Source organism: Pandoraea sp. NE5, from assembly GCF_024363545.1.
In the GTDB taxonomy this organism is placed as follows: domain Bacteria; phylum Pseudomonadota; class Gammaproteobacteria; order Burkholderiales; family Burkholderiaceae; genus Pandoraea; species Pandoraea cepalis.
On record NZ_AP025517.1, the window covers coordinates 399,992 to 455,928 of the forward strand.

The following is a 55,937-nucleotide window of genomic DNA, read 5'->3' on the forward strand; positions in this document are numbered from 1 at the left end:
TCGTCCAACCGTCCCACCAGCGGCAGAATCCGGGCACGCGTCACGAGCGTGGAGAAATGCTGGGGGGCGAACGCCGACATGATCTCCACGACCTGCAACCCCGCCGCCACGTCTCCACTGGAAACTTCAATGTCGGCAAGATTACGGTAGGCGTCGACGAACGACGGATCCAACTCAATGGCGCGGCGCGCCAGAGTTCGCGCTTCGGTAATGCGCTGCTGTGCGCTCAGCAGCGACGCCAGATTGCTGTGCACGTCCGCGCGTAGCGGGTCGATTTCAAGGGCCCGCAGATAGTGCGTCTCGGCAGACTCCTGACGCCCCAGCAGACGCGCGGTATTCCCGAGATTGTTGTGCGCATCGGCCGACGCGGGCAGCAGTTCGCTCACGCGGGTGAGGCATGCCAAGCTCTGATCGAGCTGTCCGACCTCCTGCAACACTATTCCGAGGTTGTTCCACCCGGCAGCAAACGCCGGATCGATTTCGACGGACCGGCGCGCCGCCGCCAGCGCCTCATCGAGCCGGCCCGCCTGCCGGCACATCTCGGCCAGATCGGACCAACTGGACGCCAGCGCACCGGGCGCCCGGCAGGTGGTGCGCAGATGGTCGATCGCCATGTCGCGCTTGCCATAGGCATGGGCCATGAGGCCGAGGAGATAATGCGCGTCCGGGTGCTCGGGCGACGCGTCCAGCACGCGCCGGCACAGGACTTCGGCCTGGGGCGCCTGTCCCGCCTGCCAATGCGAATGGGCTAACGCAATCGCCTGAGCGAAGGTCAGCATTCCGGGAGTCGAAGCAGCGGCAGACATCGAGAGGCGGTCGGGAGACGGTAGGCACTGCGCGATACTTCCACGGCGGTCGCTGCCATGTCAATCGTTGCGACCGCCGGACGCGTACGAACGTTTCCGAACACGCGCGACGCTCAGAAGCGCTGTTGTACGCGCACAATCCCCGTGTGCGACACAAAGCCCGCTCCCGCTTGCAGGTCGTAGCGAATCGAGGCACTCAGATTGTTCGCTTTCATCAGGGTCAGGCCCAGCGAGATATCGGCCAGGTCCGACACCGGCGTAGCGCCCACGGTCGTGAACGCCGTCTGGCCGGACGGATCCGCAGCGAAGCTCGCGCCCGTCGTTTGACGCGTACGGTTGTACTCATGCAGCCAACGCACGCTCAGTTCGGGCACCCACATCCCCCTCGCCGTTTCGAATGGCAAGGCGACCTTCGCCCCCAGCGCGCTACGCACCGAACTAGCGCCGACACTGCCGACCGTAAGCGCCGAGCCATTGCCACCCGTTTCGGTATAGCCGTTCTGGTTCAGATAGCCATATGTGACGCCCGCCAGCGGCGTGACGATGGCACGTCCCAGCGCCAGTGGCCAGCCGAATTCGGCGCCGAACACGAATTGTTGACCGTTGAAGTTGCCATGGGCCACGCCGTTGAATCCCGGCATCGACACCGATCGCGTCGTATCGTAGTGTTGCAGCACCGCCGAGCCTGACAGGTTCACGTACCACGGCTCGCCGGTGTACGCGGCGTACCCAATGAGGCCATACCCGTTCACGCCGGTCGTATTGCCCGACGTGCTACCGTCATTGTCGATCGCCGTGCGCGAGAACTGGACCGCTCCCCCCGCACGCCAGCGCTCGCCGAACGCTCTGTCAGCACCGACGACCAGTCCACCGTAGTTGGCGCTGTAGCCGTCGACGTCGTTACGCACCGACTGGCTGGCGTGACCGCCGAAGGCCTGTCCCCAGACGCCCCAGTTGGCTGCGCTGTCGCCCGTCGCAATCCCGGTGCCCCCGGCCTGCGCTACGCGCAGGCTGTTGACGTGCGCACCGACCACGCCCAGCGATTCGAAGGTGGCCGCGCCTGCGGCACGCGTATTCTGCGCCGGGGCGAGTTGCTTGCCGACCCGATTGGCCGAGTCCGTCGAACCGCCGCTCAGCGACCCGAGTGCCGCGTTGTACAGATTCAGCAGTTGGGCGTCGCTCACGCCGGTGTAGCCCAGCAAGCCCCGCAGCGACGACTGCGCGTTGGGTGCCGACGCAAGCAAGGCGTTGGTGCGAGGGTCGGCGGGCGGTGTCGTACCGGTGCCGCCGCCGTTGTCGGAACCGGCATTCGTATCCGAAATCAACGTCACGACCAGATCCTGCCGACTGCCGTTAGCGACCGTGGCGCCGGTCGCGCCGAGCGTCGACGAACCGTTGACGCGATAAACCAGCGAACCTTCGTTGTAGGTGGCCGAGCCTGCCGTGTCGATCACGACATAGCGCTGACCCGCCGCAAACGAATAGCCGAGCGACTGTAACGCGATACTCGAACCCGCTGCCAGTGTCGTGTTGCCGCTCACAACCAGCCGTCCGTAGCCGCTGTCGGTCGTCAAGTCGCCGGTCGTAACCGCATTGCCTGCAACACCGATCTGAAGCGTGGCGGCTGCCGCCTGCGCGTAATCGCCTGAGACCTGGATGGCATTGTTGACTTGCAATACCGACGCGTCGTTGAACGCCGTTCGTGTGCCAGCGAGGTTCAGGTCGTCGTTAAGTAGGAGATTGCCACCGTTGAAGTGTATATCGGCGAGCGAGCTGGAAAGGGTTCCGGGGATAGCACTGCCGAAACCCGTGAGGGTGCCCTGCGCTGCGCCTGACGCCCCCGCGATGGACAAGGCTTGCGTGCCGGAATGGGAAATGTTGCCCGCAATGGTGCCGGCGTTATTGATCTGTCCGATCGTGGCCGCTGCGGAGGCATTCGCGATGGCCGCGCCGGCGCTCGAAATGAGCCCGCCCGCGAGATTGTTGATGGTACCGATCGAGTCCTCGTTGTAAATGCCGTAGTTCCCGCCCGAAATCGTTCCAGCGTTGTTGATCGTGCCAATGATGCCGTGATAGGTCGTGCCACCGATCACGGTACCGCGGTTGTCGATGCCGGTGCCGGTGCCGAGCCCACTGGTGCCATCGATCAGGCCAAGGGGCAGGTTGTCGATCGTCGTGAGGGTCGCGCTTCGGTTCATCACCCCGCTTTGCGCGCCCGTAATGGTGCCGCTGTTCGTCAGCGTGCCCAACTGCGTCGATACACTGCCCATGAACGAGGCCACGCCATAACGGCCCGAGATAGTCCCCGTGTTGGTCAACTCGCCGAGATGCGACGTGTTCTCCACACCATACCCGTTGGCGGCGGAGATCGAGCCGGAATTGAATGCAGACGCCAGTGTGCCAGCGTTGTCGATGCCCGCGTTGCTCGGCGAGAAAATCAACCCGCTATTCTCGAGACGCGCCACCGTGCCCCGTGACGAAATCAGCAATGCGTTACCGCCGACCAGCGTGCCAGCGTTCGAAATTGTCCCGAACGTGTTCACGATTTGGGCGAAGGTCGCGCCCGTGATCGACAGGGTCGTACCGTCATAGCGCCAATTCGGCGACGAAGTGGTGTCGGCCTGACCGGCAACGAGAAACGTGCGACCATCCATGATGGCGGCCAGCGGGACTGCCCACACCGGTCCTGTGTTCAGCGAAGCCGCTGCAACGACGGCGGCGACCGCCGCTTTGCGCACACGGCGATGGTCCGCCGAGCGCGACGTTCCGCCATGACCGCCGGCCACTTCGGACGCGACCTGATGCATGCCCAGACTGGCGCTCCATACCACACGATAGATGCGATTCATTCGATTTCCCGGAATACGGCTTTCTTATTGCAACGCGTTGACTCGTGGATTCGGAACGGGCTCGCGCGCAGCGACCGACACGTAGGCGCAAGACCTCCGTCATGGCAGGGAAGTCCGGCCGTATCGGTCAGAAGGATTGGATGCGTGAGCGTCGCGGCACACGCTCGCTACGGCATGAGCGCGGTCTGATTCAAGGCGATGACGTGGCCTGCCTCTGGGGCAGAATCACCGATGGTGCGAGAAGCTGCACGAAACATTCGAACGACCCCGTGTTTGTTCACCTGTACGACGCGCTTGACAGCGCTCGTCATTTTTTTATTCCGCGAATCCTTCCATACCATTTACCGACTGTCAATCGGCATTTTTTTCGCCGGTCGGCAGGCGCCCACAGGCTTGCGCTACACTCGGCTGACCGAACCAAGAAAGGAAATACGCATGAGCACCCCTATCGAAAACATCGCGGTGACGCGCAACGACGGCGGCGCCGCAACCTTGGGCGACTATACGGGACGCGTGCGTCTGGTGGTCAACGTCGCGTCGAAGTGCGGCCTCACACCGCAATACGAGGGCCTTGAGCGCTTGTATGAAGAAAAGCGCGCCGCCGGCCTCGAAGTCCTCGCCTTCCCCGCCAATAACTTCAAGGGTCAGGAGCCCGGCACCGATGCCGAGATCCTCGACTTCTGCACCACGCAATACAACGTCACGTTCCCGCTGTTCGCCAAGCTCTCGGCACTGGGCGACGACCGTCACCCGCTCTACACGGCGCTTGTCGAAGCACAGCCCGCAGCGATCGGCGAAGGCCCGTTCCGCGAGCGTCTCAAAGGCTTCGGCGTAGTCCGCGAGAACCCGGCCGACGTGTTGTGGAATTTCGAGAAGTTTCTGATCGGACGCAACGGGCAGGTCGTGGCCCGCTTCTCACCGGACGTCAAGGCCGACGACCCGCGGCTGGTCGCCGCCATCGACGCGGAGTTGGCGAAGTAATCGCACCATGCAAAAAAGGGCAGCGCAAACGCGTGCCCCCTCGTGCCACAAGCGTCGGCAGGACGGTTGCCGGCGCGCCATGAACGCCTTCCGAAACGACCTCACGTCTGGCAAGGTCGATCCGGGCCTCATGACGCCACATCGCGCGCCGGTTCCCGCTTCTCGCGACAACTCGTGAAATGCGGCGCGTCATCCCCCCCGGGATTGACGCTTCCGCGATGACTCGACTCAGCGCTTGGCCGTGTCAGTCATGAACTTGCCGGTTGGCGCTTCGCTCCCCTTTTTCTGACGGCGCGTGTTGCCGTCGAGTCCGCCGTCCACCGCCCATTCGGCAAATACCGTCGGCCCCGGCTCGAAGTCGCGCGGCTGCCATTCCGGCGTAAGGATGTCCTCGTCGGCGTAATACTCGATGAGCGCGCCGCACGGATTCTTGAAGTACCAGAAATACGCCGACGAAATCGGGTGACGGCCCGGGCCCAACTGGGTTTCCCATCCGCAGCGGTCGATATGCATGCCGCCGCCGAATACTTCGTGGATATCTCGCACGGTGAACGCCACATGGTTCAGCCCGCGCTTGCCGTTCGGCAACGCCAGCAGGAACAGATCGTGATGCCCGCCGTGCGGCGCGCAGCGCATGAACGCGCCACGATCCGGATAGCGATCCGACAGCTCGAAGCCGAGCTTCGTTTCATAGAACGTCTGCGTGGCCGCGAGCGCGTTGGTGAAGAACACGACATGCCCCACTTCGATCGGCTGGGCACGCTCATACACCGGGCTCGGCGTGTTCACGCGCTGCGCCGCGATCCCCCACGGATTGCTCAATGCGCCCTTCACGTCCACGGCCCGCTTGGCAGTCACTTCCACTCGCACGGCCAGACCGTTGGGGTCAACGCAACCTGTCGCACCGTCCTTGAAGTAATAGCCCGGCTGGTCAGCGAAGCGGTCGGCGATGGCGGCCACTTCTTCGGCCGTCGTCACGCCCCACGTCACTTCGCGCAGCGTCGGTCCATCTTCCATCGCCGGCGGCAGCGACGTATCGTCGTGACGCACGGCCAGCACACGGCAACCGTTCAGCGTTTCGAAGCGCGCGCCGTTTGCGTCGACGGACACCTCGGTCAGGCCCCAGTCGCCCAGAAAGCGACGGCAGGTGTCGAGGTCGGTGACCCCGTAGGTAATTTGTTCGATGCCCAGAATCGTCATGACAGTCTCGGGTAGGGGTTCAAAGTGGGCGCGGTCACAGATCCAGCGTCAGACGGTCGCCCTTGCAACCGGACACGCAAATCATCATGACCTTGTTCCCGGCGCGCTCAGCCGCGCTCAGCACCGAATCACGGTGATCGGGACAGCCTTCGAGCACACGTGTCTCGCAAGCGCCGCAAACACCTTCCATGCAGCTATGCTCCGCGTCGATACCCGCGGCGAGCAACGTCTCGAGCAGCGTCGCCCCGGCCGGCACGCTCAGCTCCTTGCCGGACTTCGCGAGCTTCACGACATAGCCCTCGGACGTCGCGGGCGGCGGCGCATCCGGCGCCGCAGCGAAGCGCTCGATGTGCACGTTGGCGATGCCAGCCTCGGCGCACGCCGCTTCAAAGGCGTCGAGCATCACGCCGGGTCCGCAGCAGTATGCGTGCGTGCCCGCCGGCTGCCCGGACAGAAACGCCGTGAGCGACGCCGGCTTGCCGCCGTGCTGGTCGTCGAAGTGATAGGTAATGTCGCCGCCCAGCGCGTTCAGCTCGTCGACGAAAGCGGCTTGCGGCGCCGTGCGCGCGCAATACATCAGCTTGACGTGGCGACCGAGCGCACGCAGGCGTCGATACATGCAGAGAATCGGCGTCACGCCGATCCCGCCGGCGACGAGCACCGTGTGCTCGGCGGCGTCGTCAAGTTCGAAGTGATTGCGCGGCGCGGAAATCTCCAGCGTCATCCCCACGCGGAAATTGTCGTGGATGAAGCGCGAGCCGCCGCGGCTCTTCGGATCTGCAAGAATGCCGAGCACGTAGCGGTTCGGCTCGCCCGGCGCATTGACGAGCGAATAGCTGCGCACCAGCCCGCTCGGCAGATGCAGATCGATGTGCGCGCCCGGCGTGAAGTCGGGAAACGGGGTGCCGCTGCCCGCCACCGGCACGAGTTCGATGCTCATGATGCCCGCCGCTTCGAAGCGAAGCGTGCGCACCATGGCCGACAGAGTTGACTTGCTCATAACGCCGCTCTCAGATGTTGCTGATACTCTTGACGTCCGCCGGCTCAGCCCGCGGCGGACAAATCGATGTCGAGACGCGCGAACGCCTCGATCTCCACTCGCAGCTCCGGAAACACCAGGCCGCTCACTTCCACGAGCGTCGAACACGGATACGCCCCGCCGTTCGCCGCCACGTCCGCAAAAAACTCTCGCCGGGCCCGGCCGACCTCGTCCTTGTCGGCAATGTCGGTCACGTACACCACGAGCTTGTAGATGTTGGCCAGACGCCCGCCACCCGCCTCGACCAGCGCGCGGATCTTGCCCAGCACCACCCGCGTCTGCTCGTAAGTCGTGAGCGGCTCGACGGCGGCGCGCGTGGCTGGGTGCGCGGTCATGCCCGAGAGCACGATGTCGTTGCCGACGCGAATGCCGTTGCTCCAGGTCGCCGCGCCCAGATCGGGCACGGCCTGGGCACGGATCCGCTCGGCCTTGAGAGGTGGGTCGATGGGCATGAAGCGTCTCGCGCGGCTTACGCCTTGCCCTGCGCAATGCGCTCGAGTTCCGCCTTCGCCAGGTTCTTCAGATGGCGACGCAGACGCACGATACCCATGTCATGTTGATACAGATGCTCGCTCTGGTTGGCATCCGGCTCCATGTCTTCGAGCATGACGCGATCCTGTTCGAGCACCGCCCAGTGGCGCGCTTCTAGACGGTTGCGATACAGGAAGCGCCACGTATCGCGTTGCCAGCCGTCGAGCTTGCGGCAGCGCCAGTGGAACACGGCGGCCAGCGTCGGGGAGACCGGCGTGTAGCTGCCCACGATCACGAAGTTGCCGCCGGGGCCGCCCGTCTTCGGGTACGGAATCTCCAGACGCATCCAGTGCGTGCCGGTATCGGCCCACTCGGTCCAGTCGAAGTTCACGTCACGCTGGCCTTCCTTCTCGAAGACAAAGCCACGGTCGGTGTCGCGAATGCGGAAGGCCGCCGTGTTGTCACCCTCGGCCATCGAGTGCGACTGCTTGTGCAGATACGTGCCGTGCATCGGATCCATCACGTTGTCGAGCACGTACCGGTAGTCGCCCTTCCACTCGGTGTAGCACAGGAACGACGAGTACTCGCCGTCGGCATCGAGTTCCTCGGGCAACACGAGCGGCGGCGGCGTGTCGATGTTCTCGGTGGCGTTGTACAGCCAGATCGCGTCGTTGCGCTCGACAATGTGGTACGCCTGCGTCGGACGCGAACCTTCGAGCTTGCAGCCCGGGCTGCCCGGCACACGCATCACGGTGCCGTCGCAGCGCACTTGCACGCCGTGATAGCCGCAGGCGATGCGATCGCCCATCACGATGCCCTTGGACAGCGGGGCACCACGGTGCGGGCAATGATCATCGAGGGCATGCACCTGGTTGTCCTGGTCGCGCCAGAACACCAGCTTCTTGCCCAGGCGGCGCAGCGAGACCGGCTCGCGGCCAACCATGTGCGACGGGCAAATCGGATACCAGAGGTTCTTCAGGCCACGCTCGAGAATGGCGTCGGCAGTGAGGATAGGCTGTTGCGTAGTCATGGGGGACGTCTCCATCGCGATCGCCGCGCACCCGCGGCGCGCAGCGATCGAACTCTGTGATGTTGTTACTCTTCGGCCATTCGGGCGATCTGCGCGGTGTACACCGCTTCGGTCCACACGTCGCCCGCTTGCGGGCCGGGGCCCGTGCGATTCAGATAGGCCACCAGCCCAGCCAGATCGTGTGTGCCGGCGGCATAGGCGCGCTCGATGGCGTCGCCCAGCAGGCTTTCGTATTGCGTCGGCTCATGGCGACGCGCTTGATTCGGTTCGAGATAGCGGTCCATCATTTCCCTCCCTGGTGAACCCGTTCGCGAATGCGCGCGTGCACGGGTACAAAATCGTAAGTCGGATAGCATTCGGTGCGAAACACTCCCCAGGCCGAGCGCTCCAGCTCGACGTTGACCGCCGGCAGCAGGTGCGGTGGCAGTTCTAGCGTGACGATCTGGCCAAAGCCCATCGCCACCGTCCACGACACCACCCTCACACCGGCCGGCGGAAAACGCTCCCACCATTCGGCCGCCTTCAGGCGTTCCTGGAAATCGTCCAGATTGTTCGACTGATCGTGACGCAGGAACACCGTCAGCAACATCGTGTCGGGCTGGGTGGCCGCAGCGGCGCCCGGGGCGTTTTCGTTCATGTGTCGTCTCGCGTTATTGCACGAACTGGTTGGTGAACAGGTCGGCCAGGTTCGACTTTTCGCGAATGATCTTCTCCTGCATATAGAAATCCTGTAGCTTCGTCACACGCGCCGGATCGAACGCACCGAGACGCTCCTGGCCCGGATACACGTTGCGGGCGTAATACGTCAGGATCTTCTCGATCTCGGCTTCCTTGCCCTTGTAGCCGGGCACGGTCGCGCAGTATTCCTTGGCCGCGGCCGCCGGGTCGCGCATGATCTCGGCCACCGACTTGATCGTGGCACGAACGAACTTGCGGACCATCTCCGGCCTCTCGGCAATGGTCTTGTCCGACGCCAGAACCGCTTGCGCCATGCCCGGGAAGTACTTGTCGGTCGAGGTCATCGTGACCTTCACGCCGGCATCTTCAATATTCTGCGCCCACTCCGGCGTGCCCACCATCGCGTCGGCCTTGCCCGTGGCGACCTGCTGCCACACGCCTGCCGGACCGGCGCCCTGGATGCGCGCGTCGGTGCGCGTGAGACCCGCGGAGGCGAGCAGGCCCAGCGTCGCGTAGAAGCCGGTGTCTTGATACGACAGCACCGTGATCGTCTTGCCCTTCAGGTCGGCGGGCGATTTGATGTTCGCATCGTTGCGCACGACCAACTGATGCAGCGTGCGCCCGCCCAGCAGCGCCACGCCCTTGATGGGAATGCCGTTCGGACGCAGCACGATCGGGGTGTCGCCCAGGCCGCCGCCCAGATCGCCATTACCGGAGGCGAGCTGCTTGCCGACGTCGGCACCGCCTTGCACGGTCAGCCAGCGCACCGACAACCCTTCCGCCGCGTAGTAGCCCTTCTTCTCGGCCAGCATCAGCGGCGCGAAGGCCGGCAGGTTGGCCGGCGCCGGGAGCAGATAGGTAATCTGCTGGGTAGCCGGCTGCGCCATTACCGGCGCCGCCAGGCTCGTGAGTCCCGCCACGGCGCACAGGCCAACAGCACGACGCGCACGGCGCGCCAACGATCCACGGAAAATCGACAACATATCTCTGCCTCGCTCAAGTATCGGATGACCGCAATACCCTGTGCATTGCGGCGTGTTCTGCCACTGACTGACGTTCAGACCTTGCCCGCCCACGCGAGCGGGCTGTCGTTGATGCCCCAATAGAGGCTCTTCTGGTTCGTGTACTCCAGCAACCCCAGACGCCCCTTCTCACGCCCCATGCCACTCTCTTTCCAGCCGCCGAACGGCGTCGAGATCGAAAACTGCTTGTAGGTGTTGATCCAGACTGTGCCGGTCTCGAGCGCACGCCCGATGCGCCAGGCGCGCTTGAAGTCGCGTGTCCAGATCCCGGCCGCAAGACCGTAGACGCTGTCGTTGGCCTCGGCCAGCAGGTCGTCTTCGTTCTCGAATGGCAAGACCGCCAGCACCGGGCCGAAGATTTCTTCCTGCACCATGCGTGCCTGGTTCGTCAGGCCCGCGATAATGGTCGGCTGATAGAAGTAGCCCTTCTCGCGGCCATCGCCCGCCGGACGCTCGCCGCCGCACAACAGGCGGCCGCCCTCTTCCAGCCCGATGGCGACATAGCGCTCGATCGACTCGCGATGCGACGACGTCACCAGCGGCCCCATCTGCGTGTCTTCGCGCAGCGGATCGCCCACGCGAAGTTGCTTCGCGCCGGCCACCAGCCGCTCGACGAAGGTGTCGAAGATGGCCTTGTGCACGAACAGACGCGAGCCCGCGATGCACGATTCGCCCGACGAACTGAAGATGCCGTAGAGCACACCGGCCACCGCATGATCGATGTCGGCGTCTTCGAACACGATGGTCGGCGACTTGCCGCCGAGTTCGAGCGAGACCGGCATGAGCTTTTCCGCCGCCAGCCGCGCAATGCCACGACCGACTTCGGTGCCGCCGGTGAAGGCGACTTTCTTGACCTTGGGATGGCGCACCAGGATGTCGCCGATGACCGAGCCCTTGCCCGGCAACACCGAGAGCACGCCGCGCGGCACACCGGCCGCTTCGCAGATGCGGCCCAGTTCGAGCGAGGCGAGCGGCGTCACTTCCGCCGGCTTGAGCACCACGGCGTTACCGGCGGCAAGCGCCGGGGCCAGCTTCTGCGCGTCCGAAGCGATCGGCGAATTCCACGGCGTGATGGCGGCCACGACGCCCAGCGGCTCATGCACGCTCATCGTCAGGTAGTCGCCCCGCGACGGCGTCAGCGTTTCCTCCAGCGTCTCGAGGCACGAGGCGAAGTAGCGGAACGTGCTCGATGCGCTCGCGACGAGCGCGCGCGTCTCGCTGATCGGCTTGCCGTTGTCGCGCCGCTGCAGATGGGCCAGCGCTTCGGCGCGCTGCGTGATGCCGTCCGCCACGCGATGCAGCACTGCGGCGCGTTGATGCGGCTTCAAGCCCGCCCAGTCCGCGCGACGCCAGGCCGCATCGGCCGCCTCGACGGCGTCGATCGCATCTTCGGCGCCCGCCGCCGCGATCTCGGCATTCACGCTCTCGTCGGCCGGATACAGGCTCTGATAGCGCTTGCCGGTGCCGGCGCGCCATTCGCCGCCGACCAGAATGTCGCTCGAAAACCCTTGCAGCAAATCTTGATGGCTCATGATGCTCTTCCTGCTAAATCACACAGTTCGCAACGCGATTGCGTAGCGCGCGAATGGCCGAATACGCGGTCAGTGCCGACGTCTTGGGGTTGTCCGGCAGCGGCTTGCCGCACATCTCCAGCGACATCTCGCCGAACGCCCCGCGGGCGATGATGTGATGCACGTTGCGCGTGCTCGTCGGGTCAGCGATCAGGCGCACGCGCGTCGCGTCGAGCCCCAGACCGGCGATGGCCACGGTCGCCGCCACGTTCGCATTCTTCGGATACAGACGCGCCGCGTCGCGGGCGTTGCCCTCGAAGATCACGGTCGCGGTAGTGAGCGTTGCCAGATCGCAGACCTGCTCGGCCGGCGTGCCGAGCCAGCCCATCGGCGGCTTGCGACCGGTGTACAGCACTTCGTCCAGACCGCCTTCGCGCGCAGCGGAAATCGCATCGATACCGCCGATGGCACCCGAGAGCAACGTAACCGTCGACGCGCCGTCCTTGGCGGCTTGTTCCAGTGCAGCGAGCAGATCGGTGTCGGACAGCGCACCGATCGATGCCACCGCGCAATCCACCCCCGACTTGAGCAGCGGCACCACGTGCCCCGACAGCGCGCTGTGACCCGCGCACTCGAGCACGAAGTCCGGGCGGCTGGAGAGCGCCTGCGCCGAACACACCACTTCGGTGTCGGCGCGCACGCTCTCGCGCACGCGGGCGGCGGCGTCTTCCGGCACGATCACGTGGCCCACGCGCAGATACGGATCGCTCGCGCACGCCTCATAGACCTTCGAGCCGATCGCGCCGAAGCCGATCAGCGCGACGTCAACGGGACGGTGGTTCAATTCATGCATTCGCAGGCTCCCGGACCGGCGGACCGGCAAAGTGCGAAGCGAAGCTGCCGACCGACAGCATGTCCACTTCGAGCAGCACCGGGCCGTCGTGCGCCACGGCGCGTGCGACCGCCGCCTCCGCCTGATCGATGGCCGTGATGCGCTCGTGCTTGAGCTGCAGGCTCGCGCAGAACGCGGCGAAGTCCGGTTGGTGCAGTTGCACGTAGTGACGGCGACCGCCGTACTGCGCATCCTGAATGTTGCGGATCACGCCGTAGCACTGATCGTTCATCAGCAGGATCACGACCGGCGCCTTTTCCTGCACGGCGGTGGCAAGTTCGCCCACGTTGACCATCAGACCACCGTCGCCGCACAGCGCCACGGTCTTCTTCGCGTTGCCCGCGAGCGCCGCGCCGATACCCATCTGCATGCCCTGACCGATCCCGCCGCCCAGCGCGTGCACACCGGCGCGCGGCGAGAAGAGCTTCAGCAGACGGTTGCCCCACGTGCTGTTCGATATCGTGACGTCGCGCACCCAGTTGAAGTCGCGGCCCAGCGCACTTTGCAGTGCGGAGACGAGTTGACGGTACGGGCCGAGACCTTCCGCGACCTGCTTGACGGCCACCTCGCGAGCGGCCGCAAGATCGGCGTGGAACGCCGGATCGATCGACAGGCGCCCTTGCAGACGGTCAGCCAGCGCGTTCAGCACGCGTGCGGCGTCGCCCTGGATGAACAGGTCGTTGCGGTAGCCACGGCCGTCCGCCAGGCCATCGGCGTCGACGCGATAGAGCGGGCGCGGCAGCGCGAGCTTGTACTTCAGCGTTTCGTTGCCACGCAGACGCGAGCCGACCACGAGCACGGCGTCGCACGACTTGTAGAACGTCTCGACCGTCGGGTGGATGTTGAACGCACCGAGCGTGGCGGCATGATCTTCCGGCACGATGCCGCGACCCTGCACACTGGTGACCACGCCGAAGCCCATGTCGACCAGACGCTTGACGGCGGCTTCCGCCCCGCGCGCCCCACCGCCCAGCCACAGCATCGGACGATGCGCGGCGGCCAGCTTGTCGGCGAGCTCGGCCACGCGGGCGTCGTCGTGCGTCGGCACCGTGATGTGCGGCGCGGCCAGATCGGCGGGCCATTCGATTTCCGCCGCCTGGATGTCGATGGGAATCTCCACGCTCACCGGGCCGGCCGGCGCCGTGAGCGCCGCGCGCACGGCTTCGCGCACGGTCGAGAGCGCAGTGTCGACGCAACGCACGCGATAGGCGGCCTTCGAGATCGCGTGCAGCATGCTGAGCTGATCGGGCGCTTCGTGGATATACGCGAGATCGCGATCGAGGAACTCGGTTTCGATCTGGCCGGTAATGTGCAGCACCGGCGTGCCGGCGGTGAGGGCTTCGACCATGGCGCCGGCCGCATTGCCCGCGGCGGTGCCCGTGCTCGTGAAGGCCACGCCGAGACCGCCCGAAACACGGGCAAGGCCATCGGCCATGTTCAGCGCACCGGCTTCGCCGCGCGCGCCGACATAACGGATCTTTTCGCGACGCGCGATGGCGTCGAGGATCGGCATGTTGTGAATCGAGATCACGCCGAATGCGGTCTTCACACCGCACTGCTCGAGAAACGCCGCGATGACTTCGCCGACGGTGGTTGTGTTAGACATGTCTTGCCAAGCCTCCGGAAACATCGATGTGGCTGCCCGTCGTATAGGACGACTGCGGGCTTGCCAGGAAAAAGATCGCTGCGGCCGCCTCTTCAGGCCTGCCCAGACGTTGCAACTGAATTTGCTTCTTGCGGGCCAACTCGCCGGTCCATTCCTCCCAGGTCTTGCCTTCGCCTTGCGCGGCAAAGCGACGGCGCCACTGGCCCGACTCCACCAGGCCGATCAGAATGCTGTTGACGCGCACGCCGTCGGGCGCGAATTCGCTCGCCATCGAGCGCACCAGGCTCTGGATCCCCGCGCGCGCCGACGACGTCGCCACCATGTGCGGCTCCGGTTGGAGCGCGAGCAGCGAGTTGACGCAGACGATGGCGGCATCCCCCGTCTCGCGGGCGGCTTCGCGCAGCATCGGCAGGCAGGCGCGCGTGGTGCGAATGACGCTGAAATACTTCAGCTCCAGCTCTTCGCGCCAGGCGTCGTCGGTCGTGTCGGCAAACGTCGACACACGACCTTGGCCCGCGTTGTTGACCAGCATGTCGAGACGCCCGAATTCGCCACAAATGCGCTCGGCCAGCGCGGCGACATCGTTGGCATCGAGCACGTCGCACTGTGCGGCAATCACGCGCGCCTCGGCATGACGCTCGCGCAGACGGGCTTCGGCTTGCGCCAAGCGCTCGGGGTTGCGGCCGCAGATCGCGACAGCGGCACCGGCGTCGAGCAGGCGTTCGGCCGTGGCGAGGCCGATGCCGGACGAGCCGCCTGTGACCAGCGCCGCGCGTTGGGTGAGGTCGATCTTGATCATTTCAATCCCAGTGACTTCATGTAGGGGGTGGCCCGGTCGTCGCTGCCCGGCCGGTAGTTCAGGCGGTGCGACAACGCGTCGGCCGCCTCGCGCACCTGTGCGATCAGCCCCGCGTCGAGCACCGACGCATCGAGCGTGGCGCGCGGAATGGTGACGGTGATCGCGGCGCAGATGCGTCCCGCGTCGTTGCGCACCGGGGCACTCACCACGCTGATGCCGCGCTCGAACGACGAGGCCGACACGGCGTAGCCGCGCTCGGCGTCTTCGCGCACGCGCTCGAACAGCTCGGTGATCGTTTCGGGTGTCTGCGGCGTGTATTTTTCGAGTGTCTTTTCGGGGTACAGCGCGCGAAGCTCGGCCAGCGTCAGGTCGCCCATCAGCACATGGCCGTGTACGGTCGCATGCGCCGGCAGGCGCGTGCCGACGTTGACCTTGATCGAGTTGAACACGCTCGCCACGCTCTGCGCCTTCGCCACGAACACGATGTCGCGCCCGTCGCGGATTACGATGTGCGACGTGAGCTGCGTGGCGTCGCGCAGCCGTTCGATGATCGGGATGCCCAGATCGGTCAGCTCCAGCGAGCTGAGGTATTCGAAGCCCAGACGCAGCACGGCCACGCCCAGACGAAAATTCTTTTCACCGCCTGCACGCTCCAGGAAACCCATCGCTTCGAGCGTTTGCAACAAGCGGAAGACCGTGGTGCGCGGAATCCCCAGTCGCTGCGAGAGCTCCGGTGCGCTGAACACGGGCTCGCGCGGCGAGAATTGCGTGAGAATGCGCAGGCCGCGCTCAAGGCCCGGTACCAGGTAGCGCGTCTCGGTGGCCGCGCCGTCGACGAGATCTTCGCTCTCGCCCTCGCCTTGCATCGCGGGCTCGCGCAGCGTGTCGTCTTCGGTGAGCGCCTCGGCCATTGCCGTCATGCGCTTGGGCGTTACGGATGCCATCTCAACGTTCTCCTGCCGCGATACGTTCGAGCCACGCGGCGAGCGCGGCATTCAGAACGTCTGGCGTTTCGATATATGACGCGTGCCCAGCGCCTTCGATGATTTGCAGCGGCACACCGGCCGCCTCGGCGATCGCCTGGCAAGCCGCCGGGGGCGTCACGGCATCCTGTGCGCCGACCGCCACCGCGACCGGGCCCGCATTCGCCGCCACGTATTGCGCTAGCGCGCCGGCGACGTCGCCATTCGAGAGCAGATGCGTTGCCTGACGATAGCCCGCGGGCAGCACGCGTGCCATGTTCCATTTCACCCACGCGCGCGGCAGGGCCGCGGCGTTCGGGGCGACGAGGTTGTCGCTGCGTTCGCGCGCCATGCCGGTCGGGCCGAGCTTGTCGAGCATCGCCAGACGACCGTCGCGCTTGCTCACACGTACCTGCGCATCGGCCTTGCCGTAACCGCCGGCCGGCGAGCAGAGAAAGAGCCCGCTCACGCGCTGCGGCGCACGGCTCGCGAACTGGGTTGCCATGATCGCGCCCAGCGAATGACCGACGAGCGCGACGCGTGCCAGCCCCAGCGCATCGAGCCACGCCGCGAGCGCTTCGACATAGGCGTCGGCGTGCGGCTCGGCGTCGGCGACATTCGTCGTCTGCCCGTAACCCGGCGCGTCCCATGCGTAAAGCGCGGTATCCAGGCCGGTGGCTTCGAATTGCGCGAGCCATGACGCCGCACCGGACCCGATGCCGTGCAGCATCACGACCGGCATGGCACCTTCGGCTTGCGTTCCAGCGCTGCGATAGCCCACGGTGCCCGCGCGCGTGGCGACGGTGCGGTACGGGAAGGCGTCCAGACGCGCGCATAGCGGCGCGACGGCGGCATCTTCGGGTACTTCGGACTGAAAGGCTTCGGCTTGCATGGCTTGGACTGAACGTCTTGCTTTGTGAATTCCTGCCGGTGTGGCGCTTGCGACGGGCAAGCCCCTCACCGGACTTTCCGGGACAACGGCCCCCGGCGGGCTTACTTCAGATCGCGCTTGATCTGCGCGAGCGGCGAATCCGGCGGGTACGTCGGCGTGACCGGCTTTTGCGAGCCGAGCATCACGCACATGAGCGCGTCTTCGTCACCAATGTTGATTTCCGTTCGATACACGCCAGGCGGCACCGAGATCAGGTCGCGCTCACCGAGAATGGCTTCCCAGGTTTCGCCATCGCGCTCGCAGATCACCTTCATCTTGCCGCGCATCACGAAGAAGATTTCTTCGACATCCATATGGATGTGGCTCGGGCCGATGTTGCCGGCCGGGATTACCATCGTCGAGAACGTGAAGTGACCGGCAGGGACCGTGTTGACGTCCTTGGCCACGCCCGTGCCGCCCGTGCCGACGTAGCGCATTTGCGCGCGGCGGTACTTCGGGTCGTAGTCGGCCTGGAACTTCAGCGCGTCCCAGTCGTACTTGCGCGTCGAGAAACGGGCTACGCGCGTGTCCAGCCAGTCGCCGAACGCCTGGCCTTCGGCCTGCGTCCAGCTCTCGACGGCCTGTGGCGTCGCGGTGTTTTTAGCGTCGGCTTGCGCCATGGTCTAACTCCTTGAAGGCGTTGCGAATAAGAACGGCTCGTCAGGGCATCACGAAGCCGCCGTTGACCGGCAGCACCTGCCCGGTCACGAAACGGGAAGCATCGGAGAGCAGGAACAGCACGGGGCCGATCACGTCGTCGGGCACCTGGGCGCGCGGCAGCGCACGTCCCTCCAGGTAATGACGATGACGCTCGGCAGGCACGTAGGCCGTGGCTTCCACCTCGACGAGTCCCGGCGCGATCGCGTTGACGGTGATGCCGTCCGGGCCGAGTTCGCGGGCGAGCGAACGTGTCATCGCCATGACGGCGCCCTTGCTGGCGGTGTAAGCGAGCAGGCGCGGCGCGCCCCACAGCGCGGTATCCGACGCGATGTTCACGACGCGCCCCTGCCCCGATGCACGCAGAAACGGCAGCGCCGCCATCGTCATGAGCCAGGTGCCACGCACGTTGACGTTCATGACCGCGTCCCACGTCTCGATGCTCAGCTCGGCGGCCAGCTTGCCGCCCGAGTTGGTGATCGCGCCGTTGTTGACCAGCCCGTCGATGCCGCCCATGCGCTCGGCAGCCCCCTTGGCGGCCGCGTCCACCGAGGCCGGATCGGACAGGTCGACACGCACGAACGACACGGCATGTCCCACACCGCTCAGTTCGGCCGCGAGGGCCTCGCCGGCCTGCGAGGCGATATCGGCAATCGTCACTTGCGCGCCGCGTGTCACGGCGGCACGGACGAACCCTTCGCCAAGGCCACGCGCGCCACCGGTGATCAGCAGCTTCTTGCCGTCGAGCGGCGCCAGCGTGTTGGCGTCGAGCGGGGGGATGGGCAGTTCGTTCACGGTGAAATTCCTCGTCGTTCAGGCGATGTTCATGGCGGCTCGCGGCACGTAATGCAACGCGCGGCGTTCCAGCCAGACCACGGCGGCGTACGCCGCGATACCGATGACGGTGAGCCCGGCGATGGAGACGAACACCATCGCGGTGTTGCCCTGACCTTCGCCATACACCAGCAGATAGCCCAGGCCACGGTCGCCACCGACCAGCTCACCCACGGTCACGCCGATCACGGCCAGCGTCGACGCGATGCGCAAGCCCGCGAAGAGCGCCTGCATGGCCGACGGGAATTCAACGAAGCGGAAGATCTGCCAGCGGCGGCCGCACAGGGCGCGCACCAGATTGACCATGTCCGGGTCGACGGCGCGCACGGCGCCGAGCACATTGATCATCACGGGGAAGAAGACGATCAGTACAGCCACGAGAATCTTCGGGTAGATCGTGTAGCCCATCCACATGACGAACAGCGGCGCAAACGCGACCTTCGGCGCAATCTGCAGCGCGAGGATGTACGGTGAAAGCATGGCTTCGGTCGACGGCGACAAACCGAGGACCACGCCGATCACCACGCCCAGCGCCGAGCCGATCACGAAGCCCGCGATCACTTCGATGGCCGTCACGCCGATGTGTAGCCACAGGTTCTCGACCTGGAACATGCGGGCGCCTTCGATCACGGTCGACGACAGCTTGGGCAGCACGAACTCGGGTACGCCGAACGCCGTCGGGCCCCATTGCCAGATGGCCGCGAAGATCAGCAGCAACACGAAGCTGCCAACGGTCAGTTGCGTTTTGGAAAGGGATTTCATAGCGAGGATTCCAGTGTCTTGCAGTGTCGGGGACGAGGATCAACCAAGGTGGTCGTCGCGACCCACCTTGAGCAGTTCCATCAGATGGGCCACGTATTCGTTCATGCCCGCCTGCTTGCGGCGCTCGATCGGGTTGTCGCGATGCGGCAGATCGATCGTGATCTCCTCGATGATCGTGCCCGGGCGCTCACTCATCACGAACACGCGATCCGAGAGCGCAATGGCTTCGGCGAGGTCGTGGGTGATCATCAGCGCGGTCTTGCCCTCGTCGGCGAGCATCTGCGCGAGATCCTGCTGGAGCACCATCTTGGTCTGCGCATCGAGCGCCGAGAACGGCTCGTCCATGAGCAGAACGTCCGGCTCGACGGCCAGCGTGCGGGCCAGCGCCGCGCGCTGACGCATGCCGCCCGAGAGCTGGTGCGGGTAGTGGTTCTCGAAGCCCTTCAGGTGGCAACGCGCGAGCAGCGCCTTGGCCACTTCCGCCCGCTCGGCCTTGCTGCGCCCACGGATCTGCATGCCCAGCTCGACGTTCTTCTGAATCGAGCGCCACGGCATGAGCAGGTCTTTCTGCAACATGAACGCGACTTGCTGCGACGGGCCGCGCACCGGCTTGCCCGCGAGCGTCACCTGCCCTTCGCTCGGCGCGTAGAGACCGGCGCCCATGTTGAGCAGCGTGCTCTTGCCGCAGCCGCTCGGGCCGATCAGCGAGACGAACTCACCGGCCTTGATGCCGATGGAGACGTCCGAGACGGCCGTCATCTCGCCCTTGCCCTGGCGATTTTTGAACCGACGCGTGACGCCGCGGTATTCGATGGCGAACGGCAGGGGTGCCGCCGCCGGCTGCGCCTGACGTGCCTCGGCATTCGCCTCGGCTACGTTCGCGTCCTTCAATTGAATCGACCTGAGCATGGGAAACCACCGTGTTTCTGGATGTTCAACTTGCCTCGGGCAGCCTGCTGCGTCGTTTCGCCTGCATGGCTTGCCACCTGTCTTCCCTTGCGGGACACGTTTCATATGTGAAACGTTGATTTACTTATGGATCAATTATAGGGAGGGATTTGCCCGTTCAAAATTGTTTTTTGACTAGGGGAAACCCGCACCCGCAGGCGTTGCACAGCCAACACAACAGCCGAGACGAAAAAAAACGCCGGCGGGCAAAGGCCGGCCGGCGTGGGAAGTGAGACCACAAGGGGCGTCTCGCAATGCGTTGGCGTTGCGAGGCGTCAGAACGAGTGATGCACGCCCGACAGGATGATGAACTGATTGCCCGTCGACGACGCGCCGATCGTGTTGATGGCCGTCACCGCCCCATTGCCGCTCGCGTGTTGATACACACCGCTCAGATACACCTGCGTGCGCTTGGAGAACGCGTAGACGTCGCCCAGGCTGACCTGCGTCCAGCGCTTGCCCGTCAGCGAAGTCGTGGCCGCGCCGAAGGTGATCGTGTTGGCCACGCCCGTCGCATAGTTGGCACCGCCGTCGAACGACTGGTAAGTGTCGCTGAAGCCCGGCGACTGCAGTTTCACGCGCGTGTACAACGCGTGCAGCAGCCACGGCCCGAAGCCATACGACACGCCGGCGCCCATGTTCTCGACGTTCGACGCCGCATAGCTGCCAACCGCCTGTCCCTGGAAAGTCGCGCCGCCGAGCACGGCAACGTTCGGCGTGCGGTTGTTCTCGTTCGAGTAGACTGCCGACGCCTTGAAGCCGCCGTTCGTATAGTTCGCGGCCACACTCCACTTGCGCCCGTTGGCGAAGTTCGTGTTGTTGCCGAACGAGATCATGCTGCCCGCCTTGAAGCCCGCAAAGTCCGGCGTGACGTAGCGCACGGAGTTGTCGACCTGCACGACGGACGTGTTCGCCAGCTCGTCGAGGTTACCCGGGTGGAACATGTACCAGTTCATGCCCAGGTAGGCCGTGCTCATCGGCCCGAGCCAGTCGAAGTTGAACGTGGTCATGTGACCGATGGTCAACGTGCCCATCTTGTCCGACTGCAGGCCAACCCACGACTGGCGGTTGAACATCGCGCCCGCCTTGACCGTGTTGCCCGAGAGCGTCGAGAAGCCGTTTTCCAGCTGGAAGATGGCACGATTGCCACCGCCCAGATCCTCGACCCCGCGAAAGCCCCAGCGATCCGGCTGCGTCGCGCCCTGCTGGGCGATCCAGTTCGCGTTGCCGCCCTGATTGTTCACGTACGCCATGCCGGCATCCAGGCTGCCGTAGATCGTGACGTTGCTCTGCGCCTGCGCAGCGACCGGCACCCCCGCCGCCAGCAGCATTGCCGCCGCCAGCGCCGTCATGCCAGGGATCCGCCCCATCGGAAACCGCTTCATCTGTGTACTCCTGTCGTTCGATGATTCGAGAACGGTGACGACGCCGGATGCGATGCGCGGCAACCCAAGCCAGTCGCCTCGTCCCGCATTTGCTTTTTCGACGTTCCACCTATGAAACGTTGGATTACTTATGAAACCAACTGAGCGAAGCTTAGGCCAGGTGACGCATGAGCCCCGCAGCGGAGATTCACGAATTGATAAGAATAAATTGGCGTGCTAACGCGCCGGTACAGCGACGAAGATCTCCGCCCCAGCTGCGCAGCGAGCGGCACCGTTCGTCCCGCGAGCGTTGCCGGGCGTCCTGGCTCGCCCCCCGTCAGGGCCTGTCCGTTTCCTCGGGATTTACCCGAGGATGCCTTGCCTTTGATCGAATCAAAAACAATAATATTTGAACATCATGTTCATATTTGAACTTATTATTTTTCTGGTTTGTCGTCACTTTCGTCAAAGGATGTTCCCATGCAAGCTCCTCTCATCGGCATCAACGGTGCCGGCATCGGCGGTCTGGCCGCCGCCATCGGCTTACTGCGCGCAGGTTTCCGTGTGCGCGTGTATGAGCAGGCAGCGCAGTTCGCCCGGGTCGGCGCGGACATCAACCTGACACCCAACGCCGTGCGCGCGCTCGACGGCCTCGGGGTCGGCGACGCCTTGCGCCAATCGGCCGCGCAACCGAGCCATCGCATCAGCCGCACCTGGGATTCGGGCGAGGAGACCTCGCGTCTGGAGATGGCCCGCACGGCGCAGACGAAATACGGCGCGCCGCAGCTCACGATGCATCGCGCCGACCTGTTGCAGGCGTTGGAGCAGGCCGTGCCCGCGACGTCGATTGCGCTGGGCAAGAAACTCGTATCGTTCGAAGCGCCGGGCAACGCGCAGCCCGGCCCCATTCGACTGGCGTTCGCGGACGGCACGCACGACGACGTCGATGTGCTCATCGGCGCGGACGGCATCCACTCGGTCGTGCGCACCGGCCTGTTCGGGCCGGAATCGCCGGAGTTCACTGGCGTGGTGGCGTATCGCGCGGTCGTGCCCGCGGACAAACTCGACGGCGTGCCGAATCTCGGCGCGTTCACGAAGTGGTGGGGACCGAACCCGTCGAGCCAGATCGTGACGTTCCCGCTCAATCTCGGCAGCGACATCTTTGTCTTCGCCACGACGCCCCAGGACAGCTGGACGCTGGAATCGTGGACGGCACCCGGCGACGTGCACGAGTTGCGCGCGATGTACGCCGACTATCACCCCGAAGCGCGCGCCCTGCTCGACGCGTGCGACAGCGTGCTGAAGTCGGCGCTGTATGTGCGCGATCCGTTACCGCAATGGTCGCGCGATCGGGTGTCGCTGCTGGGCGATGCGAGCCATCCGATGATGCCGTTCATGGCACAAGGCGCCGGCATGGCGATCGAAGATGCTGTGGTACTGTCTCGCCACTTGGCGGCCGTGGGCCCAAGCGCCGAGCTTTCCACGCTCGCCGCCGCGCTCGCGCGCTACGAGGTATCGCGACGCGAACGCACGGCACGCGTGCAGATCGGCTCGCGCGGCAACCAGTGGCTCAAGGAAGGCGGCAATGCCGACTGGGTCTACGAGTATGACGCGTGGCAAGTCCCGCTCGCGGCCTGAGTGACCTGCGGCGGCGCAAGTGCGATCGCTGCGCCGCCCTATACCGATGCTCCCGATGCCCCCGATGACTGGAATCGACCGCATGAACAAAGCTACGCAAGACATTGAGTCCACCACCGACGCGCAAGACACCGGACAAGCGGGCCTCGTGACGCCGGTCATGCGTGCGCTCAAGCTGCTGCGCTTCGTGGCGGACGGCGGGTCGACGGCCAATGTCAGCGACGTCGGCCGCCGCATTGGGGTGAATCGGGTGACCGTCATGCGTTTGATCGAGACGCTCCAATTCGAGGGCGTGCTGGAGCCGTTGCCGCAGGGTGGCCATCGGCTCGGCTTGAATTTCCTGACACTGGCGGCCAGCGCACTCGCCGGCGAGGATCACCTGGCGACAGCGCGGCGCGTACTCACGCGCGTGACGACCGAGACCGGACTATCGAGCTATCTCACCGTGCTCGACGGCGCCCAGGTTCGCTATCTGCTGTGCGAAACGCCGGCGTTACCGCTCGTCAGCAATATCCGCGCGGGCAGCCGCGTCACGGCACATTTGACGGCACCGGGCCGGTCGCTGCTCGCGCATCTGAGCACCGAGCGCCGCCGTGCGTTGCTCGGGCCGGAACCGCTCGCTGCCGCCACGGCACAAAGCGCACGCACGCATGCTGCGCTCGACGCCCAGCTCGAACGTGATCGCGACGCCGGATGCGCCTGGAGTCAGGACGGCTTCGAAGCGGGCATCGACGCCTGCGCCGCCGCTGTGCTGGACGCTCACGGCAGACCGTTGGCAGCCCTGAGCGTTGCCGGTCCGCGCTCGCTGGTGGGCACTGATACATTGACGCGCGAGCGCACCGCGCGAGCGGTGAAGTCGGGCGCGGCCGATCTCGCCATCCTGCTGGCCGACGCACCCGCGTTTCTCGCCGCTGCCGAACGCGGCTGAGCCTTCGCGACTTCACCGCCATCGCCTCGCTTCAGAGGGCGATGGCCGCGAGCTTGCGTTCCCCGAGCGGCGTGACGCGCAACGCGCGCGGCGCCCGGGTGGGTTCGAGCCACTTGGCGTCGAGGCAGGTGCTGAGCAGCGCCGCCCCCAACGCACCCCCCAGATGCGGCTTGCGCTCGCTCCAGTCGGGGCAGGTGCAGGCGAAGCGGCGTCGATGGGCGCGAGCCGTGGCGAGGTTGACGCCAACGGCCGTGAGTCCCTCCACGCCCATATCGGTGAGCGCCACGTCGCTACCGTCGATCCGAAGCCAACGGTGCGCATGCATCCGCGCGAAGAGATCGACCGCAACTTCCCCAGCGAGATGGTCATAACAGGTCCGCGCGTGGCGAAGCGGTATCGGCGTGGAACGACTGACAGGGACAGAGCGCGGCCGCAGATCGCGCGTGGCAAGCACGGCGCTGGCAAGCGCTTCGATGGCCGCGGCGGTCTCGGGCGTGGCGATGCGGAAATAACGATGGCGTCCGCGTGCTTCTTGCGCCAGCACGCCGCCGTCGACCAGTCGGGCAAGATGGCCGCTCGCACTGGACGGCGACAGCCCGGCCACCAACGCCAACTCCCCCGCCGGACGGGCTGAACCGTCCATCAACGCCCACAGCATGGTCATCCGCCCGGCATCGGCGAGCAACGCGGCGAGTGAACTGACGCCGGGGGCGTGATCTCTTGCGATGTCCACAGCAGGACTCCTGTAAGGATGATGAAGCACAGCATCGGCAGTATAGGCTGGGGGATGCGTTCAACACTTCAGGATGGGATGAAACGTGCCGGTCGGCCGATGCGCCATGATGAGTCCCGTTCCCCTCAAATCGAGATGCCCGCCATGTTTGCCGCCACCGCCGATCTCCTCACCGTGCCGCCGCCCGCCAGTGCGTTGGCCGCCGTCGTGCACCCCAACCCGTATCCGTACTACCAGTCGCTCGCCGCGCGACGCCCGTTCGATTTCGATGCCTCGCTCGGTATGTGGGTCGCCGCCAGCCCGCAAGCCATGGCCGCCGTGCTGCGTCATCCGGCGTGCGGTGTTCGGCCGGCTGGCGCGACCGTCCCCGCGGCATTGGCCAATGGCGCCGCCGGCGACTGGTTCGGCACACTCGTCAGGATGAACGACGGCGCCGCGCATGCGGCAATGAAGCCCTGGCTCAAGGCTCGACTCGCCACGCTGCATGCCGACGGCGCCACCCTCGACCGGCTGCGCAACGCCAGCCAGGCCGCCTGTGCAGACGCCTATCTCGCCCAAGGGGAGACACCCTGCGCGCGCCTCGACGACTTTGTCTTCCGTCAGCCGATCTATGCCCTCGCGGCGTGGCTGGGCGTTCCTCCCTCACAGTGGGTCGACGTGTACGACGACGTCCGCACGCTGGTCGCGGCGATGGCCGAGTCCACCCAGTCGTCTCCGCGCGCCGAGAGGCTCGCACGCGGACACAGCGCCACCACGACGCTTCGCCATCGTGCCATGCGCTGGCTCGACAACGACGCCGCCCCAGGAACTTGGTTGCGCGACACGGCCCGAAGCGCGGCACGCGACGAGGCCGTCGACTACGGGGCGCTCACGGCCAATGTCGTGGGCCTCTTTACGCAAACGCATGACGCCTGCGCCGGACTCGTGGCCAACAGCCTGCGCCGGCTCGCGCAGCAGGCGTCGCCCGGCGCTGTGCCCGCCGTCAACGGTGCTCAATCGCTAACGGCCAACCTTGCCGTCGCCATCACCGCCATCGGCGAGGTGATCCGTCAGGATCCCCCCGTGCAAAACACCCGTCGATTCCTGCACGCGCCCGCCATCATCCATGAACGAACGCTCGCACGCGGCGATGCCATCCTGGTGGTGCTTGCCGCCGCGCCCGCCGGCGCCGCACCGGACGACGTGGCCTGGACCTTCGGGCACGGCGCCCACACCTGCCCGGGACGCTCGCCGGCCAGCACGATCGCCGCCATCGGGGTCCAGACGATACTCGACAGCGATGCCGAGCTCGCCGCCATCGCGACCAGCTCGACGTATCACCCGCTCGGCAACATCCGGATCGCGCGTTTCCACGATGGCGCCACGGCGGCTTGAGGCAAATGACTGCTGTCGATGAACGCGTTTTAATCAGCGGAACCTTGGTTCCATTCAACGAAACACAATGGAACAAATGAAACCCTTGTAAACATAAGGCTCTGCGCCAGGGCCCCGCGTGGTCCAGGAATTTCGGGCAGGATGACGCTTTCGTTGTGCGCACCGCCCGCTGTGGCGTCCCGGTGCGCGCCCGTCCCGTCTTCCGCTGCCCACATGTCCGACACACACACCGACGGTATGCCCATGCCCGCCCGGGTATGGGCCGTTGCGACCGTCATGCTCGCGATCTCGCTCGCGGTGCTCGATGGGGCGATTGCCAACGTCGCGCTCCCCACGATCGCGCGCGACCTCAACGCCAGTCCCGCCACGTCGATCTGGATCGTCAACGCTTATCAGCTCGCCATCACCATCTCGCTGCTGCCGCTCGCCGCACTCGGCGAGATTGTGAGTTACCGCCGCGTCTATACCGTCGGGCTCGCGCTGTTCACCGTCGCCTCGCTTGGCTGCGCGCTCTCGGATTCGCTCGTCACGCTCACGCTCGCACGCGTGGTGCAGGGCTTCGGGGCGGCAGGCATCATGAGTGTGAACACCGCGCTGGTGAAAGCCATCTACCCGTCGCGCTGGCTCGGGCGCGGCGTCTCGCTCAACGCGCTCATCGTTGCCATCTCATCCGCTGCGGGCCCGACGATTGCCGCCGGCGTGCTGTCCATCGCGCACTGGCCGTGGCTCTTTGCCATCAACGTGCCGCTCGGCGTCGTCGCCTTTGTCATCGCCGTGCGCTCGCTGCCCGACACGGCCCGCGCCTCGCACCCCTTCGACTGGACTGGGGCGCTGTTAAGTGCGCTCACCTTCGGCTTGCTCATCTCCGGCATCGACGCCTTCGGGCATGGTCAGGCGCGTTGGCTGGTGGCGCTCGAAGTCGCCGCAGCGATCGTCATCGGCACGGTCTTCGTGCGACGCCAACGCACCCAGCCGGTGCCGCTGTTGCCGCTGGACCTGCTGCGCATTCCGATTTTCGGGCTGTCGATCTGCACGTCGATGGCGTCGTTCTGCGCGCAAATGCTCGCGTATGTCGCGCTGCCCTTCTTCCTGCAGGATTCGCTGGGCTTTGATCGCGTGCAGACCGGCTTGCTGATGACGGCCTGGCCGCTCACCATCGTTGTCGTCGCGCCGCTGGCCGGGCGCCTGCTGGAGTATTACAAGCCCGGTCTGCTCGGTGCGATTGGTCTGGCGGCGTTCGCCCTCGGCCTGCTCGCGCTCGGCCTGCTGCCCGCGCACCCGCAATCGGCCGACATCGTCTGGCGCATGGCCCTGTGCGGCTTCGGCTTCGGACTGTTCCAGTCGCCCAACAACTACGCGATGCTCATGGCCGCGCCCGCCCATCGCAGCGGCGGCGCAAGTGGCATGCTGGGCACTGCGCGCCTGACCGGGCAGACGACGGGTGCGGCGCTCGTGGCCCTCATCTTCAGCGTCGCCCCGTCGGGCTTCGGCACGCGCGCCTCGCTCTATGTCGCGGCGGCGTTCGCTGCAGTCGCGGCCGTGGTGAGCAGCCTGCGTACGCTGCCCGCGGCCCAGCCCGACGCGAATTCGGCACGCGGATGAGCGTCGTGCAGCGCTCGCCCGAGCGCCTCCATCCGGCCGACCGTCCGGCCGTGCTACACTGCCGACCTTTTACGGCTCGCCTGTGCGGGCCGCAAATGCCATGAGCTTCTGCGCCATCGATTTCGGCACTTCGAATTCTGCCGTCGCCGTGCAAGACGGCGCCGCCATGCGTCTGGTCGAGCTGGAAGCCGGCTACGGCACGCTGCCGACCGCCGTATTCTTCAACGCCGATGAAGGTGGCCGCGTGTCGTTTGGCCGTCAAGCCGTCGCCGATTACGTCGATGGTTACGACGGGCGCCTAATGCGCTCGCTCAAAAGCCTGCTCGGCTCCTCCCTGATCGAAAGCACGACCGACCTCGGTAACGGGTCGGCGATGCGTTATATCGACATCATCGCCACGTTCCTGCGCCATCTGCGCACGCACGCGCTGAAGGCCAGCGGCGGCGACCTGCGTCATGTGGTCATGGGTCGCCCCGTGTTTTTCGTCGACGACGATCCGCGCGCCGACGCAGCCGCGCAACGCTCGCTCGAACAAAGCGCGCGCGACGTCGGGTTCCATGACGTGCATTTCCAGTTCGAGCCGATTGCAGCCGCGTTCGATTACGAATCGCGTCTGAGCGATGAACAGCAGGTGCTCGTCATCGATATTGGCGGCGGCACCTCGGACTTCTCGCTGGTGCGTGTCGGACCGGAACGGGCACGCCATCTCGATCGCAAGGACGACGTGCTCGCCCACCACGGCGTGCATATCGCCGGCACGGACTTCGACCGCCGCATCGAGTTGGCCACGATCTTGCGCGAACTCGGTTACAAGGCGCTCGGTCCCGACGGCAAGGAAGTACCGAACCGGATCTATTTCGATCTGGCAACCTGGCATCTGATCAACACGGTCTACACGCCGAAGCGCGTTGGCGAACTGGCGCTCACGGCGCATCTGTACGCCGACCCTGCCCATCACCGGCGCCTGATGCGCACGGTCGAGCAACGCCTTGGACACGCGCTCGTCGGTCATGCCGAAGACGCGAAGATCAACGTCGCCTCAGGCGGCGAGACGCGCATCGATCTGTCGGTGATCGAACGCGATCTCGCGGTCGCGTTCTCGGAAGCGGGCCTGGTGGAAGCGGTCAGCGACGAAATCGCGAGCATCACGGCAGGCGCCGTGCATACGGCGGCGCTGGCCGGACTGCGCGCCGAAGATGTCGATGCGCTCTACTTCACCGGCGGCTCCACGGGGCTGCGCAGCCTTTCCGGTGCCATGTGCGCGGCCTTTCCGAAAGCAACACCGGTATTCGGCGACCGTCTCGCCAGCGTGGCGCTGGGTCTGGGCATTCACGCCAGGCGCGTGTTTTCCTGAGCGGTCGCCGGCGTCCGTTACTGAAACGCGACTTCGTTGAAACTGCGCAGCTTGCGACTGTGCAGACGATCCAGACCGTTATTGCGCAGCAGCTCCATCGCCTTCACGCCGATCTTCAGATGCTGGTCGACGCGCTCGCGATAGAACCGGTCCGCCATGCCGGGCAGCTTCAGCTCCCCGTGCAGCGGCTTGTCGCTCACGCAGAGCAAGGTGCCATACGGCACCCGGAAACGGAAGCCGTTCGCTGCAATCGTCGCACTCTCCATGTCGAGTGCAATCGCCCGGCTTTGACTCATGCGCTGCACCGGCTCGCGGTGATCGCGCAATTCCCAGTTGCGATTGTCGACCGTGACGACCGTGCCCGTGCGCATCACACGCTTGAGTTCGAAGTCGTCGAGTTGCGTGACGTCGGCCACGGCACGCTCGAGTGCGACCTGCACCTCGGCCAGCGGCGGCACCGGCACCCATAGCGGCAGATCGTCGTCGAGCACGTGATCCTCACGCACGTACCCGTGCGCCAGGCAGTAGTCGCCCAAGCGCTGCGAGTTGCGCAGCCCTGCGCAGTGACCCAGCATGACCCAGGCATGCGGGCGCAGCACGGCGATGTGATCGGTGATGGTCTTCGCGTTGGAAGGCCCCACGCCGATATTGACCATCGTGATGCCCGTGTTGTCCGGGCGCACGAGGTGATATGCCGGCATCTGCGGCAGGCGCGGCGGCGGCGTGCCCCGCGCGTCGAGCGCGGCTATGTTCTGGTTCCAGTGCGTGACGTTGCCCGGTTCGACGAACGCCGTGTACTGACTGCGGTATTCGCGCAAGGCCGGATCGTCGGTCGCGCTCATCAGCTCGCGTCCCAGTTCGACGAACTCGTCGATATAGAACTGGTAGTTCGTGAAGAGCACGTAGTTCTGAAAATTTTCGGGCGAGGTCGCTGTGTAATGGCGCAGGCGATGCAGCGAATAATCCACGCGCGGCGCCGTGAACAGAGCGAGCGGCAAGATCTCGCCGGGCATGGGATCGCGCGTGCCGTTCACGATGCTGTCGTCCATCGTTGCCAGATCGGGCACGTCGAACGCGGTGCGCATGGCGCGCAGGTGTGTCTGATCGAGATCGCCTTCGAGGTACACGCCGTCCTGATAGGCGAAGTGCACAGGGATCGGCTCGTCGGAGACGCCCACTTCGAAGGCCACGCCGTGATTGTGCGCCAGACGGCGAAGCTGCTCGACGTAGTAGTTTTCGAACAGATCCGGTCGCGTGACCGTCGTCTGATAGCTGCCCGGCCCCGACACAAAGCCATAGGACAGACGCTTGTCCAGTTGGGTAATGTCTTCGGTGGTGATGCGAATGAACGGATAGTGCGCACTCACGCGCCGCGCCGCCTCCTTCTGCGTGGCGAAGCGGTCGAAAGCGGCGCGGAGGTACGCCGTGTTGGCATCGTAAATCGTCTTCAGGTAGGCGACGGCTTCCACCGGATCCGCGATCGATCGGGTGGCATGGACCGGTTCTTGTTCGGACATGCGCAAACCTCTTCTGTCTTAATCATGAGGGGGAGTATGCGCCCATTGTGACACGACCGGCAGGCGTCTCCGCGTCCCGTCCGCTGCCGTGGCCAAGCCAATCGAGCGCGCCCTCGCCGGCCGTCTCCGCCCCTGGCCCGGCGCGCCGAATCGCCACGCCCACGGCGAGCACGTCGATCGCCGCGAGGTGCAGAATTCTCGCGATCATCGTCACGTGAGCGCCCATCGTCTCGACGTGATCGTTGGGCAGCACGAGCGTCGCCTTGCGCGCCAGCGGAGAGTTGCGCGCCGTGAGCGCAATCACTTTCGCGCCGCGCGCCACGGCGATGTCGACCGCGCGGTTCAGATCCGCCGAGCGGCCCGACGCGGAAATGGCGACCACCACATCGCCGTCTCCCAACAGCGCTGCCGACGCCTGCAACAGATACGGGTCGCCGTACGCGATGGTCGGCATGCCGAAGCGGAAGAACTTGTAGTGCGCGTCCTGCGCGATCACGCCGGAGTTGCCCAGCCCGTAGAACTCGATGCGGCGGGCACCATCGAGCAAGGTGACGGCCGCCTCGAGCGTGCGCGCGTCGAGATGCTCGCGCATCTGCAGAATCGACGACACGGTGTTGTCGAGCACCTTGGCGCTGAATTCCGCCGCCGAGTCGCCCACGTGCACCTGTCCATGACGCACCGGCAGCGTGCCGGTCAGCGCACTCGCGAGTTTGAGTTTGAAGTCCGACAGTCCCTGACAGCCGAGCTTGCGGCAAAAGCGAATGACCGTGGGCTGGCTCACCCGCGCCAGACGCGCGATTTCCGACACCGGCTCCGCGAGCAGCGCACGCGGTTGCTTGAGCGCGAGTTCGGCCACGCGCTGCTCGGCCGGGCTCAACCGGTCGCGCAACCGATGCAGACGGTCGATCAGCGCGCCCGCGCCCGCCGCATGCGTGCCGAGCTGTTCGGCAAGGATGGCGGACGTGCCCAGGAACGCCGGATGATCGGCCGTAATGACGTAAGTCGGAATCGCCTTCAGATACGCCTCGAATCGCCCCTTTGCCTCGAAGCGCTGACGAAACGGTGAGTCCTCGAACAACGTGCCGAGCTTCGGAATCACGCCGCCCCCCAAGTACACGCCGCCCACCGCGCCCAGCGACACCGCGATATTGCCCGCGAGCGTGCCCAGCATCGCGCAAAAGCAATCGACGGTCTCACGCGCGAGCGCATCGCCCGCCTGGGCGAGCTTTACGATGGCGGGGGTCTCCAGCGATGGCGCCGAGCGGCCGTCTCGCGCCGCCAAGGCTTGATAGACGAGCGCCATGCCGGGACCGGCTACCAGACGCTCGAACGACACGTGCGGGAACTGCTTCCATGCGTAGCGCAGCACCTCGATTTCGCGCTCGTCCGCCGGCGCGAACGTCGTGTGCCCGCCTTCGCTGCCGAGCGCGATCCAGCGGTCTGCCGCCGGAATCAAGCCGGACACCCCAACGCCGGTGCCCGGACCGAGCAAGCCGATTACCCCGCCCGGCTGTGGTTCGCCGCCGCCCACCTGACGCCGCTGTGCCTCGGACAGGTAAGGCAGCGCCATCGCCAGTGCGGTGAAATCGTTGACGACCAGCAGCGTCTCGAAGCGCAGCGCACGGCGTGTCGCTTCAATCGAGAAGTGCCAGTCGCGATTCGTCATGCGCACCTCGTCACCGGCAATCGGATTCGCAATCGCGATCGCGGCATGCCGCACCGGCTCAGCGTGATCGGCCTCGTCAAGATACGCACGGATGACTTCGGGAACGCCTGGGAAATCGTCGCAAGCATAGTCGCGGATCTCGACGAGATCGCCGGGTGCGACTTCCAGCGCGAACCGGGCGTTGGTACCGCCGATGTCGGCCAGCAGTCGCGGACCGCTTACGTGCGGAGGATTATTCCTCACTCCAGAAGACATCGATGTTCACTCCTTCACAGTGGATCAGCCGGGAGATGGCGTTGTCCTGCACCTCGGCCTGCGCCGCTTCGAAGACGGCGCGTTTGGCCGGGCCTTGAATTTGCAGCAAGAGGCGCTCGCAGGACGCGAGCGCGGCGAGCGACCACGACACGCGCAGGTGCGGCGCGTGCTGGGGCTGCACGAGCACGAATTTGTCGTGTGTGGCGATGGCGTCGTGCCATTGCGCCGCGTCGGCGAAGAGCGACGCCGTATGGCCGTCCTCGCCCATGCCGAGCACGGCCACTTGCGGCACGCCATGCCTCCACGTGTCGTTGAGCGTTCGCACCTGCAACGCGGCGGACGTCGCGGTGTCCACCAGCGGCAACCAGTGCGCACCCGTCGCACCGGGCAGCAGTGTCTCGGCCACCAGCCGGGCATTGCTCTCGGCATGCGTGGGCGGCAGCCAGCGGTCGTCCACGAGCGTGATGTCGATGTCGCGCCACGCCACGGGAAGCCGGGCCAGTTGCAAGAGAAATGCCTTCGGACTCGTGCCGCCCGATACAGCCAGCAACGCGCGCGGACGAATCGTCAAGGCTTCGTCGAGCCGTGCAACGACGGCGTTGGCGAGCGCCAGCGCCTGTGTCTGCCGGGTGGGGAAGGTGCGCCAGTGGATCATGGGTGTTTGCCTCCGGTTGACATGACGTCGGACCGACGCGCCGGGCCTCGCCCGGCGATCCGCCTCAGTTGTCTTCTTCGACCCAGCTCGTACCGGACTGTGCCAGCAGCGCGCTTGCGGCGGGCGGCCCCCAGGTGCCGGCGGCGTAACGCTTTGGCCCTTTGTGCTGACGCGACCAGTACGCCTGGATCGGCGCGACCCAGCGCCAGGCCGCCTCTTGCTCGTCTCGACGGACAAAGAGCGCGAGACGCCCGTTGATGACATCGAGCAGCAGGCGCTCGTACGCATCCATCCGGTGTCCCTTGAAGAACTGGTCGAACGCCAGGTCGAGGTGAACGGTTTGCAGGGTCATGCCGTCGCCCGGCTGCTTCGCAAGACAGTAGAGGCGGATCGATTCGTTCGGTTGCAAACGGATGACGAGACGATTGGCGCCGGCCTGCGCCGTGGCTTCGCCGAGCAACGGATAGGGCGTTGCGCGGTAGTTGACAACGATCTCCGCCACGCGCTCGCCCAGCCGCTTGCCCGTGCGCAGGTAGAACGGCACGCCGGCCCAGCGCCAGTTGTCGATCTCGGCCTTGAGGGCCACGAACGTCTCCGTCTGGCTGGACGGCGGCACGCCCGGCTCGTCGACATAGGCCGGCACCGCCGACTTGCCGATCGCGCCACCGCCGTATTGGCCCCGCACCACGTTGCGCGCGACCGTGTCGTCGTCGAGCTGACGCAGCGAGCGCAACACACGCAGCTTCTCGTCGCGCACGGCGTCGGCGTCCATCGACAGCGGCGGCTCCATCGCGACGATGGCGAGCAGTTGCAGCAGATGGTTTTGCACCATGTCGCGCAGCGCGCCGGTCTGTTCGTAGAACTCGCCGCGCCCTTCGACGCCGATTTCCTCGGCAATCGTAATCTGAATGCTGTCGATCAACTCGCGTCGCCACAACGGCTCGAAGATCGCGTTGCCGAAGCGCAGCGCCAGCAGGTTTTGTACCGCCTCTTTCCCGAGGTAGTGGTCGATGCGGTAAATCTGGTCTTCGCGAAAACTCGCGCCCACCGCATCGTTGATCGCCTCCGACGAAGCCAGATCGTGCCCGAGCGGCTTTTCCAGCACGATCCGGCTGTTCTCGTTGAGTTTGGCGCTGCGCAACCCTTCGCAGATGGGGATGAACAGCGACGGGCCGGTGGCCAGATAGAAGATGCGCACGCCCTGCCGTTGGGCGAGGCGCTCGGCCAGTACGCCGAATTCGGCTTCACGCCCGAGATCGAGCGGCATGTAGTCGATGGTGGCGAGAAACCGCGACCATGCGCCCTCGTCCCAGACATCGGACTTGATGTGCCCGCGCACGTGTTCCTCGCACCACTTGTGATACGCGGCGGCCTCCATCGGCTTGCGGGCAATCGCCAAAATGCGGCCGGTACTCGCACCGGCGCCAGCGTCGGCATCGGCGCCCAATTGCCCCGTGCGGAACGCCCGGAACAGCGCGGGCAGCACCTTGCGCAGTGACAAATCGCCGGTGGCGCCGAACAAGACAAAGGTATAGGGTGAAGGCGTGGTCATAGACAGCGTGGACTCCCGTGCGGCCGAACGCTTCTCCCAGGCTCCGCTCGGCGCGCCAACTGGCGAGCCAGCAAGCGGCGAATGGGCCGCCGGACACGGCAAATGTCCGAATGTCACCGAAGAAGCGCAACTTTGACACTGCATTGTAGTTTAACTACACTTTTAATCAACTAAGTTTCGTTCTTTGACTACATCACCCACGTCGAGCGACCCACAACGTTCCGGACACTCCATGACCCAGTCTTCGCAAAATGTACCGCTGCATCCGGTGGTTGAGCGCGTGACCCAGCGACTGATCGAGCGCAGCCGTCCAAGCCGTCAGGCCTATCTGGAGGGCGTGGCCCGCGCCACGCAGGGGCAGCCCGGTCGCGAGTCGATCGGCTGCGCCAATCTCGCGCACGCGCTGGCCGCCGCCCCCGCCGACGACCGCATCAAGATCCGCACCGAGCGCACGCCGAATATCGGCATCGTCACGGCCTACAACGACATGTTGTCGGCGCACGCCCCGTTCGTTGAGTTCCCCGACGTCATCAAGTCCGCAGCACGGGCGCATGGTGCCAGCGCACAGGTGGCCGGTGGCGTGCCCGCAATGTGCGATGGCGTCACGCAGGGTTATGCGGGCATGGAACTCTCGCTGTTCTCGCGCGATGTGATCGCGATGGCCTCGGTCGTGGCGCTCTCTCACCAGATGTTCGACGCCGCCATGTTCCTCGGCGTGTGTGACAAGATCGTGCCGGGACTGGTCATCGCCGCCCAGGCGTTCGGCCATCTGCCCGCCGTTTTCACCCCGGCGGGCCCGATGCCCTCCGGGCTGCCCAACGACGAGAAATCGCGCATCCGGCAGGAGTATGCTGCGGGCCGCGTCACGCGCGCGGCGCTGCTCGACTCCGAACTCGCCGCGTACCACACCGAAGGCACCTGCACGTTCTACGGTACCGCCAACAGCAATCAGATGCTCATGGAATTCATGGGGCTGCACTTGCCCGGCGCGTCGTTCGTCAATCCGCATACGCCGCTGCGTCATGCGCTCACGCAGGCGGCCACGGCGCGCGCCGTGGCGCTGGCGAAGACCGGTATCAACACGTCGCATATCCTCGATGAGCGAGCGTTCATCAACGGCGTCGTCGGCCTGCTGGCCACGGGCGGCTCGACCAACCACACGCTGCATCTGGTGGCGATGGCGCATGCGGGCGGCATTCTGCTGGACTGGCAGGACTTCGCCGAGCTGTCGGACGTCACGCCGCTGCTCGCTCACGTCTATCCGAACGGCAAGGCGGATGTGAACCAGTTCCATGCGGCGGGTGGCCTGAACTTCCTGATTCGCGAGTTGCTCGACGCCGGATTCCTGCACGATGACGTGACCACCGTCATGGGGCACGGTCTACGCCCATACACGCAGGAAGCCGTGCTGCACGACGACGTGCTCTCCTGGCAGGACGCCCCCAACAACAGTCTCGACGAGGGCATCGTGCGCCCGGCATCGCGGCCGTTTGCGCGCGAAGGCGGCTTGCGCATGCTCGCGGGCAACCTGGGGCGCGCGGTCATCAAGTCATCCGCCGTCAAGCCGGAACATCAGACGGTTCGCGCTCCGGCACGCGTGTTCTCCGATCAGGAGAGCGCGCAAGCGGCGTTCAAGGCGGGAGAACTGACGCGCGATGTCGTCGTCGTGGTGCGTTTCCAGGGCCCGCAGGCCAACGGCATGCCGGAGTTGCACAAGCTCATGCCGATGCTCGGCCTCCTGCAGGACGAAGGCCATCATGTGGCGCTCGTGACTGACGGGCGAATGTCCGGTGCGTCGGGCAAGGTGCCCGCCGCCATTCACCTGTCGCCGGAAGCGGAGCAAGGCGGCATGCTCGCCCGCGTGCAGGATGGCGACATCATCACGATCGATTGCGAGAAGAACCTGCTGCACTGCGAAGTCGACGACGCCACGCTCGCCGCGCGTGCTCCGGCCCCGGAACCGCAACGGCCGTTCGACCCGTGGCGTAACGTATTCCGCCTATTCCGGCGCAATGTCGGCGCCGCACCGCATGGCGCGTGCGTGCTGTTCGACGACTCGGAGTATCCGAAGCACTCGTGACTGGCCGGCGAATGATGTGCGATTAAGTGTGACGTGGTGCGTCAATCGGCGGTGTCCCGTCGTGAAATAGCGTACGCAGTTGCGAACGCAGCTCGGCGGAATCGGTATGTCCGTGAACCGTGATGGCGTGTTGCACGGCCGCTTCCATCAGTTCGTTTTCGGAATCTGCGGATAGCGCTACGGAGCAGTTCATTGCGCTCGGGAATTCCCGGCAATCGATGAATTTGCGGGTCATGATGGTCTCCTCTCACGAGAGCGTCGTCTTGGCTGGATGATCGCGCCGTATACCACGCGACGCCTGCGGGGCGCGATTTCACCTTCTGCGGATGGGATGGGACGGCAAACACAATCATTCTGAAAGTATAGGTTGCGGGTGGCGATTGTCAGGTCACACGACGATGGGATTCATGCGGTCGGTCGAAGCCCCCATGACGGTGGGGCTGCGGCCGCGTCCGGACGGCGTCAAGAAATCTTGACGCCTTTTTTATCCGTGCATCCCTAGACTGGCTCCGTCGTCACTCCTGTCGTCAATCGACACGTTGTCATGCCTACCATCGCCCAACGCGCCAGTCTGGAACCCCCTGATGCAGGTTCCGTCTTGGCCGACGCCTTCTCCGCTGCGCGTGAGCGCCATCGGTGCCCCCCACGCGCACGTCTCGATGCAACGCTCGACATCACGCTCAGCCGCGCGGCCGTCTCCACGCTCGCCGTCACGCTGGCGATGAGCCTGCCGCTGCCGTGGCGCGTCGAGACAATTCGCCCGATCCGGCACGATACCGCCGCCGTGGTATCGATTGCGTTGCCGCGCGTCGAAGCCTCGCGGGCCATGCACGCCGTCATGCAATCGCTGCCAGAAGCTGAATTTGGTGTGCTGCGTCTTCGCCCCGCCGCCTGAGCGTTCAACGTCCCCGGTGTTCCGCCCCCTTCGCCCCGCCAATCCGCCCCCCGCCATGAACCCAGCCATCTTCGAAGGCGTTTGGATTCCCCTCGTCACGCCCATGACAGGCGCGAACGGCGCACAGATCGATCGCAGCGCCTTCGCCCGTCTGGTCAACTTCTACCTTGCTGCCGGGGTCAGCGGTCTTGTCGTGGCCGGCACCACGGGCGAAGGTGCGCTGCTGGCCCCCGACGAACGCCGCTGGCTCGTCGAGACCGCGTGCCATCTCGCCCAAGACCATGCGCCCGTCGTGGCTGGCGTCGGCGCGGCCGACACGTCGGACGCCGCGCATCAGATTGGCAGCCTCGACGATCTGCCGCTCGCCGGTTACCTTGTGCCGCCGCCCTACTATCTGCGACCGTCGCAAGACGGCATCCTCTGGCACTACCGCACGCTGGCAGCCGTGACGCGCAAACCGCTCGTGCTCTATAACGTGCCGCTGCGTACTGGCGTGGCGCTCGGCGTGGAGACGATCCGAGCGTTGGCATCACACAGCGCCTTCGCGGCGATCAAGGAGTGCGACGAGCATTCGCTCACGCACCTGCCGTCGCAGGTCGCCATGCCCGTGCTGTGCGGCGACGATATGCAGTTGCTGCCCGCACTGCACGCCGGTGCGCGCGGATGCATTTCGGCGGCGGCACATGTGCGGCCGGATCTCTATCTGAAGCTGCTTCGCTACGCGCGCGAGGGCGACATGGTGCACGCCACAATGCTCTTCAACGGCATGAAGCCGCTCATCCGACGCCTGTTTTCCGAGCCCAATCCCGTGGCGATCAAAGCCGCGCTCGCGTCATTGGGCCTGTGCCCGGAGACGGTTCGTCGTCCGCTCATGCCGTGCTCGGACGCCCTTCGCAAAGCGATCGACGTCCAGCTCGAAGTGACGATGGCCTTCTGAGTCCGAACGGCGCGGCCTGTCCGCCCTTCCCCACGACACGAGACCCGATATGGACGACATCGAACAGCGTCACCGCACCATCGCCCGTCTGCTGATCAAGCTCTCGGGCACCCCGTTGGCCAGGCTCGCCTACGCGACCGGCATGACCGGCAACACGATTTCACGATGGGTTCACGGCGATCGCTGCGCGCTGGGTCCGCAGGGACGCGACAAGCTGCTCACCGCGCTTGGCGCCCGCAGCGATGGTGTCAACGTAAAACTCGCATTGCGCGCCACCGGCGCCACGCAACCTGTCTTCCAGATCAACGGCCTAGTGCAGGCCGACCGCTTCGCCACGCTCGCGGCTCTGACCTCGACGCAATTCGTTGCGGCGCGCGAGACCTGTCAGGGAAAAACGCTCGTGAGCGTCGTCACCGACATGAGCGGGCAAACGACGGCGCTGCTCGTCGGCACACGGGAAGCGCTCGACGAGCTGTATGCAGCACTGGACATCACCGTGTCACCCAAACGCCGTGTGGAGGTCGCGCACGGTCCTTGCGCTTCGACTGACGTCGCAATGCGAATACACTCAAGCTGACCGTAGTTCGCGAGCGCCACACGCGATAACGACGGCGCGCTCGACGTGACGCTGGAACTCGACGATGCGCGCGACGTCTTCGCCCCTCGCAGCCAACATTTCGACCGTCCGTCCGGGACCTGGGTAGATGACTGAGCGTCCCCGGAACCCATGAGGTGAACGCCAGCGGCGATCCTCTCGCCGCTGGCGTGGTGCGTCAGGCCGAGGCGCGTGCGCTCACTGCCACCCGAACCGTCGCGCGAACATGCCTTTCATCATTTGCGTGAGCACAGCGTAGGCGAGCAGGATGGCCGCGAGCATCGGGAAGTACGCGAGCGGCAATGCCTGCATCTTGAACGTGTCCGCGAACGGCGACATCGGCAGCATCACGCCGATCAGCATCACGGCGGCCGTCATCATCAGCAACGGCCATGCCGCGCGGCTCTGCACGAACGGAATGCGACGCGTGCGGATCAAGTGCACGATGAGCGTCTGCGACAGCAGCCCCTCGACGAACCAGGCGGACTGGAACAGCGTTTGATGCTCGGCGCTGTTCGCGCCGAACCAATGCCACATCGCCACGAACGTCAGCACGTCGAAAATCGAACTGATCGGGCCGAAGAACACCATGAAGCGCGACAGATCCGCCGGATTCCAGCGCTGCGGCTTCGTGAGCTGTTCGTCGTCGACGTTGTCGAACGGTATCGTCGTCTGCGACAAATCGTAGAGCAGGTTCTGCGTGAGCAGTTGCAACGGCAGCATCGGCAGGAACGGCAGGAACGCACTCGCGATCAGCACCGAGAAGACATTGCCGAAGTTCGAGCTGGCGGTCATCTTGATGTACTTGAGCATGTTCGCGAACGTGCGACGCCCCTCGATCACGCCCTGCTCCAGCACCATCAGACTCTTTTCCAGCAGGATCAGGTCGGCCGCTTCCTTGGCGATGTCCACCGCCGTGTCCACCGAAATGCCGATGTCGGCCGCGCGCAAGGCCGGTGCATCGTTGATGCCGTCGCCCATGAAGCCAACGACGTGGCCGTTCGCGCGCAACAGGCGCACCAGGCGCTCCTTGTGCGACGGCGTGAGCTTGGCGAATACGTTGGCGCGTTCGACCGTGTGCGCCAGTTCGGCGTCGCTCATCGCCTCGATGTCGTCGCCCAGCACGCAGCCGTTCACCGCCAGCCCCACTTCGCGGCACACCTTCGCCGTCACGAGATCGTTGTCGCCCGTGAGCACCTTGACCTGGACACCCGCCGCTGCGAGCGCCTTGAGCGCCGGCGCCGTCGACTCCTTGGGCGGATCGAGAAACGCGATATACCCGACGAGCACGAGTTCGCTCTCGTCCGCAATGCCATAACTGTCGCGCACCGGTGGCAAGTGGCGCGTTGCCACGGCCACCACGCGCAGACCTTCGGCGTTCAGGTCGGCCGTGACGCGACGCAGGCGGGCCAGCACATCGGGCGTGAGCGGCTCGACGTTCGCACCATGCTGCACGCGATTGCACACGGCCATCACCTCCTCCACCGCCCCCTTGCAGATCAGTTCGTGATGATCGCCGTTCTCGCTGACCACCACCGACATGCGACGGCGCTGGAAGTCGAACGGGATCTCATCGATCTTGCGATACCGGTTCACGATGTCGAGATGCTGGTGCAGCTCCCCATGATCGAGCACTGCCACGTCGAGCAGGTTCTTCAGGCCGGTCTGGTAGAAGCTGTTGAGATAGGCATACTCGAGCACATCTTCCGAGGCGTGGCCCCAGACATCGGTATGACGTTCGAGACAGATCTTGTCCTGCGTGAGCGTGCCGGTCTTGTCGGTGCACAGCACATCCATCGCGCCGAAGTTCTGGATCGCATCGAGCCGCTTGACGATCACCTTCTTGCGCGAGAGCACGACCGCGCCCTTGGCGAGCGTGGCCGTCACGATCATCGGCAGCATTTCGGGCGTAAGACCCACCGCCACCGACAGCGCGAACAGCGACGCCTCGAGCCAGTCGTGCTTGGTGAAACCGTTGATGAGCAGCACGATGGGCGTCATGACCAGCATGAAGCGGATCAGCACCCACGACACACGATTCACGCCCTGTTGGAACGACGTCACCGTCGGTTGCTGCGCCGTGACGCGCTGCGCGAGCGAGCCGAAGAACGTGCGCGCCCCCGTCGCCACGACGACAGCCGTGGCCGACCCGCTCACGACGTTCGTCCCCATGAACGCGAGGTTGTCGTAGGCGAGCGGATTGCTGCCGCCGGACTCGCAAGCGTGCGCGAATTTCTCGACGGGCAGTGCCTCGCCGGTAAGCGCCGATTGCGAGACGAACAGATCCTTGGCCGCGAGAATGCGCACGTCCGCCGGAATCATGTCGCCCGCCGCGAGCAGCACGATGTCGCCCGGCACGAGTTCGGCCAACGCAATTTCACGGCCCATGCGACCCAGACGGCGCACGTGGTCGGCCTCTACGCCCTCATGGCCGAACATTTCGCGGCGCAGCACCGTCGCCGTGGTGCTCACCATGGCCTTGAGCTTTTCCGCCGCCTTGGAGGAGCGCGCCTCCTGCACGAATCGCAACACCGTGGAAATGATCACCATCGACGCGATGATGATCGTTCCCTCGGTGTCGTCGGTCGCGTACGACACAGCGGCCAGTGCCGAGAGCAGCAGGTTGAATGGATTGCGGTAGCAGTTGAACAGGTGCCGCCACCAGGGCAACGGTTTTTCGTGCTCGACTTCGTTGACGCCAACGTGTGCCCGCACGGTGGCGGCCTCGTCATCCGACAGACCGTCGCGCGTCGTGTGCAGACGGGCGAGCAGATCGGGGCCGGCGTCGCGGGCGGCGTCGAGCAAACCTGGCGGTGCCTCGTGGCCATGCGCTGGCGCATCGAGGGTTTCGAGCATGTCGCGGCGGCGGAAGAAGCGCAGGCCAAGGCGCGCGCCAAGCACCGCAATCAGTCGCTCGCTGAACGTGAGAGCTTGTTGCATCGGATACATCCTGAAAATACGGTTGATATCGCTGGGCACCGGCCAGTCGCCGATGCCTGGGGACCGTTATCGCGCAGGCTCAGCCCGCGCGTCCGGTCGGATCGTTGCGACGCACGAGCGCCAGCAGCCACTGTCCGAGTCGCGCACTCGCGCCCGGGCGCGCCGTGACAGCGGCGTCCTCGGCATGCGGGGCGACGTGATAGTGATGCAGGCACTCGGTGGGCAGCATCAGGGCTTGCGGATTGCCTCCGCGAAGGGTCATGGAGTAACGGAACACGATGATTCTCCCGGCCGCGCGGCAATCGGCCCGGCGCGCACGAGAGACTCGCATTTCATCACCGGCGCCCACGGCAAACGGCCTGAAAACGAACCCCTGCGCGCAACGGGACAGCCCGAACGGCAGACGTAAAGCAAATTAGGGAGCGTGCTACGAAAGACGGACGCTATCGGTATGGCCCAAGAAAACCCTTCGGCGCGGCGGCCAAGGGCATTGGACATTCGATGCGTACATCAGAGGTGCGCGCCAACCCGGCTATGCGAGTTAGCGGCAGGGAAGATCCCGGGGACTAACTCGCGGTGATGGTGTCGACCTGCGCCGACCGGCAACTACCACTAGAACTACTGTCCACGGAAGGACCTCCTGAGAGCTATGACGGCGCGATTTTACCCCCGAGTGCGTCGAAAGAAAAGTGACAATTCACCGTGTTACAAAATGATGACGAATGCAACTTTCCAGCGGGAAGCGGCTCAGTCAGAATCTGTCATGTTTTCGTCACAAACCGCCCACCGGCGGCCGTCGAGGCACCGGCACCGCACGCCGCCCGGTGGCGTACCGGGCAACCGGTCTGGCCTATTTCTGCTTCCCGCTCCCCGAATTTCATGGATTCAATCAACCGCGCCCTGTTCCTGGCCGTCAATGCCTCGCCCAATGTCAGTGAAGGAGAACTGGCCATCGCCGTTCTCCTCGCCAAATACCTGATCCTGCTGCTCCCGGTGGGCCTGACCCTCCTGTGGCTCGCTGGCGGTCGCGACCGCGAGGGGGCCGTGCACGGTCTGCTGGGCGTAGCGCTCGCGCTACTGGTCAACGGTGTGATCGGTCTGGCCTGGTTCGAACCGCGGCCGTTCGTCGTCGGTCTCGGCACGAACCTGCTCCCGCATGCGCCGACGAGTGCCTTCCCCAGCAATCACGCGTCGATCCTGTTCACGTCGGCGTTCGTCCTGATGGGCACGCTCGCGCGCTCGCCTCGCCTGCTCGGCCGGCTCCTGCTGCTATGCGCCGTGCCCGTGTGCTGGGCGCGCGTCTACCTTGGCGTGCACTGGCCGCTCGATATGGTCGGTGCGCTGGCGGTATCGATCGTAGTGGCGCTCATCATGCACACCGCGAGTGCGCGTGAGACGAGTCGTATCGTCGCGGCTATCCTCGAAGCCCTCTATCGCCGCCTGATGGCGTGGCCGATTGCGCGCGGCTGGCTGCGTCGCTGAGCCGGCGGACTTGGGAAACGACGGGAACTGCGGGTTTGCGGACCTGCGGGAAGCGGTGGAAGCTTCAGGAGGGGTTGACGAACAGGCAGGAACGGTAGGAAGACTCGGGAGAACCGAATCTCCCAGTACGGCGTCGGAGACGGGGGATCAGCGGTGGTATTCGCCGGCAGCTTCGGGCTGGTAATCGATGCCGAGCAATGTCAGCGCGATCTGGTGGCCGCCTGGCACTTGCCACTGAATCGACTGACCGACGCGCAAGCCGAGCAGCGCGCTACCCACCGGCGCGAGCACCGAAATGCCGCTCGGCGTGCTCGCCAGATGTTGCGGATACACAAGCGTGACGCGATGTTCCTGCTGCGCGGCGAGATCACGGTAGCGCACCACCGAGTTCATCGTGGCGATGTCGGCCGGCATCTGCTCCGGTTCGACGACGCTCGCCCGGGCAAGCTCTGTTTCGAGTGCCTCCACATACGGCAATGCCGCGCGGGGCGCCTGCGCCATGAGCGCTTCGAGGCGTTCAAGGTCGAGCGTGGAGACAGTGATCGAGGGGCGTTGCGAATGGACGGTGAACATGTCGGCGGGCCTGTTTTTCCTTGACGTTGAGGGAGTGACCTTCAATCTAACAGAAGCCCCGCGCGGCGAGAAGTCCCGGACTTGACCGCCATCCGCTAGAATCGACGCATTAGGCACACAAAGTCGAAGTCATGTCCGAACACACTACCAATGCCGCGCTCTTCGCGCGCGCCCAGCAGACCATCCCCGGCGGCGTGAACTCGCCGGTGCGCGCCTTCCGTTCGGTCGGCGGCACGCCGCGCTTCATCGCCCGCGCCCAAGGCCCTTATATGTGGGACGCCGAAGGCACGCGCTTCATCGACTACATCGGCTCGTGGGGCCCGATGATCGTCGGCCACCTGCATCCGGACGTCGTCGCCGCCGTGCACGCCGCGATGTCGCAAGGCTTCAGCTTCGGGGCGCCCACCGAAGCCGAAGTGGTGATGGCCGAGACCCTCTGCGGCCTCGTGCCGTCCATCGAGCAGGTGCGCCTGGTGTCCTCCGGCACCGAGGCGACGATGAGCGCACTGCGCCTGGCGCGCGGCTTTACCGGCCGCAACAAGATCGTCAAGTTCGAGGGCTGCTATCACGGCCACGCCGACAGCTTGCTCGTGAAGGCCGGCTCCGGCCTGCTCACGTTCGCCGATTCGACGCGCAACGCGCCGTCGTCGGCCGGCGTGCCGCCCGAAGTCACGCGCGACACGCTCGTGCTCGAGTACAACAACGTCGAACAGCTTCGCGAACTGTTCGCCGGCCAAGGCGGCGAGATCGCGGCCGTGATCGTCGAGCCGGTGGCCGGCAACATGAACCTCGTGCGCGGCTCGCGTCACTTCCTGCAGACGCTGCGCGAGCTGTGCACCGCCCATGGCGCCGTGCTTATCTTCGACGAGGTGATGTGCGGGTTCCGCGTCGGGTTGGGCGGTGCGCAAGCGCTGTACGGCATTACGGCCGACCTCACTTGCCTGGGCAAGGTCATCGGCGGCGGCATGCCGGCCGCCGCGTTCGGCGGACGACGCGACATCATGTCGCACCTGGCACCGCTGGGCGGCGTCTACCAGGCCGGCACGCTCTCCGGGAATCCGCTGGCCGTGGCCGCCGGCCTCGCCACGCTCAAACTGATTCAGGCGCCGGGCTTCTACGAGGATCTGGCCAAACGCACATCGAAGCTCGTCACGGGGCTCGTCGAGGCCGCCCAGAGCGCTGGCGTACCGTTCTCGGGCGACAGCGTCGGCGGCATGTTCGGCCTGTACTTCCGTGCCAACGTGCCGCAGAGCTTCGCGGAAGTTACAACGTCCGACGTGGCCCGTTTCAACAAGTTTTTTCATGCGATGCTCGATCGCGGCGTGTATCTCGCGCCGAGCGCCTTCGAAGCGGGCTTCGTCTCGGCAACGCACGACGACACGATCATCGACGCCACGCTCGACGCTGCCCGCGACGCGTTTCGCGCCATTGCGTGATCGTTGCAGGTCACGTGGCTGTCTTCGGCCGGATTTCGCACACCTAGCGAGTCGGCCAGTCTGACCATCACAGGGAGAAACATCATGCAAGTGTCGTTGCCGACAAAGCTTCGCCAATCGTTCGTGCGCTGGTTGGCGCTGGGGGTGCTCACCTCGTTGTTGTCCGCCTGCGGATACAACCAGATTCAGGTCAAGGACGAAGCGGTCAAGGCCGCTTGGAGCGAAGTCGTCAACCAGTACCAGCGACGTGCCGACCTGGTGCCGAATCTGGTGAACACGGTCAAGGGCTATGCCACGCACGAGCAAACGACGCTCACCGAGGTGATCAACGCGCGCGCGAAGGCCACGAGCATCACGGTCACGCCGGAGACGCTCAACGACCCCGAGGCATTCAAGCGCTTCCAGCAAGCGCAGGGCGAACTGTCCGGCGCACTCTCACGCCTGATGGCCGTCTCGGAGAACTATCCGAACCTGAAGGCCGACGGTCTGTTCCGTGACCTGCAATCGCAGCTCGAAGGCACGGAAAACCGCATCACCGTGGCGCGCAATCGCTACATTCAGGCCGTGCAGGATTACAACGTGTATGTGCGCCAGTTCCCGAACAATCTGACGGCGAAGATGTTCGGCTACGGGCCGAAGCCGAACTTCACGGTCGAGAACGAGAAGGCCATTTCGACCGCGCCGGCCGTCAAATTCTGAGGATCGGATCATGGCTGCCGTCTCCGCGGACTACAAGGTGTCGCCAAAGGGCCGTGGAATGCCGACGCGCCGTCCGGTGACGGATGACGCGCGCGGCGGGCACTCGCGCAGTTGGCATTGGGGACCGACGCTTTGGGCGATGCTGGCGCTGGCGTTGGCGTGCCTGGGCTCGCTGGCGTTGCCGGCCAGCGCAGAGGATCTCGTGGCCGTGCCCGCGCTCACCGCGCGGGTAACCGACCTGACCCGCACACTCACGCCCGAGCAGCGCAACGCGCTCGAGACACAGCTCGCACAATACGAGCAACAACGCGGCAGCCAGATTTTCGTTCTGATGGTGCCGAGCACGGCTCCCGAGACGATCGACCAGTACAGCATTCGCGTGGCCGATGCCTGGAAGGCCGGCCGCAAGGGCGTGGACGACGGCGTCATCGTGCTCATCGCGAAGAACAATCCGAACGACCTGCGCAAGATGCGCATTGAAGTCGGACGCGGGGTACAAGGCTCGCTGACCGATGCCATCTCCGGGCGAATCCTGCGCGACGTGATGGCCCCCCATTTCCGCAGCGGTGACTTCTTCGGCGGGTTGGCCGCCGGCGTCGCGGCGGTCGAGGCGGCGATGAACAACGAGGCGCTGCCCGCCCCGAATTTGCCGTCGACGCGCGCGCCGCACTCGGATCTGTCCGATTTCCTGCCGCTGCTCTTCATCGTCTTCATCATCGGGATGGTGGTCCTGATGGAAAGCCGCCGGCGGTTTCAAGGGCCCGGTCTGCCGGGCGTGGGTCCCACCGACCCGCGCTCGCGGGTGCTCACCGGCCAACGCGGGCGCATCGGTGCCGGCGGCTTCGGCGCCGGGCTGGGTGGCGGCCTGGGCGGTCTGGGCGGCTGGGGACGCAACGACGGCGGCGGATTCGATGGCGGCGGCGGAGGTTTCGGCGGCGGCGGCGGTGGCGGATTCGACGGCGGCGGTTCGTCGGGGAACTGGTGATGGCGATGGCAAACGAAGCAATCCCAACGCAACACAAGACGCACGATGTCTCGCGCTGGCTGCGGCATTTGGGCACCTGGCGAGCGCACGCCCGGTGGCTCTTCCCGGACAAGGCGCTCGATGCGCTCGAAGCCGCCATCCGCGATTCCGAAAAGGAGCACCGCTGCGAGATTCGCCTAGTGATCGAAGCTGCCATGCCGCTTGCTGCGGTATGGCACGGGCATACCTGCCGTCAACGCGCCGTTCACTTGTTTCGCCAGCTCGGCGTGGCGCATACGGGCGAGCGCACGGGCATTCTCCTGTACATCAACATCGCCGATCACGATATCGAGCTGATCGCCGACAAGGGCGTCGACGCGCTGGTATCCCCCCGCACGTGGGACACCGTCGTTGCGCAGATGAGCGCCGGCTTTCGTGACGAACGTTATGTCCAGAGCGTGCTCGACGCGCTGAACACCCTGCGCGGCATTGCGCGCGAATTCCTGCCGGCCCATGCCGGCGCGGCGCCGGACAATGCGTTGACCGACCGGCCGCTGATGCTCTGACGCCTCATGTTCTCCGAACAGGATTTCTCTTATATGCGTCGCGCGCTGGCGCTCGCCGAGCGCGCGATGTTCACCACCACGCCGAATCCTCGCGTTGGCTGCGTAATCGTGCAGGACGGACGGATCATCGGCGAAGGCTTCACGCAGCCGGCCGGCCAGGATCACGCCGAAGTGCAGGCCATGAAAGACGCGCGCACGCGGGGCGAGTCGGTGCGTAGCGCCACGGCCTATGTCACGCTCGAACCGTGCAGCCATTACGGCCGCACCCCACCGTGCGCGAAGGGGCTCATCGACGCGGGCGTGAAGCGCGTGATCGCCGCGATGGAAGATCCGAACCCGCTCGTGGCCGGGCGCGGCCTGAGCCTGCTGCGCGACGCGGGCATCGAAGTGCGCTGCGGACTGCTGGAGCATGAGGCGCGCGAAATGAACATCGGGTTCGTCGCCCGCATGACGCGCGGCACGCCGTGGGTCCGCATGAAGGTGGCGGCCAGCCTCGACGGCAAGACGGCCCTGCACAACGGCGTGAGCCAATGGCTGACCGGCCCGGCCGCGCGCGCCGACGGCCACGCGTGGCGGGCGCGCGCGTGCGCCATTCTCACCGGCATCGGCACGGTGCGCGAGGACGATCCGTCGCTCACCGTGCGAGAGGTGGAAACGACACGCCAGCCACTGCGCATCGTCGTCGATTCGCGTCTCGAGATTTCCCCGACCGCCAAGGTGCTCGCGAACGGCAACGCGCTCGTAATCTGCGCCAACGGCGATCACGAGCGCGCGTCTCGTCTGCGCGACCTGGGCGTGGAGGTGCTCGACCTGCCCAATACGACCGGCAAGGTCGACCTCTCGGCGCTGCTGCGCACGCTCGGCGAGCGCCAGCTCAACGAACTCCACGTGGAGGCGGGCTACAAGCTCAACGGTTCACTGCTGCGCGAGCGCTGCGTGGACGAACTGCTCACCTACCTCGCGCCGTGCATCGTCGGCGACGCGCAAGGCATGTTCCACCTGCCTGCGCTCACGTCGCTCGACGACAGGCTCGCGCTCAGTTTCACGGACGTGCGCATGATCGAGAGCGATCTGCGGGTGATGGCCCGCGTCAAGCGCGACTGAATCCCCGTCGCCGGGTGCGCCGCGTGCGCTTAAACGTGGAAGCCCACGCGACCGAGCGCCTCCATTTCCACCGACACATACTGGCCCGGCTGGATATATTCGGCGGGTGTCGCACCGCCAGCCATCACGATCCAGCCGGCTTGGAGCGGCTCGCCCGCGGCGGCTGACAGACGCGCCGCTGCGACCAGCGAACGCAGCGGATGGCCGAGCAGCGCCGCCGTCGATCCCACCTGCACGGTGCGGCCGTTGATCGTCATGGCCAATCCCAGATTCGAGAAATCGACATGCGGATCGTGCCAGGCCCCAATCACGAAGCCGCTCGACGACGCGTTGTCGGCAATCACTTCCGGCAACGTGAACTTGAAGTCCTTGTAGCGCGAATCGATGATCTCGATGGCCGGCGCAATCGCTTCGACCGCCGCGAGCGCCTGCGGGCCCGTGACATGGCCTTCCAGCGGTTGCTTCAGGATGAAGGCGATTTCCGGCTCGACGCGTGGATGCACGTACCGCTTGAAGTCGATGGCCGTCCCCTCCTCGATCTGCATGCCGGACGTGAGGCGCCCCCAGATCACGTCGGACAGTCCCATCTGCATCATCTTCGCGCGGCTGGTAAAGCCCATCTTCACGCCGACACGCGTTTCGCCGCGCGCGGCGCGGCGGGCGAGCGATGCGGCCTGAATGGCGTAGGCATCGTCGAGCGACAGACGACTGTCGGTATCGAACTGTTCGACCTCGTGCGCGAAATGGGCCGCGTCGTCGAGCAGCGTTGCGTAGTCTTGAATGTGGCTCATCGTGCCGCCTCGCTGGCAGATTCGAACACGGCGCGGACCGAGCCCAGGCCGTTGATACGGGTCTCGAAGATATCGCCGGGGGCCACGGCGACCATAGGGCCAAGCGCGCCCGAAAGCACCAGGTCGCCCGCCTTGAGCGGCGTGCCCACCGCCGCCATCGTGCGGGCTAACCACACCACGGCGTTGATCGGGCTGCCCAGGCAGGCCGCGCCCGCGCCGACGGACACCGGCTCGCCGCGACGCTCCATGACCATGCCGCACAGGCGCACGTCGAATTCGGCGAGCGTCTTCGGCGTATTGCCGATCACGTAGGCCGACGACGATGCGTTATCGGCAATCGTGTCGGTGATGCGGATGTTCCAGTCGGCCACGCGGCTGCCGACGATCTCCAGCGCGGGCAACGCGTACTCGATGGCGTTGATGACGTCGAGTTGGCCCGGGTTGTCGACACTCAAATCCCGGCCGATGACGAAGGCGATCTCGGCCTCGATCTTCGGCTGCGTGAGGATCGAGGCGGGAATCGGCTCGCCGTCGCCATAGCCCATGTCGTCGAACAGCAAGCCGAAATCGGGCTGATCGACGCCAAGCTGCTTCTGCACGGCGACCGACGTCAAGCCGATCTTGCAGCCGACGACGCGGCGCCCGGCCGCCAGATGCCGCTCGGTGTTGATACGCTGAATGGCGTAGGCGTCATCGATGGTGAGCGGCGCGTACGTGTCGCGCAGCGGGGCGATGAAGCGGTGCGAGCGCCCGGCGTCGTGCAGTGCGTCGGCCGCCTGCTGCAGGCGCGCCTGTGTGGCGGCGTCGCGCGGCGAGGTCGCGCTCATCGGGCGTCCGCCCTGGCCGGCGCCGCCGGCTCATCCTTGGTGTGCTCGCCCACCGCCCAGTGCGCGGCCGGTACTTGCGTCGCATACACGCGGATCGATTCGAGCGGTGCGCCGAGTGTCTCGTGGACGGTGCGTGCCACGGCCTTGACGCAGGCCTTCACGGTGGCGTCGTCGCGACCTTCCACCAAATGGATTTGTACGATTGGCATGAGGCTGTCCCCCTGAAAATGCCGAAAAGAAAGCTTTCGGAGGAAGCCATCATGCGCGCGCCGAGAGATACCGTCCAATACCTATTTTCCAGATTCCGATACTATTTCGGTATCAAGTTATCCCGCCGGAACGGAGCCGTCCATGGACATCAAGCAAATGCGCTACTTTCTTGCCGTCGCGCAGGAAGGCCATTTCGGGCGGGCGGCACAGCGGCTGAACATGGCGCAGCCACCGCTCACCCGCCACATTCACGCGCTCGAAGCCCAGCTGGGCACACCGCTATTCGTGCGTACCCCCAAGGGCGCCACGCTGACCGCCGCGGGGCAGACGCTGCTTGCCGAAGTGCCGAACATCCTGGCACTCGCACGCCGCGCCGAGGAGCAGACGCGCCTCGCCGGCGAAGGCTATATCGGACGGCTCGACGTCGGCATCTTCAGCTCGGGCATTCTCAACGCGATTCCGCGCTTGCTGGCGAGCTTTCATACCGAGCGCCCCGAAGTGAAGATCGGCCTGCACAACCTGTCGAAGACCGACCAGATCGCGGCGCTGCGCGAGCGGCGCATCGCCATTGGCTTCAATCGGCTGATTCCGGACGAGCCGGATCTCGTCGTCGACTGGATTCATCGCGAGCCGTTTCTCGTCGCGCTCTACGAAGGTCATCCGCTATGCGAGCGCGCGTCGCTGACCCTGGCGGATCTCGATAACGAGCGAATGATCCTGTACCCGAACGCCCCGGTGCCGGGACTCGCCGAGGAAGTCGCCGCCGCGTTTCGGGCCGAGGGCGTGACGTTGCGCGTGGAGCAGGAAGTGGAGGATGTCGTGACGTCGATCGCGCTCGTCGCGAGCCGCTTCGGCGTTTGCGTGACGACGGAGTCGGCGGCGAACCTGCGGCTACCCGGCGTGGTGTACCGGCCGCTGAAATCACGACATCTGCGCGCCATCGAACTGAACTGCATGTACCGGCGCGACGACGATTCCCCGATTCTCAACGCCTTTCTCGCGCTCATCCGGCGCTCGCGCAATCGGCGTCACACCTTGGCGATGTAGCGCGTCGATCGATCCGGCGCTCCCGAGATCGGATGCAAACCGCCTGAATTGGATATCAATGACTGGCGGATTGTATCCAAAATGTCCTATTCGACAATCCATCCCGTCTTCTCCGTTGTCGCCGACTCGCCCCTCGATTTGTCGATTCATCGCCGATTTTTTTAAATTTCAATCTGCGTAGTACTACGCATCATCGCTGTGACGACTCTTATTTCTTTTTTTCAACAGTCTTGAAACGCTTTATTCATGCGGGTTTTACGACATCGCCGGATAGCTATTCCAATTTAACGGCCGATTACGCTACTATGGCGCATCGTTTCTGTCGCCTGCGGCAGGAGTGAGCCAATACCGACCGGGTTCCGCCGTCGATCAAGCGCACCGCACGACCGGGTGCTCAAAAAATACAAATCAAGGAGATGTCCACGATGCAGTTCCGTCACAAATCCCTGTTCGTCGCCGCTGCGCTTGCCGTCCTCGGCACGGGCGCCAACGCCGAGACCGTCAAGATCGCCATCGCCGGCCCGTTCAGCGGCTCGGTCGCTCAATATGGCGACATGGTGAAGGCGGGTGCGCTGACCGCCATCGACGAAATCAATGCGGCAGGCGGGGCGAACGGCAACAAGCTGGAAGCCGTGATGATGGACGACGCGTGCGAGCCGAAGCAGGCCGTCGCCGTCGCCAACAAGATCGTCAGCCAGAAGATCAAGTACGTGATCGGTCACGTGTGCTCGGGCTCGACGATCCCGGCATCGGACATCTATGAGAACGAAGGCGTGGTGATGATTACGCCGTCGGCGACTGCACCGCAATTGACCGAAGGCAAGAAGCGTCACTTCATCTTCCGCACCATCGGCCGTGACGACCAGCAAGGTCCGGCGGCCGCGCAGTACATCATCAACAAGGTCAAGCCGAAGAAGGTGGCCGTGCTGCACGACAAGCAGTCGTACGGCCAGGGTATCGCCACGTCGGTGAAGAAGGACCTCGACGCCGCCAAGATCCCGGTTGTGCTGTTCGAAGGCATCAACGCCGGCGACTCCGACTACTCGGCCGTCATCACCAAGCTCAAGGCACAGGGCGTGGACTTCGTGTACTTCGGCGGCTATCACCCGGAAATGGGGCTGCTGCTGCGCCAGGCACGCGAACAAGGTGTGAAGGCCACGTTCATGGGTCCGGAAGGCGTGGGCAACAAGGACGTGACGGCGATCGCCGGCCCGGCCTCGGAAGGCATGCTCGTGACGCTGCCCGCCGACTTCGCGGCCGACCCGGCCAACGCCAAGCTGGTGAAGGCCTTCGCGAGCGCCAAGCGCGATCCGAACGGTCCGTTCCAGATGCCGGCCTACACGGCGGTGCAACTGATCGCCAAGAGCATTGCCGGCGCGAAGAGCACCGACTCGGAGAAGGTGGCCAAGTACCTGCACGCGAACACGTTCGACACGCCGATCGGCAAGGTGGCGTATGACGCGGCAGGCGATCTGAAGTCGTTCAAGTTCGTGGTCTACACCTGGCACAAAGACGCCACCAAGACCGCCGCCAACTGATTTCCTGACGCTTTACCGGCCAGCGAATCCCCCCAGCCGCCCGCCGTTCCCGGCGGGCGGCGTGCATTCGCGCTCGGCCACCGCTCGTCGCGAGGCTTCCCGCATGAACGAATTTTTCCCGCAGTTTGCCCAGCAACTGGTCAACGGCCTGACGCTGGGCGCGATTTACGCGTTGATTGCCATCGGCTACACGATGGTCTACGGCATCATCGGCATGATCAACTTTGCCCACGGCGAGATCTACATGATCGGCGCCTACGTCGGTCTCGTCACACTGACGGCCATCGGCACCGCAGCGGGTTACCCGTTGCCGCTCGTTTTGGGCGCGGCGCTGCTGGTCTCGGTGCTGATCACCGGCCTGTATGGCTTTGCGATCGAGCGGGTGGCGTATCGCCCGCTGCGCGGCGGCCCGCGTCTCGGACCGCTGATCTCCGCCATCGGCATGTCCATCTTCCTGCAAAACTACGTGCAGATCGGCCAGGGAGCGCGCGACGTGTCCGTGCCGATGCTGATCTCCGGCGCCATCGATATCCCGATGGGTGACTTCACGGTGACCATTCCCTACGCGCGCATGCTGATCGTAGGCGTGACCGTCGCGCTGATGATTCTGCTCACGCTGTTCATCGCCAACTCGCGCATGGGCCGCGCCTGCCGTGCCTGCGCCGAGGACATGCGCATGGCCAACCTGCTCGGCATCGATACGAACCGCGTGATCTCGTTCACCTTCGTGCTCGGCGCCATGCTCGCGGCCGTCGGCGGCGTGCTGATCGGCCTGACCATCGGCAAGCTCAATCCGTACATCGGCTTCATCGCCGGTATCAAGGCCTTCACGGCAGCGGTACTGGGCGGCATCGGCAGCGTTCCCGGCGCCATGCTGGGCGGTGTATTGCTGGGGCTGGCGGAAACGCTCGCCTCCGGCTACATGCCTTCCGAGTACAAGGACATCGTGGCGTTCTGCCTGCTGGTGCTGGTGCTGCTGTTCCGCCCCACCGGCCTGCTGGGCAAGCCCGACGTCGAGAAAGTCTGAGGTCGACCATGACACAACCCCTCACGCTCAAGTCCGGCGCCGCCCAACGCGCACCGGCCGGCGACACCCTCAAGGGTGCGGTCATCTCCGCACTCGTGACGATCGTGCTCACCGCCCCCATCCTCGGCCTGCAACTGAAGCTCGACGGCTACCGCGTCGTGATCGAGCAGCACTGGCGTCCGGTCTGGATCGCCGCGGCCGTCGTCTTCGTGTTCCAGATGCTCAAGCCGTTCCTGCTGCGCTCGACGCGTGCCATCACGCTGCCGGCCATCCCCACCCTGGGACGCCGTCAGCAACTTAGCGCCATGTGGGTGCTGCTCGCCATCGGGCTCGCGTGGCCGTTCGTCGGCTCGCGCGGCGCGGTGGATGTGGCGACGCTGGCCCTCATCTACTGCGTGCTCGGCCTGGGCCTGAACATCGTCGTGGGATTCGCCGGTCTGCTCGATCTGGGCTACGTCGGCTTCTACGCGGTCGGCGGCTATACATATGCCCTGCTCAACCAGTACTTCGGCCTGACCTTTTGGGAATGCCTGCCGATTGCCGCACTCATGTCCGCCACCTTCGGGTTCCTGCTCGGCTTCCCGGTGCTGCGCCTGCGGGGCGACTATCTGGCCATCGTGACGCTCGGCTTCGGGGAAATCATCCGCCTGCTGCTGAACAACCTGACGAGCCTGACCGGTGGACCGGACGGCGTCTCGGGCATTCCGAAGCCCAGTGTCTTCGGCATCGAGATGGCGCGATCATCGAGTGTCGATGGCGTGAAGACGTTCCACGAACTGATCGGCTTGCCGTACGACGGCTCGCACATGGTGATCTACCTCTACCTGCTGGCGTTTGCGTTAGTGGGCTTCACGCTGTTTGTCACTAGCCGCCTGATCCGCATGCCGATTGGCCGCGCCTGGGAAGCGTTGCGCGAAGATGAAATCGCGTGCCGCTCGCTCGGCCTGAACCCCACGCGCATCAAGCTCTCCGCGTTCACACTCGGGGCATCGTTCGCCGGGCTCGCCGGCGCATTCTTTGCCGCACGTCAGGGGCTGGTCACGCCCGAATCGTTCACATTCATCGAATCGGCGCTGATCCTCGCCGTGGTCGTGCTCGGTGGCATGGGCTCGCAAATCGGCGTGATTCTCGCGGCGATTCTGCTGACCGTCCTGCCGGAAGTCGCGCGCGACTTTGCCGAATACCGCATGCTGATTTTCGGCCTGGTGATGGTACTGATGATGATGTGGCGTCCGCAGGGCCTGTTGCCCGCCACCCGCCCGCACGTGGAGTTGCCGCAATGAGTGCAGCACTGTTGAAACTCTCCGGCCTGCAGATGCGCTTCGGCGGTCTGCTGGCCGTCGATGGCGTCGATTTCGACGTCCGCCCGCACGAAGTCTTCGCCATCATCGGCCCGAACGGCGCCGGCAAGACGACCGTCTTCAATTGCGTTGGCGGCTTCTATCGCCCCACGGGCGGCTCGATCACGCTCGACGGCGACAACATCACCGGCCTGCCGAGCCATAGCGTGGCGCGACGTGGCCTCGTACGCACGTTCCAGAACATCCGCCTGTTCCGCCAGTTGACGGTGGTGGAGAACCTGCTCGTTGCACAGCACATGCGCGTGCATA

The 55,937-nt window shown here is 65.3% G+C and carries 52 protein-coding genes and 1 pseudogene (1 of these 53 cut by a window edge); 21 read left to right on the top strand and 32 right to left on the bottom strand.

Annotated elements, in window-relative coordinates:
* Positions 1-149 precede the first annotated feature (149 nt).
* Positions 150-806: pseudogene (locus PanNE5_RS23010) on the bottom strand (tetratricopeptide repeat protein); the annotation flags it as partial.
* Between the two features lie 113 nt (positions 807-919).
* Positions 920-3,655, bottom strand: coding sequence for an autotransporter domain-containing protein (locus tag PanNE5_RS01835; RefSeq protein ID WP_261939120.1), 2,736 nt, complete (start codon positions 3,653-3,655; stop codon positions 920-922).
* A gap of 435 nt (positions 3,656-4,090) precedes the next feature.
* On the opposite strand from PanNE5_RS01835, the gene PanNE5_RS01840 reads away from it, so the two are divergent.
* Positions 4,091-4,636, top strand: a complete 546-nt coding sequence (locus PanNE5_RS01840) for a glutathione peroxidase (protein ID WP_017235338.1) — start codon at positions 4,091-4,093, stop codon at positions 4,634-4,636.
* A 228-nt stretch (positions 4,637-4,864) separates the two neighbouring features.
* Here the strand turns inward: PanNE5_RS01840 and PanNE5_RS01845 are convergent, their stop codons facing one another.
* The 18 genes from PanNE5_RS01845 to PanNE5_RS01930 form a co-directional block, all read right to left on the bottom strand.
* Entirely contained in the window at positions 4,865-5,836 is a 972-nt protein-coding gene (locus tag PanNE5_RS01845) for a VOC family protein (protein ID WP_261939121.1), read from the bottom strand.
* 34 nt (positions 5,837-5,870) lie between these two features.
* On the bottom strand, positions 5,871-6,836 hold the full coding sequence (locus PanNE5_RS01850) for a PDR/VanB family oxidoreductase (protein WP_150563168.1): 966 nt from the start codon (positions 6,834-6,836) through the stop codon (positions 5,871-5,873).
* A 44-nt stretch (positions 6,837-6,880) separates the two neighbouring features.
* Entirely contained in the window at positions 6,881-7,327 is a 447-nt protein-coding gene (locus tag PanNE5_RS01855) for a RidA family protein (RefSeq protein ID WP_150563169.1), read from the bottom strand.
* A 17-nt stretch (positions 7,328-7,344) separates the two neighbouring features.
* Positions 7,345-8,376 (bottom strand): aromatic ring-hydroxylating oxygenase subunit alpha, encoded by a 1,032-nt coding sequence (locus PanNE5_RS01860; protein WP_017235334.1) that lies wholly within the window; start codon positions 8,374-8,376, stop codon positions 7,345-7,347.
* A 65-nt stretch (positions 8,377-8,441) separates the two neighbouring features.
* Complete coding sequence (locus PanNE5_RS01865) at positions 8,442-8,660, bottom strand: recombinase-like helix-turn-helix domain-containing protein (protein ID WP_261939783.1); 219 nt, start codon at positions 8,658-8,660, stop codon at positions 8,442-8,444.
* On the bottom strand, positions 8,660-9,013 hold the full coding sequence (locus PanNE5_RS01870) for a hypothetical protein (RefSeq protein WP_261939122.1): 354 nt from the start codon (positions 9,011-9,013) through the stop codon (positions 8,660-8,662). The genes PanNE5_RS01865 and PanNE5_RS01870 overlap by 1 nt, the downstream gene beginning before the upstream one ends.
* Before the next feature lie 13 nt (positions 9,014-9,026).
* Complete coding sequence (locus PanNE5_RS01875) at positions 9,027-10,037, bottom strand: ABC transporter substrate-binding protein (protein WP_261939123.1); 1,011 nt, start codon at positions 10,035-10,037, stop codon at positions 9,027-9,029.
* Between the two features lie 74 nt (positions 10,038-10,111).
* On the bottom strand, positions 10,112-11,608 hold the full coding sequence (locus PanNE5_RS01880) for an aldehyde dehydrogenase (RefSeq protein WP_017235330.1): 1,497 nt from the start codon (positions 11,606-11,608) through the stop codon (positions 10,112-10,114).
* A gap of 13 nt (positions 11,609-11,621) precedes the next feature.
* Positions 11,622-12,440, bottom strand: coding sequence for an aspartate dehydrogenase (locus PanNE5_RS01885; protein WP_017235329.1), 819 nt, complete (start codon positions 12,438-12,440; stop codon positions 11,622-11,624).
* Positions 12,433-14,085: a thiamine pyrophosphate-binding protein gene (locus PanNE5_RS01890; protein WP_017235328.1), complete on the bottom strand. Its 1,653-nt coding sequence runs from the start codon at positions 14,083-14,085 to the stop codon at positions 12,433-12,435. The genes PanNE5_RS01885 and PanNE5_RS01890 overlap by 8 nt, the downstream gene beginning before the upstream one ends.
* Positions 14,078-14,884, bottom strand: coding sequence for an SDR family oxidoreductase (locus tag PanNE5_RS01895; RefSeq protein ID WP_261939124.1), 807 nt, complete (start codon positions 14,882-14,884; stop codon positions 14,078-14,080). Before PanNE5_RS01895 ends, PanNE5_RS01890 begins: the two co-directional genes overlap by 8 nt.
* Positions 14,881-15,750, bottom strand: coding sequence for an IclR family transcriptional regulator (locus PanNE5_RS01900; protein WP_026132232.1), 870 nt, complete (start codon positions 15,748-15,750; stop codon positions 14,881-14,883). Before PanNE5_RS01900 ends, PanNE5_RS01895 begins: the two co-directional genes overlap by 4 nt.
* Before the next feature lie 79 nt (positions 15,751-15,829).
* Positions 15,830-16,738, bottom strand: coding sequence for an alpha/beta fold hydrolase (locus tag PanNE5_RS01905; protein ID WP_261939125.1), 909 nt, complete (start codon positions 16,736-16,738; stop codon positions 15,830-15,832).
* 101 nt (positions 16,739-16,839) lie between these two features.
* Positions 16,840-17,397 (bottom strand): cupin domain-containing protein, encoded by a 558-nt coding sequence (locus tag PanNE5_RS01910; RefSeq protein ID WP_017235324.1) that lies wholly within the window; start codon positions 17,395-17,397, stop codon positions 16,840-16,842.
* Between the two features lie 40 nt (positions 17,398-17,437).
* Positions 17,438-18,229 (bottom strand): SDR family oxidoreductase, encoded by a 792-nt coding sequence (locus PanNE5_RS01915; RefSeq protein ID WP_017235323.1) that lies wholly within the window; start codon positions 18,227-18,229, stop codon positions 17,438-17,440.
* Between the two features lie 18 nt (positions 18,230-18,247).
* Positions 18,248-19,030: an ABC transporter permease gene (locus PanNE5_RS01920; protein WP_017235322.1), complete on the bottom strand. Its 783-nt coding sequence runs from the start codon at positions 19,028-19,030 to the stop codon at positions 18,248-18,250.
* 39 nt (positions 19,031-19,069) lie between these two features.
* Positions 19,070-19,939, bottom strand: a complete 870-nt coding sequence (locus tag PanNE5_RS01925; protein WP_017235321.1) for an ABC transporter ATP-binding protein — start codon at positions 19,937-19,939, stop codon at positions 19,070-19,072.
* Positions 19,940-20,253: 314 nt separating this feature from the next.
* The gene (locus PanNE5_RS01930) at positions 20,254-21,330 is read right to left on the bottom strand and encodes a porin (protein ID WP_174975102.1); all 1,077 of its coding nucleotides are present in this window, start codon (positions 21,328-21,330) and stop codon (positions 20,254-20,256) included.
* Positions 21,331-21,822: 492 nt separating this feature from the next.
* On the opposite strand from PanNE5_RS01930, the gene PanNE5_RS01935 reads away from it, so the two are divergent.
* Positions 21,823-22,980, top strand: a complete 1,158-nt coding sequence (locus PanNE5_RS01935) for an FAD-dependent monooxygenase (protein WP_261939126.1) — start codon at positions 21,823-21,825, stop codon at positions 22,978-22,980.
* An 82-nt stretch (positions 22,981-23,062) separates the two neighbouring features.
* A complete protein-coding gene (locus tag PanNE5_RS01940) occupies positions 23,063-23,908 on the top strand; it encodes an IclR family transcriptional regulator (protein ID WP_261939127.1) in 846 nt (281 codons plus the stop codon).
* A gap of 31 nt (positions 23,909-23,939) precedes the next feature.
* Here the strand turns inward: PanNE5_RS01940 and PanNE5_RS01945 are convergent, their stop codons facing one another.
* Positions 23,940-24,572 (bottom strand): ArsR/SmtB family transcription factor, encoded by a 633-nt coding sequence (locus tag PanNE5_RS01945; protein ID WP_261939784.1) that lies wholly within the window; start codon positions 24,570-24,572, stop codon positions 23,940-23,942.
* Between the two features lie 213 nt (positions 24,573-24,785).
* Between PanNE5_RS01945 and PanNE5_RS01950 the strand changes: the two genes are divergently transcribed.
* The 3 genes from PanNE5_RS01950 to PanNE5_RS01960 all read left to right on the top strand — a co-directional run bounded on the left by PanNE5_RS01950 (position 24,786) and on the right by PanNE5_RS01960 (position 28,971).
* The gene (locus tag PanNE5_RS01950) at positions 24,786-26,015 is read left to right on the top strand and encodes a cytochrome P450 (RefSeq protein ID WP_261939128.1); all 1,230 of its coding nucleotides are present in this window, start codon (positions 24,786-24,788) and stop codon (positions 26,013-26,015) included.
* A gap of 213 nt (positions 26,016-26,228) precedes the next feature.
* Entirely contained in the window at positions 26,229-27,617 is a 1,389-nt protein-coding gene (locus tag PanNE5_RS01955; RefSeq protein WP_130025141.1) for an MFS transporter, read from the top strand.
* A gap of 100 nt (positions 27,618-27,717) precedes the next feature.
* Positions 27,718-28,971, top strand: coding sequence for an Hsp70 family protein (locus PanNE5_RS01960; RefSeq protein ID WP_017235314.1), 1,254 nt, complete (start codon positions 27,718-27,720; stop codon positions 28,969-28,971).
* A gap of 17 nt (positions 28,972-28,988) precedes the next feature.
* Here PanNE5_RS01960 and PanNE5_RS01965 read toward each other — a convergent pair whose 3' ends face one another.
* The 4 genes from PanNE5_RS01965 to zwf all read right to left on the bottom strand — a co-directional run bounded on the left by PanNE5_RS01965 (position 28,989) and on the right by zwf (position 34,616).
* Positions 28,989-30,488: an AMP nucleosidase gene (locus tag PanNE5_RS01965; RefSeq protein WP_017235313.1), complete on the bottom strand. Its 1,500-nt coding sequence runs from the start codon at positions 30,486-30,488 to the stop codon at positions 28,989-28,991.
* A 22-nt stretch (positions 30,489-30,510) separates the two neighbouring features.
* Positions 30,511-32,409, bottom strand: coding sequence for a bifunctional transcriptional regulator/glucokinase (locus PanNE5_RS01970; RefSeq protein WP_261939129.1), 1,899 nt, complete (start codon positions 32,407-32,409; stop codon positions 30,511-30,513).
* The gene (pgl, locus tag PanNE5_RS01975; protein ID WP_017235311.1) at positions 32,387-33,064 is read right to left on the bottom strand and encodes a 6-phosphogluconolactonase; all 678 of its coding nucleotides are present in this window, start codon (positions 33,062-33,064) and stop codon (positions 32,387-32,389) included. Before pgl ends, PanNE5_RS01970 begins: the two co-directional genes overlap by 23 nt.
* Positions 33,065-33,128: 64 nt before the next feature.
* A complete protein-coding gene (zwf, locus tag PanNE5_RS01980; RefSeq protein WP_150563181.1) occupies positions 33,129-34,616 on the bottom strand; it encodes a glucose-6-phosphate dehydrogenase in 1,488 nt (495 codons plus the stop codon).
* A 232-nt stretch (positions 34,617-34,848) separates the two neighbouring features.
* Between zwf and edd the strand changes: the two genes are divergently transcribed.
* Positions 34,849-36,696 carry a phosphogluconate dehydratase gene (edd, locus tag PanNE5_RS01985; RefSeq protein WP_261939130.1) on the top strand — a complete coding sequence of 616 codons (1,848 nt, stop codon included), beginning with the start codon at positions 34,849-34,851 and terminating at the stop codon, positions 36,694-36,696.
* A gap of 22 nt (positions 36,697-36,718) precedes the next feature.
* Here the strand turns inward: edd and PanNE5_RS01990 are convergent, their stop codons facing one another.
* Positions 36,719-36,931: a DUF1059 domain-containing protein gene (locus tag PanNE5_RS01990; protein WP_150563183.1), complete on the bottom strand. Its 213-nt coding sequence runs from the start codon at positions 36,929-36,931 to the stop codon at positions 36,719-36,721.
* 309 nt (positions 36,932-37,240) lie between these two features.
* Between PanNE5_RS01990 and PanNE5_RS01995 the strand changes: the two genes are divergently transcribed.
* From PanNE5_RS01995 to PanNE5_RS02005, 3 genes are read left to right on the top strand one after another with little or no spacing between them, the layout of a single operon-like run.
* Positions 37,241-37,591: a hypothetical protein gene (locus tag PanNE5_RS01995; RefSeq protein ID WP_261939131.1), complete on the top strand. Its 351-nt coding sequence runs from the start codon at positions 37,241-37,243 to the stop codon at positions 37,589-37,591.
* Positions 37,592-37,646: 55 nt separating this feature from the next.
* Positions 37,647-38,528 (top strand): 4-hydroxy-tetrahydrodipicolinate synthase, encoded by an 882-nt coding sequence (gene dapA / locus PanNE5_RS02000; protein WP_026132226.1) that lies wholly within the window; start codon positions 37,647-37,649, stop codon positions 38,526-38,528.
* Between the two features lie 49 nt (positions 38,529-38,577).
* Positions 38,578-39,105 (top strand): hypothetical protein, encoded by a 528-nt coding sequence (locus tag PanNE5_RS02005; protein WP_017235305.1) that lies wholly within the window; start codon positions 38,578-38,580, stop codon positions 39,103-39,105.
* Between the two features lie 216 nt (positions 39,106-39,321).
* Here PanNE5_RS02005 and mgtA read toward each other — a convergent pair whose 3' ends face one another.
* Positions 39,322-42,063 carry a magnesium-translocating P-type ATPase gene (gene mgtA / locus PanNE5_RS02010; protein WP_261939132.1) on the bottom strand — a complete coding sequence of 914 codons (2,742 nt, stop codon included), beginning with the start codon at positions 42,061-42,063 and terminating at the stop codon, positions 39,322-39,324.
* A 79-nt stretch (positions 42,064-42,142) separates the two neighbouring features.
* Positions 42,143-42,340, bottom strand: a complete 198-nt coding sequence (locus PanNE5_RS02015) for a hypothetical protein (RefSeq protein ID WP_157211540.1) — start codon at positions 42,338-42,340, stop codon at positions 42,143-42,145.
* Between the two features lie 602 nt (positions 42,341-42,942).
* On the opposite strand from PanNE5_RS02015, the gene PanNE5_RS02020 reads away from it, so the two are divergent.
* Positions 42,943-43,545 carry a phosphatase PAP2 family protein gene (locus PanNE5_RS02020; protein WP_017235302.1) on the top strand — a complete coding sequence of 201 codons (603 nt, stop codon included), beginning with the start codon at positions 42,943-42,945 and terminating at the stop codon, positions 43,543-43,545.
* 147 nt (positions 43,546-43,692) lie between these two features.
* Here the strand turns inward: PanNE5_RS02020 and rnk are convergent, their stop codons facing one another.
* Positions 43,693-44,118, bottom strand: coding sequence for a nucleoside diphosphate kinase regulator (rnk, locus tag PanNE5_RS02025; RefSeq protein WP_017235301.1), 426 nt, complete (start codon positions 44,116-44,118; stop codon positions 43,693-43,695).
* Positions 44,119-44,249: 131 nt separating this feature from the next.
* Between rnk and hemL the strand changes: the two genes are divergently transcribed.
* The 5 genes from hemL (at position 44,250) to ribD (ending at position 48,887) form a co-directional block, all read left to right on the top strand.
* Positions 44,250-45,554 (top strand): glutamate-1-semialdehyde 2,1-aminomutase, encoded by a 1,305-nt coding sequence (hemL, locus tag PanNE5_RS02030; protein ID WP_150563187.1) that lies wholly within the window; start codon positions 44,250-44,252, stop codon positions 45,552-45,554.
* Positions 45,555-45,638: 84 nt separating this feature from the next.
* A complete protein-coding gene (locus PanNE5_RS02035) occupies positions 45,639-46,253 on the top strand; it encodes a LemA family protein (protein WP_017235299.1) in 615 nt (204 codons plus the stop codon).
* A 139-nt stretch (positions 46,254-46,392) separates the two neighbouring features.
* Entirely contained in the window at positions 46,393-47,238 is an 846-nt protein-coding gene (locus tag PanNE5_RS02040) for a TPM domain-containing protein (RefSeq protein ID WP_261939785.1), read from the top strand.
* A gap of 5 nt (positions 47,239-47,243) precedes the next feature.
* Positions 47,244-47,783 carry a TPM domain-containing protein gene (locus PanNE5_RS02045; protein WP_157211539.1) on the top strand — a complete coding sequence of 180 codons (540 nt, stop codon included), beginning with the start codon at positions 47,244-47,246 and terminating at the stop codon, positions 47,781-47,783.
* Positions 47,784-47,789: 6 nt separating this feature from the next.
* Positions 47,790-48,887, top strand: a complete 1,098-nt coding sequence (gene ribD / locus PanNE5_RS02050; protein WP_261939133.1) for a bifunctional diaminohydroxyphosphoribosylaminopyrimidine deaminase/5-amino-6-(5-phosphoribosylamino)uracil reductase RibD — start codon at positions 47,790-47,792, stop codon at positions 48,885-48,887.
* A 29-nt stretch (positions 48,888-48,916) separates the two neighbouring features.
* Here the strand turns inward: ribD and PanNE5_RS02055 are convergent, their stop codons facing one another.
* From PanNE5_RS02055 to PanNE5_RS02065, 3 genes are read right to left on the bottom strand one after another with little or no spacing between them, the layout of a single operon-like run.
* On the bottom strand, positions 48,917-49,678 hold the full coding sequence (locus PanNE5_RS02055; protein ID WP_261939134.1) for a 2-keto-4-pentenoate hydratase: 762 nt from the start codon (positions 49,676-49,678) through the stop codon (positions 48,917-48,919).
* Positions 49,675-50,505, bottom strand: a complete 831-nt coding sequence (mhpD, locus tag PanNE5_RS02060) for a 2-keto-4-pentenoate hydratase (protein WP_261939135.1) — start codon at positions 50,503-50,505, stop codon at positions 49,675-49,677. Before mhpD ends, PanNE5_RS02055 begins: the two co-directional genes overlap by 4 nt.
* A complete protein-coding gene (locus PanNE5_RS02065; protein WP_017235294.1) occupies positions 50,502-50,714 on the bottom strand; it encodes a tautomerase family protein in 213 nt (70 codons plus the stop codon). Before PanNE5_RS02065 ends, mhpD begins: the two co-directional genes overlap by 4 nt.
* Before the next feature lie 142 nt (positions 50,715-50,856).
* On the opposite strand from PanNE5_RS02065, the gene PanNE5_RS02070 reads away from it, so the two are divergent.
* The 5 genes from PanNE5_RS02070 to livG form a co-directional block, all read left to right on the top strand.
* Positions 50,857-51,762, top strand: a complete 906-nt coding sequence (locus PanNE5_RS02070; RefSeq protein ID WP_261939136.1) for a LysR substrate-binding domain-containing protein — start codon at positions 50,857-50,859, stop codon at positions 51,760-51,762.
* Positions 51,763-52,187: 425 nt separating this feature from the next.
* Positions 52,188-53,300 carry a branched-chain amino acid ABC transporter substrate-binding protein gene (locus PanNE5_RS02075; RefSeq protein ID WP_017235292.1) on the top strand — a complete coding sequence of 371 codons (1,113 nt, stop codon included), beginning with the start codon at positions 52,188-52,190 and terminating at the stop codon, positions 53,298-53,300.
* Between the two features lie 103 nt (positions 53,301-53,403).
* Positions 53,404-54,327, top strand: a complete 924-nt coding sequence (livH, locus tag PanNE5_RS02080) for a high-affinity branched-chain amino acid ABC transporter permease LivH (protein WP_017235291.1) — start codon at positions 53,404-53,406, stop codon at positions 54,325-54,327.
* Positions 54,328-54,335: 8 nt separating this feature from the next.
* A complete protein-coding gene (locus PanNE5_RS02085; protein WP_017235290.1) occupies positions 54,336-55,610 on the top strand; it encodes a high-affinity branched-chain amino acid ABC transporter permease LivM in 1,275 nt (424 codons plus the stop codon).
* Positions 55,607-55,937, top strand: the beginning of a protein-coding gene (gene livG, locus PanNE5_RS02090; RefSeq protein ID WP_261939137.1) for a high-affinity branched-chain amino acid ABC transporter ATP-binding protein LivG. 437 nt of this gene lie beyond the right edge of the window; only the first 331 of its 768 coding nucleotides appear in the window; the start codon lies at positions 55,607-55,609; the stop codon falls past the right edge of the window. The genes PanNE5_RS02085 and livG overlap by 4 nt, the downstream gene beginning before the upstream one ends.

What these genes read in the sequence shown, in the direction of transcription:
- PanNE5_RS01835 (WP_261939120.1), bottom strand. Translation starts at nt 3,655, where the DNA reads ATGAATCGCATCTATCGTGTGGTATGGAGCGCCAGTCTGGGCATGCAT.
- PanNE5_RS01840 (WP_017235338.1), top strand. Translation starts at nt 4,091, where the DNA reads ATGAGCACCCCTATCGAAAACATCGCGGTGACGCGCAACGACGGCGGC.
- PanNE5_RS01845 (WP_261939121.1), bottom strand. Translation starts at nt 5,836, where the DNA reads ATGACGATTCTGGGCATCGAACAAATTACCTACGGGGTCACCGACCTC.
- PanNE5_RS01850 (WP_150563168.1), bottom strand. Translation starts at nt 6,836, where the DNA reads ATGAGCAAGTCAACTCTGTCGGCCATGGTGCGCACGCTTCGCTTCGAA.
- PanNE5_RS01855 (WP_150563169.1), bottom strand. Translation starts at nt 7,327, where the DNA reads ATGCCCATCGACCCACCTCTCAAGGCCGAGCGGATCCGTGCCCAGGCC.
- PanNE5_RS01860 (WP_017235334.1), bottom strand. Translation starts at nt 8,376, where the DNA reads ATGACTACGCAACAGCCTATCCTCACTGCCGACGCCATTCTCGAGCGT.
- PanNE5_RS01865 (WP_261939783.1), bottom strand. Translation starts at nt 8,660, where the DNA reads ATGGACCGCTATCTCGAACCGAATCAAGCGCGTCGCCATGAGCCGACG.
- PanNE5_RS01870 (WP_261939122.1), bottom strand. Translation starts at nt 9,013, where the DNA reads ATGAACGAAAACGCCCCGGGCGCCGCTGCGGCCACCCAGCCCGACACG.
- PanNE5_RS01875 (WP_261939123.1), bottom strand. Translation starts at nt 10,037, where the DNA reads ATGTTGTCGATTTTCCGTGGATCGTTGGCGCGCCGTGCGCGTCGTGCT.
- PanNE5_RS01880 (WP_017235330.1), bottom strand. Translation starts at nt 11,608, where the DNA reads ATGAGCCATCAAGATTTGCTGCAAGGGTTTTCGAGCGACATTCTGGTC.
- PanNE5_RS01885 (WP_017235329.1), bottom strand. Translation starts at nt 12,440, where the DNA reads ATGCATGAATTGAACCACCGTCCCGTTGACGTCGCGCTGATCGGCTTC.
- PanNE5_RS01890 (WP_017235328.1), bottom strand. Translation starts at nt 14,085, where the DNA reads ATGTCTAACACAACCACCGTCGGCGAAGTCATCGCGGCGTTTCTCGAG.
- PanNE5_RS01895 (WP_261939124.1), bottom strand. Translation starts at nt 14,884, where the DNA reads ATGATCAAGATCGACCTCACCCAACGCGCGGCGCTGGTCACAGGCGGC.
- PanNE5_RS01900 (WP_026132232.1), bottom strand. Translation starts at nt 15,750, where the DNA reads ATGCAAGGCGAGGGCGAGAGCGAAGATCTCGTCGACGGCGCGGCCACC.
- PanNE5_RS01905 (WP_261939125.1), bottom strand. Translation starts at nt 16,738, where the DNA reads ATGCAAGCCGAAGCCTTTCAGTCCGAAGTACCCGAAGATGCCGCCGTC.
- PanNE5_RS01910 (WP_017235324.1), bottom strand. Translation starts at nt 17,397, where the DNA reads ATGGCGCAAGCCGACGCTAAAAACACCGCGACGCCACAGGCCGTCGAG.
- PanNE5_RS01920 (WP_017235322.1), bottom strand. Translation starts at nt 19,030, where the DNA reads ATGAAATCCCTTTCCAAAACGCAACTGACCGTTGGCAGCTTCGTGTTG.
- PanNE5_RS01925 (WP_017235321.1), bottom strand. Translation starts at nt 19,939, where the DNA reads ATGCTCAGGTCGATTCAATTGAAGGACGCGAACGTAGCCGAGGCGAAT.
- PanNE5_RS01930 (WP_174975102.1), bottom strand. Translation starts at nt 21,330, where the DNA reads ATGACGGCGCTGGCGGCGGCAATGCTGCTGGCGGCGGGGGTGCCGGTC.
- PanNE5_RS01935 (WP_261939126.1), top strand. Translation starts at nt 21,823, where the DNA reads ATGCAAGCTCCTCTCATCGGCATCAACGGTGCCGGCATCGGCGGTCTG.
- PanNE5_RS01940 (WP_261939127.1), top strand. Translation starts at nt 23,063, where the DNA reads ATGAACAAAGCTACGCAAGACATTGAGTCCACCACCGACGCGCAAGAC.
- PanNE5_RS01945 (WP_261939784.1), bottom strand. Translation starts at nt 24,572, where the DNA reads ATGACCATGCTGTGGGCGTTGATGGACGGTTCAGCCCGTCCGGCGGGG.
- PanNE5_RS01950 (WP_261939128.1), top strand. Translation starts at nt 24,786, where the DNA reads ATGTTTGCCGCCACCGCCGATCTCCTCACCGTGCCGCCGCCCGCCAGT.
- PanNE5_RS01955 (WP_130025141.1), top strand. Translation starts at nt 26,229, where the DNA reads ATGTCCGACACACACACCGACGGTATGCCCATGCCCGCCCGGGTATGG.
- PanNE5_RS01960 (WP_017235314.1), top strand. Translation starts at nt 27,718, where the DNA reads ATGAGCTTCTGCGCCATCGATTTCGGCACTTCGAATTCTGCCGTCGCC.
- PanNE5_RS01965 (WP_017235313.1), bottom strand. Translation starts at nt 30,488, where the DNA reads ATGTCCGAACAAGAACCGGTCCATGCCACCCGATCGATCGCGGATCCG.
- PanNE5_RS01970 (WP_261939129.1), bottom strand. Translation starts at nt 32,409, where the DNA reads ATGTCTTCTGGAGTGAGGAATAATCCTCCGCACGTAAGCGGTCCGCGA.
- pgl (WP_017235311.1), bottom strand. Translation starts at nt 33,064, where the DNA reads ATGATCCACTGGCGCACCTTCCCCACCCGGCAGACACAGGCGCTGGCG.
- zwf (WP_150563181.1), bottom strand. Translation starts at nt 34,616, where the DNA reads ATGACCACGCCTTCACCCTATACCTTTGTCTTGTTCGGCGCCACCGGC.
- edd (WP_261939130.1), top strand. Translation starts at nt 34,849, where the DNA reads ATGACCCAGTCTTCGCAAAATGTACCGCTGCATCCGGTGGTTGAGCGC.
- PanNE5_RS01990 (WP_150563183.1), bottom strand. Translation starts at nt 36,931, where the DNA reads ATGACCCGCAAATTCATCGATTGCCGGGAATTCCCGAGCGCAATGAAC.
- PanNE5_RS01995 (WP_261939131.1), top strand. Translation starts at nt 37,241, where the DNA reads ATGCCTACCATCGCCCAACGCGCCAGTCTGGAACCCCCTGATGCAGGT.
- dapA (WP_026132226.1), top strand. Translation starts at nt 37,647, where the DNA reads ATGAACCCAGCCATCTTCGAAGGCGTTTGGATTCCCCTCGTCACGCCC.
- PanNE5_RS02005 (WP_017235305.1), top strand. Translation starts at nt 38,578, where the DNA reads ATGGACGACATCGAACAGCGTCACCGCACCATCGCCCGTCTGCTGATC.
- mgtA (WP_261939132.1), bottom strand. Translation starts at nt 42,063, where the DNA reads ATGCAACAAGCTCTCACGTTCAGCGAGCGACTGATTGCGGTGCTTGGC.
- PanNE5_RS02020 (WP_017235302.1), top strand. Translation starts at nt 42,943, where the DNA reads ATGGATTCAATCAACCGCGCCCTGTTCCTGGCCGTCAATGCCTCGCCC.
- rnk (WP_017235301.1), bottom strand. Translation starts at nt 44,118, where the DNA reads ATGTTCACCGTCCATTCGCAACGCCCCTCGATCACTGTCTCCACGCTC.
- hemL (WP_150563187.1), top strand. Translation starts at nt 44,250, where the DNA reads ATGTCCGAACACACTACCAATGCCGCGCTCTTCGCGCGCGCCCAGCAG.
- PanNE5_RS02035 (WP_017235299.1), top strand. Translation starts at nt 45,639, where the DNA reads ATGCAAGTGTCGTTGCCGACAAAGCTTCGCCAATCGTTCGTGCGCTGG.
- PanNE5_RS02040 (WP_261939785.1), top strand. Translation starts at nt 46,393, where the DNA reads ATGCTGGCGCTGGCGTTGGCGTGCCTGGGCTCGCTGGCGTTGCCGGCC.
- PanNE5_RS02045 (WP_157211539.1), top strand. Translation starts at nt 47,244, where the DNA reads ATGGCAAACGAAGCAATCCCAACGCAACACAAGACGCACGATGTCTCG.
- ribD (WP_261939133.1), top strand. Translation starts at nt 47,790, where the DNA reads ATGTTCTCCGAACAGGATTTCTCTTATATGCGTCGCGCGCTGGCGCTC.
- PanNE5_RS02055 (WP_261939134.1), bottom strand. Translation starts at nt 49,678, where the DNA reads ATGAGCCACATTCAAGACTACGCAACGCTGCTCGACGACGCGGCCCAT.
- mhpD (WP_261939135.1), bottom strand. Translation starts at nt 50,505, where the DNA reads ATGAGCGCGACCTCGCCGCGCGACGCCGCCACACAGGCGCGCCTGCAG.
- PanNE5_RS02065 (WP_017235294.1), bottom strand. Translation starts at nt 50,714, where the DNA reads ATGCCAATCGTACAAATCCATTTGGTGGAAGGTCGCGACGACGCCACC.
- PanNE5_RS02070 (WP_261939136.1), top strand. Translation starts at nt 50,857, where the DNA reads ATGGACATCAAGCAAATGCGCTACTTTCTTGCCGTCGCGCAGGAAGGC.
- PanNE5_RS02075 (WP_017235292.1), top strand. Translation starts at nt 52,188, where the DNA reads ATGCAGTTCCGTCACAAATCCCTGTTCGTCGCCGCTGCGCTTGCCGTC.
- livH (WP_017235291.1), top strand. Translation starts at nt 53,404, where the DNA reads ATGAACGAATTTTTCCCGCAGTTTGCCCAGCAACTGGTCAACGGCCTG.
- PanNE5_RS02085 (WP_017235290.1), top strand. Translation starts at nt 54,336, where the DNA reads ATGACACAACCCCTCACGCTCAAGTCCGGCGCCGCCCAACGCGCACCG.